The organism is Microbulbifer agarilyticus S89 (genome assembly GCF_000220505.1).
Classification (GTDB): Bacteria; Pseudomonadota; Gammaproteobacteria; order Pseudomonadales; family Cellvibrionaceae; genus Microbulbifer; species Microbulbifer agarilyticus_B.
Genome location: NZ_AFPJ01000054.1, coordinates 1 through 54,761, shown reverse-complemented (window position 1 = coordinate 54,761; position 54,761 = coordinate 1). Strand labels below are relative to the sequence as shown.

Below are 54,761 nucleotides of genomic sequence, written 5' to 3'. Positions count from 1 at the left end.
AAAGCGACCCGCGCAAAAGGTGCATAAGGTAAGCTGTCCCGCGGAGGGCCGAAGGCCCGGAGCAAACTGCCCGGCCTTGTTAGAGTTACTTGGCACTGTCCTTGCCCATTAACTCTCGGAGCCTCTCCAGCCTGATTCTGTTGCTCTCTTCTTCATTCGGATTTTTCGCTGGTGGTACAAATTTACTTAAAATTTCCTTCGCCGCCAGATAATATTTGCAATCCACCGCAGTACTAGGATGTGCTTCTCGAAGGTTTTTTGCTCGAGACAAAAGAACAAATGCACGACCCCTATCCTCTTTCGAAATTTCAAGCTCTAGCATTTCATTCGTATGTACAACCGCTGCGTCAATACGAAAGTCATAGGTTTTTAAAAGAGCTTGCATACCCCGGTCATGAAAAATATCTAAGGCATTTAACACCTCAAACCCAGGATCCAAGGTCATTCCAGCTATTTCACTGAAACCATCTTTTGCCATCTGTGTGCATATTTTTGATGCAATCTCCAGTTTTTCTTCACAACTCTCTTGTGCAGAAGAAAAAATTGGAGTGACCAAGATGAAAATCAATATAAATATATGTTGCTTGGACATTTCAAAACTCTAACGCCCAGCGCAGGCGCAGCCAGCGCGGAGCGCATTTTGTGTTAATGTTTGAGCGCAGCGAGTAACACAAAAGGTGCGTAGCGTTGGCCATCGCGCTGCCGTTGTTTGTTAGCCAGTCAGGGGGTTGAGGGTTTCAATACACTTAGATCCATGTGCTCACCTATTGAAGCCATCTTAGCCCTGGTTGCTGCATTATTTGACAACTCACTCATTGCCTGATAACCCAAAGCATCAAATCCTGAACCTATAGATAAGCCAGCATTCAGCACTGCTTTCGCCTCATTTCTACACTTACGCAATACATTCGTTAAGGTTGCACCAGCATTTGAGATAGCTTTATCGATGACTGCATCGTTAATCTCAAACGCTCTCTTTGCCTCAGGGTGTGATGCCATCGCGGAGAATACCCAAAGCATGAGATCCAACCTTTCCTTCTCAGAGCTATTGGTAATAAGGCAGGTCGAATATGCCTGCGTTACCTCATTACTAGCAAATGTCGGAATTGGTGACGCAAGTAACGCAACACACAAAGCTGACGTAAAAATTTTTCTAGTTTTCATAAATCACCCTATTACTCTTTATGGTGGCTAACGCCTCAATAACCGGCAGCTGGAACGGAGCGAAGCGCAGAGTAAGCTGTCCGGCGCCAAAGGCGCGTAGTTGATTGACTTGTTATGCATTAGTGCCAGATCACAGCGTCGGTTTTCAGGAAATCACACCAAGCCTTTAAAGACCATTTGGAGACTTGATTATCTTCTTTGAGGTCATTCTCGGCACTTACCTTTAGCATATAACCCTCAATCGAGACTAGGTTGTTACGAACAGCTGACTCAAAGTCTATACCTGCACTTTGGGCAAAATAATCATCTGACTTATCTGCTTTGCTTAGCAAGGACTTTAGATCCTCTGCGGCCTTAATTGCTACCTGTTTAGTAAATGCTTCCTCTGGAATTGGCCAGTGTCCCTCCCCAGAGCTTTTTATTGGATCGCATAGGTTTTCAGCAGATACTGAGCCTGAAACTAGTGCAAGTAGGAGCAAATAATTCTTCATGGTTCTAAGATGCATAACGCCCACAGCAGGGGCGGATTACCTTGTGCATGTTTTGCGCAAAAATGGGAGCAAAGCGACCTACGCAAAACATGCACAAGGTAAGACGTCCCGCGGAGGCCCAATGGGCCGGAGCTTCATTGCCTGTGCTTGTTATGTATTGGCGTGGCACTTACTTTGAGTTCTCGGATGACGCTAAGGCCACTAACAGCTGCATTGCCTGCTCGTCAGTAAAACCTTGTTTTTTAAGAGATAGATAAAGCTCCCTATAGTATTTGGATTGAGCTTCTAAAAGCTCTGGGCTGCTGAGCGCTTCTAGCTGAGCCTTCAGCATAGGAACCAGCACTTTCATATTTGGACCGACGCTAGGTGGCGGCGGCATTTGGGTTTGGGCGCTCACCGAGCCGATGAAGGCGCATAGCGAAAACGTGAAAATTGTGGCTAACTTTTTCATTCTTCTTCCTTGATAAGTACGGATACATAACGCCCACGGCAGGGGCGGCTTACCTTATGCGCGTTTTGCGCGAAAATGGGAGTGAAGCGACCCGCGTAAAACGTGCATAAGGTAAGCCGTCCCGCGGAGGCCCGAAGGGCCGTAGCATTATTGCCCGTGATTGTTAGGCATTCGTGCCTCGGTGTACATTTCTTGGAGTTCCGCAGGGATTTCACCATAAATTTTTGCTCGCCGGAACGCCTCACTTGCACCAAGATAATCTCCTTCTTTGAAAAGCCTTTCAGCATCCTTTAAGTGCTGCCTATAGCGTTCCTCTCTTAAACCAGCGCTCTCACCTCCTTTAACCAGCATGCCAATACCAGTAAAAAGAAAGAGAACAAGAAGTCCGCCAATTATGAAGGCTGGATTTGCGAATAAAATTGTTGCAAAAATACTCGCAATGAATAGATAAAATCCAATTTTGGCGATTTTATTATTTCCGCTATCGTTTCCACCGCCAAACTTTCCGCCATACCTCTTAATCTGCATTCTGCTTGCCTAACGCCGCCGGCAGGGGCAGCTTACCTTGTGCGCGTTTTGCGCAAAAATGGGAGCATAGCGACCTGCGCAAAAGGTGCACAAGGTAAGCTGTCCCACGGAGGGCCGCAGGCCCAGAGTAAATTGCCCGGCCTTGTTAGTTGGCCGGAACATGAAAAGCCCACATATATATGAGCCAAGCCCCCAAAAGCATGTATATCAGTGTAAAAATTCCGTTCAGAGCCCACACACTGTACCAAAACAGCCCAGTAAACCGCGATCGTATACGATTAATATCCCATAGTAATGCGACAGATGTTGGAATAACCATAATCGCGGACGCTCCCAATGCAGGAAGCACAATGAACATTATTCCTAACCCAGCTGCACCCGCTGAGGAACTCGGTGTGCTTGGCTCAACTGGAACCAACAGGAAATAGGCAAGTAGCAGTGATAGCAAGGATATGGTTAACCCCGTAACCTGAAGCCCTTTCATGATTCTCCTTAGGACAACTAACGCCCAGCGCAGGCGCAGCCAGCGCGCAGCACATTTTGTGTTAATTTTTGAGCGCCAGCGAGTAACACAAAAGGTGCGTAGCGTTGGCTTTCGCTCTGCCGCTGTTTGTTAGGGCTTGTACCCTGATAGCTCCACGACCTTCTCTACACGAGCGCGCTCTACAGGAATATCAGGACGCTCCAACCAACTATACGAGAACGGCAAAACCAAATCACAGAAGTCTATCTTATTGTTTTTTACAAAGAAGATATATTGCTCGGACATTTTAAGCTGAAGAGAAAAATCACCCTGAATACTTAAGCTCTTCTCTGCACTTCCCTTTAGGACATGTTTGACCGCAACGACGTACTGATACTCTTCCTTCGAATTTTGGTCATACTTTCCTGAAATAACTTGCGCGACGACGACTAATGGCCGTTCATTCCAGAATTCTTCAATACTTCCTGGTTGCCGCGGATCTGCACACTCCCAACCAAAGCTGGCACTCGAAAAGAGAAGTAAAATTATTGGTATTATTTTCATAGTGCCCTAACGCCCACAGCAGGGGCGGCTTACCTTGTGCGCATTTTGCGCGAAAATGGGAGCGAAGCGACCTGCGCAGAATGTGCACAAGGTAAGACGTCCCGCGGAGGCCCGAAGGGCCGTAGCTTTACTGCCTGTGATTGTTATGTTTTTCCGTGCTGAGCGCCCGCAGCAACCTTCCTGGACTGTGATCTCCGGATAACTCCAGGTACTTAGGATTGTACTCTTCATGGCCATAACAGATAGATGCCTCACCTGCTTCATCTGTGAAGATAAGGTAATTAAACCCTACAACCTCTTCTACACCACAACTTGACGAGTCTCCACTAGAACGAATTTCTTCGAGTTTACTCACATTGCCTTTAAAGATTTTTTCAACCTTTATAAGACTCTCTACTTCATACTGCTCGTTAAATTCACTTTTAACAACTTTACCCGCGAAGATCTTTGTTGCCTTGTCAATTTTTTCGCGGTCTGTTAATTCGACGCAAGTACAAGCGTGAGCACAAGTCGAAACTAGATATATGAAGATTGTAAAAATTGCGTGCTTCATGGCTCTCTAAACATAACGTCCACAGCAGGGGCGGCTTACCTTATGCGCGTTTTGCGCAAAAATAGGAGCGTAGCGACTGCGCCAAACGTGCATAAGGTAAGACGTCCTGCGGAGGCCCGAAGGGCCGGAGCTCCACTGCCTGTGATTGTTAACTGGATTCTCGGTGCGCCATCTCGACCACTATTGTAGTGTCATAGCCATGTTCATCTTCAGCCAAAGCGATACTCTTACAGTGTAATTTTTCGAGGCTAGAACTATTTGAATATATCAAATACGCTGTTTCTTTCTCCAGCTCTATGCCTTTGATGTCTAGTTGTAACTTTTGACCTACGACTAGGCTACCCCTAAACACCTCAACCACTTCCATTTTCCCGTTTTTGGGATCTTCGAAAGTAGTGACAACCGCTATGTGGTTAGCACTTAGAGAATTCTCCAAGTGAAATTGGTCTGTGTATATTTCACATGAATTTGCTACGCCAGAAACAAACACCGAAATTGTAGCTATAAGCTTCTTCATAGGTATTTCAGTTAACGCCGCCAGCAGGGGCAGCTTACCTTGTGCGCGTTTTGCGCGACAATGGGAGCACAGCGACCTGCGCAAAAGGTGCACAAGGTAAGCTGTCCCGCGGAGGGCCAAAGGCCCGGAGCAAATTGCCTGGCCTTGTTAACCCTCCGGTGCCCAACGGTTTCTGGTAACGGGATTGCACGGGTATGCTCTTTCTAGACCTTTCCTTACAAGCTCCGGGTAGAGCTCATTTTCTTTTGCCCCATGAACTCTTACCTCTAGAGTGGCCAGGCTGTCCACCAATTCCGAATCTATTTTCTCATATGCATCTGGGCAATAGATATATGAACTCTTTCCAGACGCGCTGTAATCTCCAAAATCAAGCGGGCGAAAGACAAATGCGGCACTCGCCAGACCTTTTGTATACGCTCGAACAGCATCTGGGTGGGTAATTTTTAGCTGCTGAATTTCAGAAAATGTATATGAATTTTCCTTTAGTTCTACAGGTCGACTGATATATAGCGCGGTAGAAGCGAACGCGAGTATGAGTATAGAAAACAACGCAATCTGTTTTTTCATTACTTGCTATCTCGTAGGGTTAACGCCGCCAGCAGGGGCAGCTTACCTTGTGCGCATTTTGCGCGAAAATGGGAGCACAGCGACCAGCGCAAAAAGTGCACAAGGTAAGCTGTCCCGCGGAGGGCCACAGGCCCGGAGCTTAATTGCCTGGCCTTGTTAAGCATTACAGCTTGGCAAGAACAGTCGCGATAGAAATGATGAGGGCTACCGAACTCATCACCAAAGCCAAATATGAGGCTCTTAGCTGCATGCGATTTCTTGCTATTTCTTCAGCCTCATACACTGCCATTGATTTTCTTGTAACTAGCTCATTCCGCATCTGACGAAGATGATCTTCAGCTTCCTTCACCATTCGACCAGCCTGCTGGCTCATCGAGAAATCAATTTCATTGATACTTTGATTCATTTTTTCTATAAGCTGAGTTTCAATAATATCTCTTTCTTTTTCCCAAACTTTATTGAAGTTTCTTAGAAGCATCTTTTTCTCAACATAAGCTTAACGCCGCCAGCAGGGGCAGCTTACCTTGGGCGCCATTTGCGCCAAAATGGGAGCAAAGCGACCTGCGCAAATGGTGTACAAGGTAAGCTGTCCCGCGGAGGGCCGCAGGCCCGGAGCTTCATTGCCTGGCATTGTTAACTTTGTTCACTGCCTAGTACCTGCGCTAAATCTATATAATACCGGTCCTCTACTCTGGCATTCGGCCAGCTAGAGGGCGCCCCAAGCCATTCAGGTAGTTGACGTCTGCATTTTTTGCTGGAGTAGTACAAGTAAAACATGGCTTCTGTACTTGATGGATCTATTCCCAGTAGAGCTTCTGATTCTTGAATCGCGTTTTCGCAATTATTACTAACCATATATTCTTGGAATTTTTCCACTCTTTGATCCCACTCTTTGGAGATTTCCGGAATTTCATGTGCAAATGAAAATGCCGGAACAATTAGAGCGAGACTTACTAATCCTCGAATCATTTGGCTACTCTAAGTTAACGCCCGCAACAGGGGCGACCAATGCTATGCACGTTTTGTGCGAAACTAGGAGCGCAGCGACACGCACAAAACGTGCATAGTGTTGGGCGTCCCGCGGAGACCCGAAGGGCCGGAGCATTCTGCTTGCGTTTGTTATGCATTTTTTAGAACCGCTTTAATTGACGGCCTTGTATACTCGGCTACTGGATCTGTTTCATCTTTATGGATGTACTCGCCCGCATCAAAAGCACAATAAATGTCATAGCACGGTTGAATAATGGGAATATCTTGATTCACGATGTAATCGAGCATGATATTCCATACCTCATTCATGGCATAGTCACCATCTTCATAAGACATTTCTCCAACATCAAACTTTCTGGCAATGTAAAGAGATACCCTGTTGAAAGAGTCCTCGACACTAGTCCCTTCTTGAGTCGAAAAACCTTCAAGGTCCTTATATGAAAGGCCGTTTTTCAGAGTTTTCTTTATTATTTCTTCGATGGTCATCTTGATGCATAACGCCCAGCGCAGGCGAAGCCAACGCGGAGCGCGTTTTGTGTTAATGTTCGAGCGTAAGCGAGTAACACAAAAGGTGCGTAGCGTTGACTGTCGCTCTGCCGCTGCTTGTTATGCATTTTCGAAGAGCCGGAGCACCTTCTCTCCCACCCAAACCATGAAACCGAAAACTAGAGAGCTGACAGCTCCGCCGAATACGGCGGTCACTAGCGCCTTCATCCCGTGTACTTGCTCATCGTTTGCAGTAACAGTACCGAGACCAAAAATCCCTAAAAGGCCAATAAGCACCCAAAACGCGCCGATACTGCAGAGACTGGCTAGAACGCAACGTTTAAATGTAAATTGATTTAGGCTCTCGCTACCAGAGCTGTTCGTGGGACTCGAACCATATAACTCTGAAATTTGGTCATTTAGCTCTTTGACTTGAGCTCTTTTTCGCGAAATTTCCGTTTGTAACTCAGCATATTTTTCAGGATTTTTGTCCTGATCAATCCCCATTATTGCTTCCTGCAATTCTCGGATTGTGTAATCTTCAACTTTTCTCATTATTAACTACTTTCTATGGGTAACTTGGATGCATAACGCCGCCAGCAGGGGCAGCTTACCTTGTACGCGTTTTGCGCAAACATGGGAGCGCAGCGACCTGCGCAAAACGTGCACAAGGTAAGCTGTCCCGCGGAGGGCCGAAGGCCCGGAGAAAACTGCCTGGCCTTGTTATAAGCTTTCCGAAGTGTACCAGTTTCTACTTTCTTCACTATTAAGAAACAAATAGGCTACTCCGAACATTGAAAGTTCGACTACATAGAATGCCTGCGCAATGCCAAAGCCGAACTGAGAAACATCCCACACTATTGATCCAAGCATTATCGCCGCGACTATTAGGAGCGTTAGCTTAATGTCTTTACCCTTAAAAATTTCCCAGACTAGCCAAGCAATGATTAGTGTCCAAACGAAATTCATACCTAAAGTAACTGGATCTCCATAGCCAATCTCTTCAAAAACTTGTCCATCGAAATACACTGCGATCAGCGTACACAAGCATGAAAGTACTAATGCGATAGCTGCTTTTTTTATGTCATTTGGCATTTCAAGATTTCCTTCCTTATGGCTTATAACGCCCAGCGCAGGCGCAGCCAGCGCGGAGCGAATTTTGTGTTAATGTTTGAGCGACAGCGAGTAACACAAAAGGTGCGTAGCGTTGGCTGTCGCTCTGCCGCTGATTGTTATGCAGCGGCCTGATGCTATCCACAAGACCAATGATAGACAGAAACTAGTGCTCTCAATCTGAGCCGGAAAATCTTTCAGGTATTACATTCATAGTCCAAGAATTTTCATTGTTAAGCTCATTTTCCGCCAGCTTCTCAGTAGCAAACAAGCCACCACTTGCTGAACTATATTGCCACTCAACCGGCCAATCCTCATCAAAGTACTCCACCCAGATACTCCAAATTCCGTCGGGTCTTCTATAAATAACAGCAACATGATCATCGCTGCGCCATATACTTCCGACGAACTCAATATCATCAGACTTGGGAATCTCGAATTTCGGTATTTGATTTATCACAAGTATCGATTCCGAGTGGATGCATAACAGTTTTATTCATAAGCCCCAGATATAGACATAATGGCTACATCTGGGCATATCATGGCTACATCTAGGAATTATTGCCAGATATAGCCATGCGGGATTTTTTGTTTATATGTCTACATCTAGGCATTGATCGATCAAGCCTTCAACAACGCGATGTTCGATATTGATGCGCTTTGCCACTGAGCGTTTGGCGACCCAGGCTTTGGCGACGCGGCTCCAGCGGCCGCCCATTCTTCGCACCTCGTTGCGCAGCTCGATTTCTTCGAAGGCGATTTTGATCGCTACCCAGTCGTTTTTATTGTTCGGCTCAGGAGTTGGCTGGGGCCGTTTTTGGACGTAGGCCTCTCTTTGCGCAACGATGATTTCTACCGTGGTATACACGGTTTTCTTACAGGGTGAGCGGCGGTAGCGCACCGCGCAGAGTTGCTCGCCGTATTTGTCCTGATAGCGCTTGCTGCCGTCGTGACCCGGCCTGATTGTTTTTATGATTTCCATACGCCCTCCCTGGCGTTGCGGTGGTTTAACTACAGTCCGAGTTCATCCCAGATCTCGTCAATTTTCTGTGTTACTTCGGGGTCTTTCACAATTGGGCGCCCCCATTCGCGGGTGGTTTCACCCTCCCATTTGTTGGTCGCATCAAATCCGATTTTCGAGCCCAGGCCAGACACCGGCGAGGCGAAGTCCAGGTAATCGATGGGTGTGTTTTCAACCATGACTGTATCCCGCGCTGGGTCCATGCGCGTTGTCATGGCCCAGATCACATCCTTCCAGTCGCGGGCGTTGACGTCATCGTCGGCGACGATAACGAACTTGGTATACATAAACTGGCGCAGGAAGGACCAGACTCCCATCATCACGCGCTTGGCGTGGCCGGGGTACTGCTTCTTCATGGTGACCACGGCGAGGCGATAGGAGCAGCCTTCCGGGGGCAGGTAAAAGTCGACAATTTCCGGAAACTGCTTGCGCAGGATGGGTACAAAGACCTCATTCAGTGCTTCGCCGAGTACTGCCGGCTCATCCGGTGGACGGCCGGTGTAGGTGCTGTGGTAGATCGGGTCTTTGCGGTGGGTGATCTTCTCGACGGTGAAGACGGGAAAGCTGTCCACTTCGTTGTAATAGCCGGTGTGGTCGCCATAAGGGCCTTCATCCGCCATGTCTTCGGGATAGATATAGCCCTCAAGCACGTATTCGGCGCTCGCCGGTACCTGCAGGTTGCTGAGTTTGGCTTCGGCCACCTCGGTCTTGCTACCGCGCAGCAAGCCGGCGAATGCGTATTCGGAAAGGGTGTCGGGCACGGGGGTGACGGCACCGAGGATGGTGGCTGGATCGGCGCCGAGGGCGACGGCCACCGGGAAGGGCTCACCGGGGAATTGCTGTTGCCACTCACGGAAGTCCAGCGCACCGCCGCGGTGGGAGAGCCAGCGCATGATCAGCCGGTTCTTACCGATCAGCTGCATGCGGTAGATCCCCAGGTTCTGGCGTTTCTTCTCCGGTCCGCGGGTAATCACCAGTGGCCAGGTGACCAGGGGCGCGGCGTCGCCGGGCCAGCAGGTCTGTATTGGCATCTTGCTGAGGTCGACATCACCCGCCTCAATAGTGATCTGCTGGGAGTCGGCCTTACTCACGACCTTCGGCCCCATATTCATGACTTGTTTGAAGATGGGCAGTTTCTGCCAGGCATCCCTGAAGCCCTCTGGTGGCTGTGGCTCCTTCAGGAAAGCCAGCAGCTCTCCGACCTGGCGCAGTTCGGCAGTGGACTCTTTGCCCATGCCGAGGGCGACGCGCTCGGGCGTACCAAATAGGTTGGCGAGAACCGGGGTGTCGTAACCGACAGGGTTTTCAAACAGCAGGGCCGGGCCACCCGCACGCAGTACGCGGTCGGCGATCTCTGTCATTTCCAGATAGGGATTTACCGGGTAGGTAATACGCTTCAACAGGCCGCGCTTTTCCAGCAGCTTGATGAAGTCGCGCAGGTCTTTGTATTTCATGCTCTATTGGTCGACGGGAAATTCACCGGCCAGTGTAAAGCAGTCAGCACAAAATAGGGAATCAACGCTGCCAATTCGGCAGAGCTTGAGGGGTATCGGGGGGAGGAGGGAGATAGGGGGAGAACAACCCGCAGTACATGACTGCGGGCTGCCGAACTTCTAAGAGAACTTAGAAGCGGGGACGACGCGGACGGTCTTCGCGCGGCTTGGCTTCGTTAACACGGATGTTACGGCCAGACAGCGGCTGATCATTCATTTCTTCGATTGCCTTACGCGCTTCGTCGTCGTTCGGCATTTCTACGAAACCAAAACCTTTAGAACGGCCAGTTTCCCGGTCAGTGATTACAGTAGCCCGGGAGATTTCACCGAATGCACCAAAAGCTTCGTGCAGTTCGTCAGAGGTTACGCCGTAGGCCAGATTTCCGATATAGATATTCACAAAAAAGTCTCACATGAGTAAGTGGGCTGTCGTGCATTCACAAACGGATAACCAGCACCACCACGTTATCCACTTGAGTTTGGTCCGGAGTCAGACAACTTCCCAGTTATCAGGAACCAATTCGGTCAGTGTTGAAATACCGCACAACACATTTGGTGAAGCCTTTATATGCCTAACACCGTGGGTTTTCAACTTAATTCGGCGTAATTTCACGCCTCATTCAACGCATTGCAAAATTCATCTGCATTACACGAAAAAGGCCGGCATTTAACGCCGGCCTTCATACTAAAAGAGAATTATTTCCGTTTCATGGACAGGAAGAATTCATCATTCGTCTTAAAGTCTTTGAGCTTATCGATAAGGAATTCGGTGGCGGCCAAATCTTCCATATCGTGAAGTAGCTTGCGCAGGATCCAAACGCGCTGCAGCTCGCCTTCCGGCATTAGCAGTTCTTCGCGGCGAGTACCGGAACGACGCACGTTAATTGCGGGATATACGCGTTTTTCGGCGATCTTACGGTCCAGCTGCAGTTCCATGTTACCGGTGCCCTTGAACTCTTCGAAGATCACTTCGTCCATCTTGGAGCCGGTATCCACCAGTGCGGTGGCAATAATCGACAGGCTACCACCTTCTTCGATGTTACGTGCTGCACCAAAGAAGCGCTTCGGGCGCTCCAGCGCGTGCGCGTCCACACCACCGGTAAGGACCTTACCGGAGCTCGGCACAGTGGTGTTGTAAGCACGCGCCAGACGGGTAATGGAGTCAAGCAGGATAACCACGTCTTTCTTGTGCTCGACCAGGCGCTTGGCCTTTTCGATCACCATCTCGGCAACCTGTACGTGACGCGCAGGCGGCTCGTCAAAGGTAGAGGCAACCACTTCGCCGCGCACCGAGCGCTGCATTTCAGTAACTTCTTCCGGTCGCTCATCGATCAGCAGAACAATCAGGTGGCATTCCGGGTTATTGCGGGTAATCGCCTGGGCCATGTTCTGCAACATGATGGTTTTACCCGCCTTGGGCGGCGCTACGATCAGACCACGCTGGCCCTTGCCAATCGGGGCTACCAGGTCAATGATGCGGCCGATCAGGTCTTCAGAGGACCCATTACCACACTCCAGTCCCAAACGGTCATTCGGGAACAGCGGCGTGAGGTTTTCGAACAGAATCTTGTTGCGCGCGTTTTCCGGCTTGTCGAAGTTGATGTCGCTGACTTTCAGCAGGGCGAAGTAGCGTTCACCTTCTTTGGGGGGGCGGATCTTGCCGGAGATGGAGTCGCCGGTGCGCAGGTTAAAGCGGCGAATCTGGCTCGGGGAGACATAAATGTCGTCCGGGCCTGCGAGGTATGAGGAGTCTGCGGAGCGCAGGAAACCAAAACCGTCCTGAAGGATTTCCAATACACCTTCGCCGTAGATGTCTTCGCCACTTTTGGCGTGGCGCTTCAGGATATTGAAAATAATGTCCTGTTTGCGCGAGCGGGCAAGGTTTTCGAGCCCCATGCCCTTGGCAATTTCAATCAGCTCTTCAATGGGTTTGGTTTTTAATTCAGAAAGGTTCATACCAATTGCTTTATTACGGTTTCTTCTGTCGGTTCGCGCGGACGCGCTGGACGTTTCTGCGGAGGGAGTTGAAGTTTCGATGGTGATAATGCCCGATTCGACATGCTGGCTGGATTACTACCCGAAGCAACGCTCACTCATGTCGTTTTCGTTTCTCGCGAACCCAGATCGATCACGACGACCCGGGTGAAACGAATACCCACTTACAACGGCACGATTACCAGATTGCCAATATGGCTGCGGCGGAGATGCCTGTGGGGGATGTTCAACTTGAGGAGTTTGCGCCGGAGAGGCCGCGTCAGCAGCGGGGTTGGCGACTTGGCTCAGGTTTGGACTGAACAGTTAATTTGATTACTAGCCAGTATAACCGCAGTTCGGCATCCTGCAAGGCCTATTTCGCAAGCTTGGGGCGCCATTACCCTGGGCGCAACCCGCTTCTCCTGCCGCCAGGGCCCGATGCCCCAAAACGACACAGGGCGCCATTGGCGCCCTGTGAGATCGATCAGATCTGGCTGTCGATGAACTCGGTCAGCTGTGCCCGGGACAGGGCGCCAACCTTGGTGCCTTCCACGTTGCCGCCTTTGAACAGCAGCAGGGTCGGGATGCCACGCACGTTGTACTTGGCCGCAGCCTCTTTGTTCGCGTCGACGTCAACCTTGACGATCTTCAGCTTTTCGCCGTAGTGACCGGACAGATCTTCCAGAACCGGAGCGATCATCTTGCAGGGGCCACACCACTGTGCCCAGAAGTCTACCAATACCGGGCCGTCGGCCTTCAGTACTTCGGCTTCAAACTCTGCATCGGTTACGTTTACGATGTTCGCGCTCATAATGCTTTCCTGTGGTTCTGTTTCTTCCGGCCAGTGCTCGGACTGGCAGACATAATAAGTAGCGTCTGCAGCCCCCGCAAGGCAATTACTTTCACCATTCTTGGCGTTGTGCCCTATATGCGGCCCATTTTGCGGTTTTCAAGGGCATACCCTGCTCCGCTGCGGCGGCTCAGCTTTCCGCCAGATAGCGCTGCAATATTTCGTCTATGTAGTCATACCCAAAGCTGGTGGTGCCAATGGTGGGCCCCAGCGGCCGCACCAGCTCCATCACCTCGAGCCGCTGCCACTCGCGGCGCAAGGTCTCCAGTGGCAGGCCGGTAAACTGCTCGAAACTCTCCGCCGGTACCCCGTCCTCAAGCCGCAAGGCATTCATCAGGAATTCCAGCGGGCGCTCGCCCTCCGCAACTTCCTTGATTTTGGGCAGCGTAAATTCCACGCCGCCAGCCCCGGTTTCACAGCCGAGCGCCAGATAGTGCTGCGGTGCACGGGTTCGCTGAGTACGCAGGATGCGGCCGGTTTGCGGCAGGGTGACCTTGCCGTGAGCACCGGCGCCGATGCCGAGGTAATCCGCAAAGGACCAGTAATTGAGATTGTGCCGCGAAGCCAGCCCCGCGCGACCATAGGCCGACACCTCATAGCGGCCGTAGCCCTGCTCTGCCAGGTACGCGCGGCCGGCCTTTTGGATCGCGGCAATTTGCTCAGAGCCGGGGGTAACCGGGGGTGCGGAATAAAAGGCGGTATTGGGCTCGATGGTGAGCTGGTACCAGGAGATATGCTCGGCGCCCAGCGCAACCGCCTGTGCCAGGTCCTGCAGCGCCTCGGTCTCGCCCTGCCCCGGCAGGCCGTGCATCAGGTCGATATTGATATTGTCGAAGCCTGCCGTGCGCGCCTGGGTAGCCGCCTTCAGCGCCTCGGGGCCCGAGTGGATACGCCCGAGATTCTGCAGTTGCAGTGGGTCGAAGCTCTGCACCCCGATCGACAAACGATTCACGCCAGCTTGGCGATAACCGGCAAACTTGGCCTGCTCAAATGTCCCCGGGTTCGCCTCCAGGGTGATCTCGATGTCATCGGCAAAACCCACCAGCGACTCGGCGAGGTCGAGAATGCGACCGATGGCCAGCGGTGAAAACAGGCTGGGCGTGCCGCCGCCGAAGAAAATGGAGCCGAGCTTGCGCCCCTGGACCCAGGGCAGCTGGCTGCGCAGGTCGCGCTCCAACTGGTCCACATACTCCGCTTCTGGCAGGTGGCGTGCACCCGCCGGGCTACCCTGGGCATGCTCCAGCATGCCGGCGGCAAACTCGTGGGAGTTGAAGTCACAATAGGGGCATTTGCGCACACACCAGGGGATATGCACGTAGAGACTGAGCGGCGGCAACGCCAACAGGGACTGACCGGTACCGTGTGCGGCCATCTAGAAAAACTTCGTGCCGGCGGCTTCCCTGGCCTGCCGTTCCGGTACCACCATTTCCTCGTGCCACAGCTGCTCAAACTTCTTCACCGCATGCGCACGGTGGCTGAGGCGATTCTTTACCTCTCGCGGCAACTGGGCCGAGGTGAGACCTTCCGAGGGGACGAAGAACAGCGGGTCGTAGCCAAAGCCCTGGTCGCCCGCGGGCGCGGTCTGGATCACCCCAGTCCAGCGCGCGGTGCACACCAGCGGTACCGGGTCGTCGGCGCTGCGCACAAAGGCAAGTGCACAGTGAAAACTTGCCCCGCGTTTTTCTGTGGGCACCTCTTCCAGTGCCTGGAGTAATTTCTGGTTGTTCTCGGCATCGCTGGCACCCACACCGGCATAACGTGCCGAATAGATACCCGGGGCACCACCGAGGGCATCCACTGCCAGGCCGGAATCATCCGCCAGTGCCGGCAAGCCGCTAGCGCGGCTCGCGTGCCGTGCCTTGATCAGGGCGTTTTCGATAAAGCTAAGGCCGGTTTCATCCGCCTCTTCCTGTAAAAAGTCAGACTGCGGCAACACCGCGATCTGCCAGCCGGAAAACAACTGGGAAAACTCTTTCAGCTTGCCCGCGTTGCCGCTGGCGAGGACGATTTTTTCCATAAGGGCGAGTTCCGTTCAACGCAAAACAGCGAACGCGGTGCGCTCGCTGTAATTTAAGTGCTTTGATTCAAGAGAAGGATAACGGAGCGAGATTCAGTTCTTGTGTAACTGGCGACGGAAAGTCAGTTGCTGCTTGCTGCCGTCGGGCATTACCAGATCGATTTTGAACGTCAGGCTCTCTTCGTCCTCGAAGCGGAACGGTGCCAGGTAATACACTGCATCGCCATCGCGTATTTCCTTGAACTCCAGCGCGCGCGACTGTTGGATCAGGTTCATGGCGTTGCCAGAAATGCCGGCGCTCTCACCTGTGGTCCCGCCTTTTTTACCAACGGAAATATTCACAAAGGCACGGTCACGCGCCCGCACCAGATTGTATTCACGCGCGATTTCCGGCGAGATAAAGTCACTGTTAAACACCGAATAACTCACACGATAATCGCCGAAATTCTGATGGTTCTCGATGATTTTGGCTTGTTGCGCCGCGGCCGCTGCAGCCCACAGCAATAAGGCCACAGAAATAAATGCAGCAAAATAACGTTTCACGGCGTCCTCCTAAACTGAGTTTGCGTGCGCAACAAGCCCGTTACGGCCCGCTCGCATGGCGTAAAAAGCGACTCGCTACAGATAATATTAGCGAGTCAGATGGTAAATCGCTGTCTCACCGAATAAATTCGGCAAAAAGTCCTTCAACACACCGGAAACCGGGGACTCCGATACCGCCTGACGGTGCAGAATCTTCCAGTTGTGCTCCCGACACAACACCTCAAAGTCTTTGAAAGTACAAAAGTGAATATTAGGCGTGTCGTACCATTCGTAGGGTAATAAATCCGATACCGGCATGCGGCCGGAAAACGCCAGGTGCCAGCGCGCTTTCCACTGCCCGAAATTGGGGAAGGTAATAATGCACTCGCGCCCGACCCGCAGCATTTCCTCCACCACCAGATGGGGGAAACGCAGGGTCTGCAATGCCTGGGTCATCAGCACGGTATCGAAACTGTGGTCGGCGAAATTTTTCAGGCCGTTATCCAGGTTCTGCTCTACTACGTTGACCCCACGCTCGACGCATTTCTGGATTTCTTGCGGATCGATTTCAACACCGTAGCCGCTGACCTGCTTCTCGCTGGCCAGACGCTCCAGCAACGCCCCATCACCACAACCGAGGTCGAGCACCCGCGACCGCGCCGGCACCCAGTTGTGGATGATATCGAGGTCCTTACGCATCATGGGGTCACCTCGGCACGCGCACCGCCCGCCTGTTCACGGGCGACATTATTCATATACGCGGCGAAAATATTTTCGTAGCGCGTGTTCGGCAACAGGAAGGCGTCGTGGCCCATGGGAGACTCCACTTCCGCGTAGGTAACCGGCACATTGGCATGCATCAGCGCATCGGCGATTTCGCGCGAGCGCTCCGGGGCAAAGCGCCAGTCGGAGGTGAACGACACCAGCAGGAACTTACACCGTGCATGGGAGAATGCCGCCACCGGATCGTCGCCATACTCCCGCGCCAGGTCGAAGTAATCCAGCGCGCGGGTCATCAGGATATAGGTGTTCGGGTCGAAGCTGCCGGAGAACGAATCACCCTGGTAGCGCAGATAACTCTGCACCTGGAATTCCACCAGCTCTTCTACGCCCTGGGCAAAAGTACCGGAGCGCAATTCACGGCCGAATTTTTTACCCAGCCCATCGTCCGACAGGTAGGTGATGTGCCCGATCATGCGCGCCACGGCGAGGCCATGGCGCGGCAGGGTATCTTCTTCCAGATAGCGACCATCGCGAAAATCCGGGTCCGAGGTAATGGCCTGGCGGGCGGTTTCATTGAACGCGATATTCTGTGCAGACAGTTTCATTGCCGAGGCAATCACCACGCAATGGCGCAGGCGCTCGGGGTATTCCAGTGACCAGCGCATGGCCTGCATGCCACCGAGACTGCCGCCGACCACCGCCGCCCACTGCTGGATACCCAGCAGGTCCGCCAGCTGTGCCTGGCTGTGCACCCAGTCGCGCGCGCGCAACGGTGGAAAGTCCGCACCCCAGGGTTTGCCGGTTTGCGGATTAATGGAAGTGGGGCCGGTGGAGCCGTGGCAACCGCCGAGGTTATTCAGCGCAACCACGAAAAATTTGTTGGTGTCGATGGGTTTCCCGGGGCCGATGTAGTGGTCCCACCAGCCCGGGCGCTTATCGCTGACGCTGTGGTAACCCGCGGCGTGATGGTGGCCGGACAGCGCATGGCAGATGAGTACGCCATTGCTTTTATCGGCGTTCAACTGGCCGTAGGTTTCGTAGACCAGGGTGTATTCGTCCAGTACGCGGCCACAGGCCAACTTGAACGGGCCGGGAAATGTATGGCTATTTGGCTCGACGATACCGACGGAGTTGGCGGGCAGCCCTGCCGGTTTTCCTGAGTGGTGAGATTGCGCTTCCGTGGTCAAAATTTTTCGCATTTACTTACTGGGCGGGGCGCCAAGTTTACGAAAGCTGGGGACTGGAGTACACCGGTTAGCGTGTTGTGGTCATTCGTCGCCGTGCCCCCGGGGGCACGGCTAACCGCATAAATTGCGTGCAACTTAGGAAGTCGCCGGCGCCTTCAGCGGCGTCACGTTATCCGCAACCGGTGCCGGTGCAATCGGCTGGGGCGCCGCCTTGGTGTGCTTGAGCAGATCTTCCAGCCCACCCAGCGCGCTGTGGTTGCGTACCAACTCTTCTTCCAAAGCCCGCAGGTCGGTGCGCTTGCTCTGGGTTTTCTGCTTCAGCTCGGTGAGCTTGATCATGTGGCGGTTCAGCAAATGCTTCTGGTACTGCACATGCTGTTTCAGCGGCTCGAGTACCTGTTCCAGCCAGCCATCAACGGAGGAGATCATCTGGCTGTACATGCGGCCCACCTCGTTGGCGAGGGTTGCCACAAAGCGTTCGGTCAGGCGATTGCGTCGCGCCAGCAGCAGCTGCGGTGAACGGCGCAATTGTGCCGCCTGGCGGTGCAGGCCACGCAGCGCCGCACGGAAACCAGCAATATCAAAGTGCTGCTCGTTAGAGACAATATTGTTCAGGGTCGAGCGGTCGTAGATGGCGTCTACCAGACGGTTGGTCTGGTCCACTTCCCGCTCAAGGTTGGACAACTGATTTTCCACGCCACCCATAAAACCGTCGATGGCACGGGCCAGTCCCAGCGGCGACCAGCGCTCGTTCAACGCGGTACGCGTCTCGTCAATCAGCTGCTGCAGCTGCTGACTGGAGACTGGCGCCAATAGGGAGGCGCGCTGGCGGGCGAGCATGCGCTGGCTGGATTTCAGGGTCAGCAGTTCCTGGTGACAGTACTTGTGCTGCTCCTTGGCGGTCGCGTGCAGTTGCTTCAGCTCTTCGAACTGTTCCGGGCTGGCGGAGCCGCGGCGCTTCAGGTGGTCGAGGGTGGCGCGGCCACTGTTGAGGCGGTTCTTCAACAAGTCGCGGGTGTCGGCCATCAGAGTCAGCGCCTGATGTAGCGAACGGTGGTTGGCCACCTTATCGCGGTGCTCCATCAAGCGTTGCACCAGCAGCTTCTCAAACTCACCGAAGGCGCTCTGCTGCAACAGCACCGGGTCCCGCTCGGCACGCGCCAACAGGGCTTTTTTCGCGGAGACGCCGACCACATTTTCCTGTGGCAGCGACAACAGTTTGCTCACCTCGGCGCGCATCTTGCGCAGCATCTGGTCTGAGTCTTCGTCCGGGTCGTCCCACAGCACGTCAATTTTGTTCAGCAGTGCCATCACCGCGGTACCGCGATGCTCCTTGAGCGGCACCAGGTGGGTTTCCCACATATTCAGGTCGGTACCGCTGACACCGGCATCGGCGGAGAGCAGAAAGGCCACGGCCTGTGCACTCGGCAGGGTGGACAGGGTCAATTCCGGTTCGTTACCCAGGGCATTGAGCCCGGGGGTATCAATAATGCGCAGGCCCTGCGCCAACAGCGGGTGCGGCAGGGAGATCAGCGCGTAGCGCCACGCCGGGATCTGCACCAGGTTGCCGTTGCCGTCCAGGTGGCGGCGGTCGAAACCGTAGCGCGCGGCCTCTTCCGGGGTCACCGCCTTGGTGGCGGCGACTTTCATCAGCGCTTCGCGGGTGGCGCTGGCATCGTCCGGGTCAAAGTCGAAGTTGACCCACTTCTGCGGGATGCGGCGGAAGCTTTCCAGGCTGGTATTGGTGGCCAGGGTCTCGATTGGCAGCAGCCGCACCGAAGCCTGCTCGGTGCCATCGCTGTATATTTCGGTGGGGCACATGGTGGTGCGGCCGGGGCGCGAAGGCAGCAGCCGCTTGCCATAGGTGTGCGACAGCAGCGCGTTGATCAGCTCGGTCTTACCGCGGGAGAACTCGCCTACCAGCGCAACGGTGAACTGGTCGTCTACCAACAGCTGGCGCGCCTGCTGCACTACTTGGCGGGCGCCGGCAGAGTTGGGGAAGTGCTCTTCCAGCCACTGGCTAAACCGGTTGAACTGCGTATCCAACCCTTTCTTCCAGAGATCGTAGTCGGCTATATGCTGGCGCAAGGTCACATCTTCCATGTTTGGGAGTTCTTATTCTTACTACTTCAGACAAATTTACAATTTCACCGGACATTTTCCAGCATGCGCGCCCGGAGTTAAACCCTGGTACCGGGATTTCGCGAACTGGATAACTGCAGAAAAGTGAAATGCGGAGGGAGAAAACGCGTGCTGACAGTTATGACACGTTGAGGAACGCGAGGGGCCGGCATGGCGGCCCCCAAAAGTCTTAAAAGGGGATATGCCAGAACAGGTTGTATACCAGTTGCGGCATGCTCGCGCTTTGCGCAAATCCCACCAGCAGCTTATCGGCCACGGTCAGCAGGATGAACACGAAGATCGGGCTGATATCGATCACCCCCAGCGGTGGAATGATCTTGCGCACCGGCGCGTACACAGGCTCCAGCAGCTGGCGCAGCAGCATCAGTGCCGGGTGGGAACTTTGCGGCGCTATCCAGCTGACCACGATCGAGATCAGCATGCCCACAAACAGGATGGCGATCAGCGTCATCAGCACACCCAGCAGCGACCACAGCAGGGCACTCAGCGGATTCAGCATGCCGGCACCGGCAAGAAACCCAGCACCCATAATCATCACCCAACCCACCAGCAGTGCGAGCACCAGCGAAGCCATATCGATACCGAACACGCCCGGTACGATTTTACGCAGTGGGCGCAGCAGCGGGTTGGTCACCTTGACGATGCCCTGCGAAATCGGATTGTAAAAATCGGCCCGCGCCAGCTGCAGCATAAAGCGCAGCAGCACCGCGAACAGAAACAGAATCCCGACGGTGGCGAGAATGAATACGCCAATATTGCTGAAGGTGTTGGCCATTAGGCTTCCTTATTACTTATCCAGTTCTTGCGCCATTTCCGCTGCGCGCGCCGCGCAGTCGGCCATCGCCTGCTCCACCAGTTGTGGCAGGCCGCCCTCCTGAAAACGCTTGATCGCCCGCTCGGTGGTGCCATTGGGCGACATCACATTGCGCTTCAGTTGCGCCACATCCACATCCGCGGCCACCGCAAGTTTCGCCGCGCCCAGAGCGGTTTGCAAGGTGAGGCGCTCGGCGTCGGCGCGATCCATGCCGGCCTTCTCCGCCGCATCGATCATGGATTCCATAAATTGAAAGTAGTATGCGGGGCCCGAGCCGGACACCGCGATGATTTCGTCGATGCCGGACTCCTCTGCCACCCACTGGGCAATACCCACCGCCTGCGCCATCTGCGTAGCGACGGATTTGTGCTCATCGGTGACACCCTCGCCGGCAAAGAGACCGGTCACGCCGGTGCCTACCAGCGCCGGGGTATTCGGCATGGCGCGCACAATGGGCACACCGGCACCGAGCCAGCGCTGATACGCCGATACGGGAATACCGGCCGCCAGCGTAATCACCAGCGGTTTGCGGGCACTCACTTCGGCGGCGATGGTTTTGCACAGGGCCTGCATGCCCTGGGGCTTCACCGACAGCACGATTACGTCGGCCTCTTGTACCGCCGTCAGGTTATCGGTACGCCCATGTACGCCGGTGCGATCACAAAACGCCTTGAGCTTGTGCTCGTCGCGCCCGGTCGCAACGATCTTATCCGCCGGGTAACCGTTGGCCACCATGCCACCAATCACTGCGCCCGCCATATTGCCGGCACCGCCGATAAACACCATCGCTGAATGCTGTTGTCCTGACACCCTTTCACTCCTCTTTGCTGGCCGCTGTGTAAGGCTAGCGGTAGCCATGCATTATCGCTGCTCTTGCACGCGAATTTTCTCGCCGCGAATTATGGCTACTCGGCTGCGCAATTGAAATCCTCGCCGGCCGGTGTCGGCTGACCGCAAATGCGCCCGCTAGCGGTGGTATCCACTAGTGAGTTGGATACCATGGCAATGACAGTACACACCAGAGATTCAAAGAATAAAGATACAAGCAATAAGGAAAGCCCATGAACAAACACCGTATGTTTGCATCGCTGTTGCTCGCGTCGGGTATTGCCTGGTCTGCAGTGGTATCCGCAGCTGTGGAAACCCGCACCCTCAATAACGGCAATCTCGTTCTTGAAGATATACCCGCTATCCCCGACAAGGTCGCGGAAGACCTGAACCGCTACCAGAATGTGCGCTCCGCCGCGGTACTTGGCTGGACCGAGGAAGGCGATGCGCTTTTTGTTTCCACCCGCTTCGGGGACGTAAACCAGATCCACCGAATAGATCAGCCGGGCGGCGCGCGCCAGCAGCTGACTTTCTTTCAGGAGCCGGTTGGGCAGGTGGAGCCACGCCCGGGATCCAATGAGCTGGCATTTACCATGGATGCCGGTGGCAGCGAGGATGCGCAGATCTTCCTGTTCGATGCGACCATCGGCGAAAGCCGCATGCTCTCCGATGGTGAATCCCGCAATAGCGCCATCACCTGGAGCCCGGATGGCTCCCTGCTTGCCTACCAGAGCACCCGCCGCGACGGCCGCGCCAATGACCTGTGGATAACCCGCATGGAAGAAAATGGCGAGACCAGCACCCTCGCCCTCGAATCACCGGACGGCAGCTGGTGGGGGCCGGTATCCTTCAGCGCCGACAACCGCCGATTGCTGGTACAGCAATACATCTCCTCCACCAATTCGCTGGTGCATGTTCTGGACCTGGAAAGCGGCGATTTACGCTTGATCGCCGGCGACAAGGACAACCAGTCGCGCAACTACGCGGCAGATTTCACCGCCAACGGAAACGGGGTTTTCTTCGTATCCGACCGCCGCGGTGAATTTGCCGAGCTGGTTTTCCACGACCTCAGCAACGGAGAAGAGCGCGTAATCACCGGCGATATAGCCTGGGATGTTGCCTCGGTGGCATTCAGCGAGGACCGCCGCCGCGGCGCCTTCACCGTGAATGAAAACGGTATGGATCAGCTGTACCTCATCGACCCCCGCTCCATGCGCTACCGCAAGGTCGACGATATGCCAATCGGGGTCATTGGCGGCCTGGCGTTTAATGACGACGGCAATCAGCTCGCCCTGTCCATCAACACCCCCAAAACCCCGACCGATACTTTTGTCCTGAACCTGCGCAGCAACCCGCTGCGTTACGCCGGGCTACAGCGCTGGACCTACAGCGAAGTGGGCGGCCTGGATACCGACAAATTCGTGGAGCCCGAGCTGGTGCACTACCCCACCTTTGACGAGGTGAATGGCGAACCGCGCAAGATCCCCGCGTTTGTATACCGCCCGCGCGACACAGAAGGCCCGGCGCCGGTGATCATCTCCATCCACGGCGGCCCGGAAGCCCAGTACCGCCCCTACTTCAGCAGCACCTATCAGTTGTGGCTGGAAAAGCTGGGCGCGGCGGTCATTGCTCCGAATGTGCGCGGCTCCGCCGGGTACGGCAAAACCTACGTGGCACTGGATAACGGCTTCAAACGCGAAGACTCGGTGCGTGATATCGGCGCCCTGCTGGACTGGATCGAAACCCAGCCCGATCTCGATGCGGACCGCGTTGCGGTATTCGGCGGCAGCTACGGCGGCTATATGGTCCTGGCCAGTGCCATGCACTATAGCGACCGTTTGCGCGCCGCGGTGGATATCGTGGGCATCTCCAACTTCGTCACCTTCCTGACCAATACCCGCGACTACCGCCGCGACCTGCGCCGGGTGGAATACGGGGATGAGCGCAACCCGGATATGCGCGCCTTCTTGGAGCGCATCAGCCCGAGCAACAATGTGGAGAAGATTCGGGTGCCCATGTTCGTGGTACAGGGTGAAAATGACCCGCGTGTGCCGGTCACCGAAGCAGAGCAGATTGTTGCGGCACTGCGCGAAGGCGGCAAGCCGGTGTGGTACATGAACGCGCTGAACGAGGGGCACGGCTATCGCAAGAAGGAAAACCGCGATATCTATTCACAGGTCACCGCGATGTTCTTCTCCGAACACCTGCTCGAGAAACCGGTATCCAGCTGGCAGACCGAGACCAGCAAAGAGATGCGCGCCGAGCGTTAATTCCGCTCTGCTCTCATACGCAACCCCCGGATTAGTCTGGTCGCAGCATGCGCCCGGGCTAATCCCGGCGGCCGAAGATATCCGTGCCGATGCGCACGATGGTCGCACCGCTGAATATCGCCGCCTCCATATCCCCCGACATTCCCATCGACAGTGTATCCAGTGGCTGATCCGGCAGCTGGGACTTGAGCGCGTCCAGCAATGCCGCCAGCTGAATAAACGGCGTGCGCTGGTCTTCCGATGCGCCGCGCGGCGCGGGGATCGCCATCAGGCCACGCAACTGCAGGTTGGGCAGCGCCGCCACCGCCGCGGCCAATTCCGGCAGCGCCTCCGCACTCACCCCGGACTTGCTATCCTCTCCATCGATATTGACCTGCAGGCACACGTTCAGTGGCGGCATATCCACCGGGCGCTGCTCCGACAGGCGGCGCGCAATTTTTAACCGCTCGACCGTGTGCATCCAGTGGAAGTGCCCCGCCACATCGCGGGTTTTGTTCGACTGCAGCGGGCCAATGAAGTGCCAGGTGATGGCGCAATCGGCCAATTCCGCCTGTTTATCCAGCGCCTCTTGCAGGTAGTTCTCGCCAAAATGGCGCTGACCCGCCGCATAGGCTGCCCGCAGGTCCGCCGCCGGGCGGGTTTTGGACACCGCCAGCAACGTGACATCCTCGGCTTGCCGGTCACAACTGCGGCAAGCTGTGACAATTCGCTCAGCGACGGAATTCAGGTTTTCGGGGATAGACCCTTTGCGCATATACTGGGACCCAACTTTTGCTCGGCGGGCATTCTATGTGCTTGCGGCCCCCGCGTCATATCGACCAGTGAATGTAAGAAGAATAAAGGTAGCAGTATGGACATTACAGAACTCCTCGCCTTCAGCGCCAAGCAGAATGCCTCGGATTTGCACCTCTCCGCCGGCCTGCCCCCGATGATCCGGGTAGATGGCGATGTGCGCCGTATCAACCTGCCGCCCATGGAGCACAAGCAGGTGCACGGCCTGATCTACGAGATCATGAACGACAAGCAGCGCAAGGACTACGAAGAGTTCCTGGAAACCGACTTCTCCTTCGAAGTCCCCGGTGTGGCCCGCTTCCGTGTGAACGCGTTCAACCACAACCGCGGCGCCGGCGCCGTATTCCGGACCATTCCCTCCAAGGTACTCACCATGGAAGACCTGGGGATGGGCCAAGTATTCAAGCAGATCTCCGACACCCCGCGCGGCCTCGTTCTGGTTACCGGACCTACCGGTTCCGGTAAGTCCACCTCGCTGGCGGCGATGATCGACTACATCAACGACAACAAATACGAGCACATCCTCACCGTAGAGGACCCGATCGAATTCGTGCACGAATCCAAAAAGTGCCTGGTCAACCAGCGGGAAGTCCACCGCGACACCCATGGCTTCGCCGAAGCACTGCGCTCCGCACTGCGTGAAGACCCGGACATCATCCTGGTTGGTGAGATGCGAGACTTGGAAACCATCCGCCTGGCACTGACCGCCGCAGAAACCGGCCACCTGGTCTTCGGCACCCTGCACACCACCTCCGCCGCCAAGACCATCGACCGTGTCGTCGACGTATTCCCCGCGGAAGAAAAAGCCATGGTGCGCTCCATGCTCTCGGAATCCCTGCAGGCAGTAATCTCGCAAACCCTTCTCAAGCGCAACGGCGGCGGCCGCGTGGCAGCCCATGAAATCATGCGTGGCACCCCGGCGATCCGGAACCTGATCCGCGAAGACAAAATCGCGCAGATGTACTCCGCCATCCAGACCGGTGCCAACGTGGGCATGCAGACCATGGACCAGTGCCTGCAGGACCTGGTAGAGAAACGCATCATCAGCCGTGAAGTGGCGCGCGAGAAAGCGAAGATGCCGGAGAATTTCTAAACGGCACTTTCAGCGTTAATTGAACGAGCGCTTACAAAGTACGGAAGCAATAATTGAAGGCTGGATGCCGGGTGCGGGTTTTCAGGATCGTCGGTAACAAGGATGTTGCCGACGAAGCGTACAGGGATGTATTCGCAGGGGGGCGCCTAGCCCGGTCCTGAAAACCCGCACCCGGCGTCCGGCCGCCACCGGACACAAACAGAGCAAGTCCGGGCCCCGAATAAAACCGACAGCGGTAAATAAAAATGGAAATCGAACGACTCTTACAACTGGTGAGTGAAAAAGGCGCATCCGACCTGTTCATCACCGCCGGCGTACCCGCCTCCATCAAACTGCACGGCAAAATCGTTCCCGTCACCACCACACCGCTGTCCCCGGAAAAAGCCCGGGAAATGGTTGTCGGCATCATGAACGACCGGCAGAAAAAAGAGTTCTCCGAAAACAAAGAACTCAACTTCGCCATCTCCCTGCGCAACGTCGGCCGCTTCCGGGTATCCGCCTTCTTCCAGCGCAACCTCGTCGGCATGGTACTGCGTCGAATCGAAACCAAGATTCCCACCATCGACGGACTCGGCCTGCCCGAGCAGCTCAAAGAGCTGGCCATGACCAAACGCGGCCTGATCATCTTTGTGGGTGCAACCGGTACCGGTAAATCCACCTCGCTGGCCTCCATGATCGGCCACCGTAACGAAAACTCGAAGGGTCACATCATCTCCATCGAAGACCCCATCGAATTTATCCACCAGCACCGCGGCTGTATCGTTACCCAACGCGAAGTCGGCCTCGACACCGACTCCTTCGAGACCGCCCTGAAAAACACCCTGCGTCAGGCCCCCGACGTCATCCTCATTGGTGAGGTGCGCTCGCGGGAAACCATGGACCACGCCATCGCCTTCGCAGAAACTGGCCACCTGTGTCTGTGTACCCTGCACGCCAACAACGCCAACCAGGCGCTGGACCGGATCATTCACTTCTTCCCGGCAGACCGCCACGAACAACTGTGGATGGACCTGTCGCTCAACCTGCGCGCCATGGTCGCCCAGCAGTTGGTACCGACGCCGGACGGTGACGGCCGCCGTGCCTGTCTCGAAATCATGATCAACACCCCACTGATGTCGGACCTGATCCGTAAAGGTGAGGTGCACAAAATGAAAGAGCTGATGAAGCGCTCCACCGAGCAGGGCATGCAGACCTTCGACCAGGCGCTGTACGAACTGTACGACCGCGGCGAAATCACCTACGAAGACGCCCTCGCCCACGCCGACTCCGCGAACGACCTGCGCCTGATGATCAAGCTCAAGTCCGAATCCGACGCCGAGTACCTCAACAGCGCGGCCGACGAACTAAGCCTGGCCGGCGACAACGACAACAACAGCGGCCCGCAGCTGTATTAATCCACTGCCCAGCGGGAGCCTGTCTACAGGCTCCAGCTTCCTCCTCCACCTCACGAGACGTTCATAGTGAAATTCCTGGAACTGGACGTTCGCACCGCACTCGTCGTACACGGCTACGATCAAGATAATCAGGAAATCGTCGAGAAGGTCAATGAACCCAGCTTTCTGACCAAGCTTATTGCTATCGAGCGAATTCAATCTGTCAGCGAGCAATACATCCTGGTTACTGGGTCCCATGGCCGCATCATGTACTGGGAATACCGAGAGACTATGGATCGACTGCGTGGCCGCCTCGCAGAAGCCGGAATGATACTTCCGTGAATCCCATCGCCCTGGTCACCGGCGGCAGCCGCGGTATCGGCGCAGCTACCGCCACCATACTTGCCACGCAGGGCTACGACCTGTGTATCAGTTATCGCATGCGTGAAGCGGAGGCACATCGCATCGTAGAAAAATGTCGGGCACTGGGTGCAAATGCGATTGCCGTGCAGGCAGATGTCTCGGTAGAGGCTGACGTCGAACGACTGTTTCGCGAAGTGGACCAGACACTGGGCCAGCTGACCGCACTGGTAAACAACGCCGGCATGCTGCTGACACAGTCGCGACTGGAGGATATAACGGCAGCGCGTATCAATCAGATACTGCAAACCAATGTAACCGGCACCATGCTTTGCTGCCGCGAGGCGGTGCGCCGAATGTCCACATTGCGCGGCGGCACGGGCGGTGCCATCGTCAATATTTCTTCCGGTGCCGCTCGCAGCGGCTCGCCCAATGAATACATCGACTACGCGGCCAGCAAAGGTGCCGTAGACACCCTCACCATGGGCCTGAGCAAAGAGGTTGCCAAAGAGGGGATTCGGGTAAATGGCGTGCGTCCGGGTTTTATTCATACCGAAATGCATGCGGACGGCGGAGAACCGGATCGTATCGCCCGTCTTACGCCACAAATTCCCCTCGGGCGCGGCGGCAAGGATACAGAAGTTGCCGCAGCCATCGCCTGGCTACTTAGCGAACAGGCGACATATAGCACCGGCACCTTTATTGACGTGACCGGCGGCTGCTAAACAGGAATACCCCATGACTCTCATCAACACCCTCGCCCTGTTCGGCGCCATGGTCGTGCTTGCGGCCATTCCCGGCCCAGGTATTTTTGCCGTGATGGCGCGTTCCGCCAGCGGCGGTATGCTGCACGGGCTGGTGACCACCATCGGTATCGTGTTCGGGGATTATGTTTTTATCGCCCTGTGCCTATCCGGCCTTGCGTATATTGCGGATGTGATGGGCAGTGCGTTTGTGGTGCTGAAATATGTGGGGGCAGCCTATTTGATCTGGCTGGGCCTTAGCCTGTTGCGTGCACGCGGTAGCAGCGAAGTAAACGCGGCACCGAAAAAAAGCTCACTCGCCTCCAGTTGGCTGCTTGGCCTGACCACAACCCTTGGCAACCCCAAGGCGATCCTGTTTTACCTGAGTTTTTTCCCCGCATTCCTGCCCATCACAGAAATCACCGTCATGGATACCATCACGATCTTTGTCGTCGTTACCCTCGCGGTGGGTGGTGTGATGCTGACCTACGCCTGGGCCACCCTGCGCGCACAGGCGATGCTGCAAAATCGCGCGCAAAGCCGGCTATTAAATTACGTTGGCGGCGCCACCTTGATCGGCAGTGGCATCTGGATGGCGGCGCGCGGAAACTAGCGGAAGCTTAGTGAGGCGGGTGCTGGTTCAGGCCATTGCAAACAGCAGGGACTTGATGCTGGCGAGCAACCGGCGCGAAACCACGGGGCGGTGTGTACACCCCGCCAGGGTTACCCGGTAACCGTCGCCCTCTTTTTGCAGACCGGTGATATGCGCCTTCGCCACGATGGCGTTGCGGTGCACGCGCACAAAACGCTGGCCGAATTCCGCTTCCAGATCCTTCAGCGATTCATCCAGCAAGGTTTCGCCGGCACTGTGGTGGGCAATGACATATTTGTCTTCCGCCACAAAGCAGCGGATATCTTCAATACTAAGCAGTTGCACACCGCGGCGACTCACCGCCTTGATCTGACGACGGCCGCCGGGGGCTTGCGCAGGTTCCGCGCTGCGCTCCAGCAGTTGCGGTTTGCTCAGTCTTCGCGCCTGGGCAATCGCCTGTGCCAGTTGTTCCACATTGACGGGCTTGAGCAGGTAACCCGATGCAGCAACCGCAAAGGCAGGGAGCGCAAATTCGTCGTGGGCGGTGCAGAATATGATCGCGGGTGGATTGGGACGGTTGGAGATTTGGTTGGCGAGTTGGAGCCCGTTTTCTCCGGGCATTTCGATATCCAGTAACAGCAGGTCCGGGTCGAGTGAATCCAGCTGTTGTAACGCGCTTTCCCCATCGGCAGCTTCTCCCAGCAGTTGGCAACCATCAATACTTTGCAACTGTCGGGCCAGTCTGGCCCGCGCCAGCGGCTCGTCATCGACGATCAGCACTCCCAGAGGGCGTTCGGCGGTATTCACAGCGCCACCTCTTGTTCAGCGCCGCGCTCTGCTCGCTCGCTCCGGGCCGGTGCATGCACTGGCTGAGTTGATCTGGTTTCCGCTTCTGCGTTTATCGGCAGGGTTAACGCCACTTGGTAGACGCCACCTTTTTGTTCCGCGCTAAAGCGGAAACGATTGCCGTAAAACGCGCTGAGACGCTGGCGAATATTTTCCATCGCCATACCGTTGCCATCGTGTGTATCAAGATGGGCATTGCGGCCTGCTGCGCTCTCAGCATTCGCTTCTGCAACTGGATTATGAATCGACAATAGCAGCTCGCGTGCTTCGCTGCCAATGACATTTTGACGACCACTGTGCCGCTCGCGCACCGAGATTTTTATCGCACCGCCGCCGCGCAAGCGCGCCACCCCGTGCAACACCGCATTTTCCAGCAACGGCTGCAACAACATCGACGGCACCTGTACGCCATCGCTCTCAACATCGATCTGCCACTGCTGCTGTAATCGATCCCCCAGACGGAGAGACTCAATTTCCAGATAGCGTTTTGCCAGCGCAATTTCCTGCTCCAGCGGCACCATTTTCGAGTCCGCCAGTGATGCGCGAAACAGCGCGGACAAATCTTCCACCAGTTTTTCCGCGCGCTCCGCGTCCACCGCAATCAGGCTGGCGAGGCTGTTCATGCTGTTAAACAGAAAGTGGGGGCGAATGCGCGACTGCAGCGCCTCGATACGTGCACCGAGTTCGGCCTGTTGCTGGTTGTGCAACTGCTGTTGCACATAGGCGTAGCGCAGCACTACGCCCGCGCAGATGGCGCCAACCAGGAAGTTCGCCAGCAGCGACAGCCAGTCGATAGAGGTACTCGCCATATCCGCCGCCCACCAGTGCTGGCCGAGCAGCACCAGTAGCAGCACCGCAAGCACCGCGCAGTAGCTCAGTGCGGCGGCGAGCTTGTGGGTAAGTTGTGCCAGGAATGGGCGCAGGCGGCACAGAATGGCGGCGGCAGGCAGGGTCACCCACTGCACTGTAAGCGACACCAGCCCCAGGCGCTGCCAGTTAAACGGGTGGACACCTTCGGTGGCGAGCACCAGCACCAAAGCCAACAGCTCGCCCATCAGCACCAGGGCCGTCACACCGGTCACGCTGCACAGGTCGGGGAGGAAGTGGGGATATTGGTCGGCGACCGAATGGCCGGGCTCCGGACGCGCAGAATCTTTGCCTGAGGGGGCAATTTTACGAATTTGCTGCGCTATAATGCCCGCCGCTTGCGCGGGCCGGGAAGATGTCATACCACTTTATCTTTATTCTGGAGCCGTTCTAGAGAGTAAAGAAGATACCGCCATCCCGGATCGACTTCCATATTCCAACGCACTTTCGAGCAGAGGCAGCATGAGTAACGACAACGCATCCACCAACAATCCCGCAGCCAAGCTCTGGGGCGGCCGCTTCAGTGAAGCCACCGATGCGTTCGTGGAGCGCTTCACCGCCTCGGTGATGTTCGACCAGCGCATGGCACTGGAAGACATTCAGGGCTCGCTGGCCCACGCGCAGATGCTGTCGGAAGTGGGGGTACTCACCGCGGACGAATTCCAGCAGATCGCCGGCGGCCTGCAGGATATTGCCGAGGAAATCAAAGCGGGGGAATTCCCCTGGTCGGTAGCACTGGAAGATGTGCACATGAACATCGAAGCCCGCCTGACCGACCGCATCGGTGCCACCGGGAAGAAGCTGCACACCGGCCGCTCGCGCAACGACCAGGTGGCCACCGATATCCGCCTGTGGCTGCGCAACCGCATCGACCAGATCGCCGCCGAGCTGACCCGACTGCAGACCGGCCTGGTGGACCTGGCCGAGCAGCAAGCCGATACCATTATGCCGGGCTTCACCCACCTGCAGTCTGCGCAGCCGGTAACCTTCGGCCACCACTTGCTGGCCTGGAACGAAATGCTGACCCGCGATTTCGAGCGCCTGATGGACTGCCGCAAGCGTGTAAACCGCTCGCCGCTGGGTGCCGCGGCACTGGCCGGTACCAGCTACCCGATCAACCGCGCGCGCACCGCCGAGCTGCTGGGCTTTGATGCGCCCACCGAAAATTCGCTGGATTCCGTGAGCGACCGCGATTTCGCCATCGAATTCTGCGCCTTCTCTGCGCTGCTGCTGACCCACCTGTCCCGCGCCAGTGAAGAGCTGGTGCTGTGGACGTCCAGCCAGTTCGACTTTATCGACCTGCCGGACCGCTTCTGCACCGGCTCCTCGATCATGCCGCAAAAGAAAAACCCGGATGTGCCGGAGCTGGTGCGCGGCAAGACCGGCCGTGTAAACGGCCATCTGATTGCCCTGCTGACCCTGATGAAAAGCCAGCCGCTGGCCTACAACAAGGACAACCAGGAAGACAAAGAGCCGCTGTTCGACGCTGCCGACACCGCGCTCGACTGCCTGCGCGCCTTTGCCGATATGGCGCCGGCGCTGAAGCCGAAAAAAGAAAACATGCTGGCTGCAGCCGGCAAAGGCTTCTCCACCGCCACTGACCTCGCCGATTACCTGGTGCGCAAAGGTGTGGCCTTCCGCGATGCCCACGAGATCGTCGGCCAGTCCGTGGCTTTCGCCATCGACAAAGACTGCGACCTCGCCGACCTCAGCCTCGCCGAGCTGCAGAAGTTCTCCGACGTGATTGGCGACGATGTATTCGACGTGCTGACTTTGGAAGGCTCCGTCGCCGCCCGCGACCATATCGGCGGCACCGCGCCGAACCAGGTGCGCGCGGCCTGTGAACGCGCCCGCGCACTGATCGCCGCGCGCTAATACTGGCTGGCGCTGGGCTAGTTGGGAAGGGTTAGTTTTTTGTCAGGGTCCGCTGTACTGGACCCTGATTAACTGGAGCCTCATTAACTGGGCCAGACCTCAGCGTGCCTGCTCGGCAAAGCGATCGTCCAGCCAGGCACTCATATAATTCAGCGCCTTTGGAGCCATGGTTTCCTCGATCACGGCGTACTCGGTAATAGCGCCAGTTTGTGCGGTCTGGAACAGGTGATTCAGACCCTTCAGCTCCACCACCTCAAAATCCTGGTGCGCAGAGGCGCGCAACGAATTGCGAATACCGGTGAGATTTTGCTGGGCAACCACTTGCATATCCAGACTGCCGTTTAGCGCCAGTACCGGCGTGCGCAATTCACTGAGATAAGGCGCCGGATCAAACTTGAGGAAATAGCGGAACCAAGGTGATGAGTAGAACTCTGCTAGCGCCGCTACCTGCTGTTCAATACCATCCGGGTCCGTCATGCCGGCAACCCGAGCAATCTCGCGCAGCTTGTCGAGGGTCGCTGCAGGGAGCGCCTGCCCCTCAGGCAGCTGGTTGATTTGCGCAAACACAACGTGGTCGATTTCACGAATTTTCTGCAACGACGCCGGCGATACACCTGAGGCACCGAGGATTTTACCGCGCTGTTCAATATACATCTCGACAATGTCCACACCGGGCGCGGCCAACATGATGATGAAAGCAAGATCATCGCGCTGACGCGCCACCATCGGCGCAATCATGCCGCCCTCGCTGTGCCCTAGCAGACCAATGGTGTGTGAGGGAATATCTTCACGCCCCTGCAGGTAATCCACCGCAGCGCTGATATCACCAACAAAATCTTCGGAGGTTGCCGTGTTGAATTCTCCGGTGGATTTTCCCACCCCGCGATCGTCGAGCCGCAGCACCGCAAATCCATTTCTGCTCAGGTGATCGGCCAGCACTGCAAAAGGCTTGTGGCCGGCGATAAATTCATCGCGATTCTGCGGCCCAGACCCGGTAATCAGAACAGCGGTCGCTTTGATGGCACCCGCGGGGCGGGTAAGCGTGCCGGCGAGGGTAATATCGGCCGCCGCGTTCACCACCTGCACCTCTTCCTCGCTGTACGGGAATGGCGCTACCGGGGTCTGTGGCCGAACTGGGAGGTTGGCCTGCGCGGCCTGCTTGGTTTGACGGGTAAAGTCGAGTTCAAATGACTGGCCCTGGGTAAAGGTGCCGCGCACCGCGCCAGAGGCGGGATCGAGCGTTCCCTGATAGCGGGCCTTGATAACCGCAATCTCAAACTGCAGCCGCTGCCCATCGACGGTAACTGCAGACATGGGAATGCCCATAGCGCCCTGGGCCGGGGAGTCCAGTGACCCCTGCCAGCCATCTGCGGTTTGCTCGAGGTGTATGACCAGCGGCAGTTTTACCGCGGGCGAGGCGTTGAGCGTACCGACCCAGTCACCGCTGAAGCCTTTGTGCGGCTCGGCGGCATGGCCGAGGGAAGCCAGAATGGTAAAAACAAGCCCGACAAAAAATTGTGGAAAACTTCTTAGCCAGAGAGAGCACTGCATAATTCATCCTTAAATATTGCTGATCGTCCATCATCCACCGAGTGCCAGCGGCAAACCATGCGCTGGGTCACACTAATCAGTGGCAATACAGTGGTTAGAGGTTGAGCGTAACCGAGCTGCCCTGCTGCTCGGTCAACACCCGGTCCAGCAAGGTCGGCAGGTCTTCACCGGTGGTGTTGCACTTCCACCCGGGGTTCTGGAAACTCAGGTGGTAACCGCCAGAGCGCGCCGCCACCCACAGCTCCTGAACCGCACTCTGGCGTGACAGAATCACCTGGGTGCCGTTGTCTTCGAGCACAATCGTGAGCACCGCATCCGCGCGCTCATAATCCATATCCACATCGCAGTTATCCAGCGCATCTTCGATCGCAATCAGGGTTTCTTCGATGGCGGCGTTGTAGCTGGCTTGAGAGGCGGCCTGGGTCATAATTCGGTTACTTTTGTTACTGTGTTGCATTAGAGCGAGGGTCGCTATACTAGCAGGCTTTTCTGGTCTTCTCGTCCCGCGTAGAGCGGCAGGTATACCCAATGCGCACACAGCTGATTTCACTGACCGCCATGGTCGCGCTCTCCGCGACACTCGCCGCCTGCGGCCAGAAGGGCCCGCTTTATCTGCCGCAAGATCCCGCAGCACCCGGCGCAAGCGGCGCTGCAGGAGCAGCCGGCACCGGCGTCACCACATCCGGCGGCCACAGCCATGGGCAACCCGCATCCAGTCGTGAGGAACAGCGGAAGCCGATAGGCTCCGCACAACAAGAACAAGACACCCACCAGCAACACACGGAAGCAGAAGCAGTATCCAAATGAGCGATTTTCACTATCAGCAGGGAAGCCTGTGGGCCGAGGGCGTGAGCCTCGAGCAAATAGCCGAACAGTTTGGCACCCCCACCTATGTATACAGCCGCGCCCACTACGAACGCCAGTATCGTGCCTACGCCGATGCGCTGGGCGACCACCCGGGGCTGATCTGCTATGCGATCAAGGCCAACAGCAACCTGGGTATCCTGTCGGTACTGGCGCAATTGGGTGCGGGTTTTGACATCGTGTCTGCCGGTGAGCTGGAGCGCGTGCTGATGGCCGGCGGCGACCCGGCCAAAGTTGTTTTCTCCGGGGTAGGCAAGACCGCCGACGAAATGCGCCGCGCGCTGTCGGTGGGTGTGCACTGCTTTAACGTGGAATCCGAGTCCGAGCTGGACCGCCTGGAAGCGGTTGCCGCGGAAATGGGCGTGGCAGCACCGGTGTCGCTGCGGGTGAACCCGGATGTGGATGCCAATACTCACCCGTATATTTCTACCGGCCTGAAAGAAAACAAATTCGGCATCGCCATCGAGCGTGCACGTGCGGTCTATGCGCGCATTGCCGATTCGCAAAGCCTCAATGCGGTGGGTGTGGACTGCCATATCGGCTCCCAGCTGACCGAGCTGGCCCCCTTCCTCGATGCCCTCGACCGCCTGCTGCTGCTGATCGACGAACTCGCCGAAGACGGCACCAAGCTGAAGCACCTGGACCTGGGCGGCGGCCTGGGTGTGCGCTACCGTGGCGAAGAACCACCGCAAGTGAGTGATTACCTCGGTGCGGTCAAAGAACGCCTCGCGGGCCGCGAGCTGGAACTGGTACTGGAACCAGGCCGCTCCATTGCCGCCAACGGCGGCGCGCTGCTGACCAAAGTGGAATTCCTCAAGCGCACCGAAGAGCACAATTTTGCGATCGTCGATGCCGCCATGAACGACAACCTGCGCCCGGCGCTGTATCAGGCTTGGCAGGATATCGTCGCGGTAACCCCGTCCAACGGCGATACCGAGAGCTGGGATATCGTCGGCCCGGTGTGTGAAACCGGCGACTTTCTCGGCAAGCACCGCTCGCTGGCGCTCGAAGAGGGCCAGTTGCTGGCCATGCTATCGGCGGGCGCTTACGGCTTTACCATGAGCTCCAACTACAACTCGCGCACCCGTGCCGCAGAAGTACTGGTAGACGGCGATAAGACTTATCTGGTGCGCGCGCGTGAAACTCTGGCGGACCTGGTGCGCGGGGAATCAACCGTGCCCGCCAAAGCCGACCAGTAAGCGAGCGGCAAGGGTAGACGGAACAAACGGATAGGAAACACAGTAGATGCGGCTCAAATTCACCAAAATGCACGGCCTCGGCAATGACTTTGTCATGGTCGACGGCATCACCCAACGGGTGAAGCTGTCGCCGGAAAAAGTCCGCCAGATCGCTGACCGGCACACCGGTATCGGCTGCGATCAGCTGTTGCTGGTGGAAGCACCGCGCAATCCGGATGTGGATTTCCGCTATCGCATCTATAACGCCGATGGCAGCGAGGTCGAAAACTGTGGCAATGGCGCGCGCTGCTTTGCCCGCTTCGTGCGCGACCGTCGCCTGACCAGCAAGGAACACATTCTGGTGGAAACCGCCGCTGGCATCCTCGAGCTCAAGGTGCAGGAAAAGGACCAGGTGAGCGTCGATATGGGCGCGCCGGTGCTGGAGCCATCTGCGGTACCGTTCCAGGCGGACATTCAGGCCGAGTCCTACCCGCTGGACGTAAATGGCGAGACCTACAACGTCGGCGCGGTTTCCATGGGCAATCCCCACGCGGTACTGCTGGTGGATGACGTCAGCAAAGCGCCGGTGGACAGCCTCGGGGCCGCCATCGAAAGCCACCCGCGCTTCCCCGCCCGCGTCAATGTGGGCTTTCTGCAGATTGAAGAGCGCGGTAAAGCGCGCCTGCGGGTGTTCGAGCGGGGCGTCGGTGAGACCCGTGCCTGCGGCACCGGTGCCTGTGCCGCGATGGTATCTGCACGGCTACGCGGGCTGGTAGATGACGAAGTGCAGATCGCCCTACCGGGCGGCACCCTGACGATTCACTGGCCGGGGCCCGGTGAGCCGGTTACCATGACCGGACCCACTGCCTCCGTGTACCACGGTCAGATTGTTCTCTGAGCCACCGCAGCGCAGTGACTGCGATTCCGACAAAACATAACGAACCCGAACATGACCGATCATAGCGACGCCCCCCTGCTCGATAGCCAAGTTGAAGCCAACCTGGACAAACAGGAAATGGCCGACAGCGAAAACCAGCGCAACAAAAAGCTGCTGTCGCGGCAGGTGGCCCGCTACCTGATCCAGAACCCGACGTTTTTTGCCGAAAATATGGAATTGCTGGAAACCATCCAGCTGCCGAAAGAATCGGGTAAGACCGTGTCGCTGATGACACACCAGACCAACCTGCTGCGCGAACGCAATATCGAGATGCGCCAGCGACTCGACCAGCTGCTGCAGGCCGCGCGAGACAACGACCAGCTGTTTATGCACAGCCGCCAACTGGTGTTGGCACTGCTGGAAGCGCGCACCCTGGGCGAAGCCGGCGACGCGCTGCTGCGCAGCTTTGCCGATGACTTCAAGGTAGAAACCACCTCACTGACGGTATTTGGCCCCCTGCCCGGTTCCGGCAAGCAACTGGGTCAGGTGCGCACCAGCAGTCGCGTCAGCGCAGAGAATGCCATCGGCTCCATTCTGCGCAATGGTCGCACCGTGTGCGGCACCCTACGCCCTTCGGAAACCACCTACCTGTTCGGCGACGAGTCCGACAAGGTAGCGTCGGCGGCGGTGGTACCGCTGGCGGGCCAGCTGGGCATCCTGGCGGTGGGCTCCAGCGACCCCAATCACTACCGTTCCAGCCTGGGTACCCTGTTCCTGTCGTATATCGGTGAGGTGCTCGAGCGGCGGCTGCCGGACTTGCTGGCGCAGAGCTAACGCTAAAAAAGTGTGCGGTGGGTGAACCGGAAAACTGGACCCCGGCACGGGCCGGGGTGACGCAGTCAATCTTTGGGTGAGCCCCGTCAATCTATCGTCTTGCCGGCCAGGCCAGCATCCAGTATTTCCTGTTCCAGTGCGCTTAGATGGGCCGACTGCCATACTTCGGCTGCGGCTTACGCGGAGGGTCTGCAGTTACATCTGGCGCCACTTCATCGATGGCGCCGCCTCTGGCGAGAAAGGCCTCGACCTCGGCACTCAGTTGACTGCGGGCCCGCTGGCGGGAGGAAAGCGTGCGCTCCTCGGCAAAATCCTCATTGTCTTTCGCTCGAGCGCTGGACTGGTCGTCTTTCATGTCAATTACCCTGTAACTTGATACCCCTGTTACAGAGGGAATACCCCTGCTGCCGCAGCCAACCTCCGACCAATGTCTGCACTTGTCGGTTGCTTTACCTTTTCACACCACGACAAGAAACTCTCGCGAAGCAAAACAGCAAATAAAACTCGCCAAGCAGAAGATTACCTGCGGCGAAATATTTATAGGCAGTGTCCAAGCAGCCTGCCAGAAAAGGTTCCCTTTTCCGGTAGAGTTTTTTTGTGCGATTTTTGCCCGATTTATTGCTGTTGGTTATGCTTTTTTTCGCGCCACAATTACGACGTCACGCACCGCGGTAAAATGTTTTGGCCGCCGTGCAACAGGCGTCTATGCCACATTTCTTTCGCGCACAAAAAAGCCCCGCAGAGCGGGGCTCATAAAACACTGTGTCCGATTCTTTGATCAGACCGCTTCGCTGCCGGTTTCGCCGGTACGAATACGGATTACTTCTTCGAGCGCAGTGATAAAGATTTTGCCGTCACCGATTTTGCCGGTTTGCGCTGCCTTGGTAATGGCTTCAACAGCGCTATCTACCATGTCGTCGCCAACCGCCAGCTCCAGCTTTACCTTGGGCAGGAAATCTACGACATATTCAGCGCCACGGTAGAGCTCGGTGTGGCCTTTCTGACGGCCAAAGCCCTTCACCTCGGTCACGGTCATGCCCTGCACGCCCACTTCAGACAGCGCGGTACGCACGTCGTCCAGTTTGAATGGCTTTACAACAGCCGTAATCAATTTCATGACTTATCCCCTAATTATGTTTCTTGCGGGTACCGGCCCGAAAACCGGTACCGGAAGATTCCTAGCTGCCGCCGGTATTGGGGTTCCAAGTACCGGCGGACTTCTCTATGAGCAATTACTTGCTCGTAAATTCCGGATAAGCTTCCATTCCGCACTCGGCCAAGTCAACACCTTGTTGCTCTTCTTCTTCGGTCACTCGGATACCGGTGATGAGCTTCAGGGCGTACCAGACTACGAAGGAGGCAGAGAATACCCAGCCAAAGATGGTGGCAGCACCGATCAGCTGACCGCTGAAGGAAGAACCATCGTTGGTAACCGGTACCAGCAGCAGGCCCAGCAGACCAACAACACCGTGCACGGAGATGGCGCCAACAGGATCGTCGATGCGCAGCTTGTCCAGGGTGATGATGGAGAAGACTACCAGGATGCCACCCAGCGCGCCGAACAGGGTCGCCTGCAGAGGAGTCGGGGTAGAAGGCTCAGCGGTGATCGCTACCAGGCCAGCCAGTGCGCCATTCAGCAGCATGGTTAGGTCGGCTTTGCCGAACAGGATGCGACCAGTAATCAGCGCGGCAACCGCACCACCCGCAGCAGCGGCGTTGGTGTTCAGGAATACCAAAGCAACAGAGTGCGCGCTTGCCGCATCGCCCAGCTTCAGTACGGAACCGCCGTTGAAACCGAACCAGCCCATCCACAGGATGAAGGTACCCAGGGTTGCCAGCGGCAGGTTGGCGCCAGGAATCGCGTAGATTTCACCGTTCTTGCCGTATTTGCCTTTACGAGCACCCAGCAGCAGTACGCCAGCCAGTGCAGCAGCGGCACCCGCCATGTGTACGATGCCGGAACCGGCGAAGTCGGAGAAGCCCAGGTCGCCCAGGTTGTACAGGCCGAATACTTCACCACCGCCCCAGGTCCAGTAACCTTCCAGCGGGTAGATGAAACCTGTCAGCGCAACCGCGAAGATCAGGAAGCTCCACAGCTTCATGCGCTCGGCAACCGCACCAGATACGATGGACATTGCAGTAGCAACGAACACGACCTGGAAGAAGAAGTCGGAAGCACCCGAGTACACGGAATCACCGTCGAAACCGTTCTCAGCAGATGATGCGAGTACTTCGTCGAGGCTGAAGGCCTCAATGCCGTTCAGCAACCAGCCGCCATCGTACATGATCGCGTAACCGCTGATCAGGTACATGGTGCACGCAATCGCGAATAGCGCTACGTTTTTGGTAAGAATCTCGGTGGTGTTCTTAGAACGCACCAGGCCTGCTTCCAGCATGGCAAAGCCCGCTGCCATCCACATAACCAGTGCACCACACACGAGGAAATAAAATGTATCAATTGCGTACTGCAACTGAAAAATTTGATTTTCCATTTTTCGCTCCGTTTAACCCAAACTAGTCCGGGTTACCCCGGCAGTTGTTGTCTATTGATCAAAGAATCGTTTTGGCAATCTGTTCTATTAATTAGATCGCTTCGGCACCGGACTCACCGGTACGAATGCGGATTGCCTGCTCGAGGTTTGCAACAAAGATCTTGCCATCGCCGATCTTGCCGCTTTGCGCTGCCTTGCCAATTGCTTCCAGCACGGCATCCACCTGGCTGTCTTCAACGGCAATTTGCAACATGGTTTTGGGCAGAAAGTCCACTACGTACTCAGCACCACGATAGAGTTCGGTATGTCCTTTCTGCCGCCCAAAACCTTTTACTTCACTCACGGTAATGCCACTTACACCGGCTTCTGCCAGGGAATCGCGCACTGCGTCGAGCTTGAAAGGTTTAATAATTGCGGTTACCAGTTTCATGGTCTCCCCCCTAAATAAGTAAGCCCACTCAGTGAGCGGGCTCATTTTTTGCTGTTACCAGCTGTAAGAAGCACCAGCCAGAACGGTCGGCTCGCACCAGTCAGTGAAGAAGCACTCCTGGTCGCTTACGTCGGTACCAACCAGGGAAGCACTCAGGGCCAGGCCACCGAACTCTTTACCCACAGATACGGAGTAATCGATGTAAGAATCGGAACCGTTCAGGAAGATTTCTTCGTCAAACAGGTTCAGGCCAGCGCTCAGGTCCAGAGAAATGTCGTTGGCCAAGCTGAAGGAGTAACCGGCGCTCAGGTAGTAGAACTCACCACTCTGCAGCCAGTAATCGTCGGAGTACGCAAAGCCAAAGGAAGCATCACCCAGGCTCAGGCTACCGTAGATTTCCTGATAGTCTTCGTCCTGATCGCTGCCGTGGTAGGCGTAGTAGATGTAGCCAACGTCATAGCCAACACCGCCAGCAGTTTCGCCGGCATAGCCGCCGTAGAAATCCTGCTCGAAATCGGTTTCGTCAGTGCCGTACGCGAAATCCACCTGGGAGGCCCAGGTACCTGCGTAAAAGCCGTTACCCAGGTCCAGGTCTACACCACCCTGCACAGCCGGGTTGCTGTCGGTCTGGGAAATGCCGCGGAAACGGTAGTCAGTAACAACACCAACATTGGCGCTGAGACTGGGGCCAGATTCTTCGGCGGTAGCGGCGCTAGAGATGGCCATGGCCAGGACGCTACCGGATACGATCGCTGCAACTTTTTTATTGAATCCCACTTTTAGGTTCTCCTAGATCTCTGTGTGAAATATTGTTTGTATTTTTATTATTCAGCGGCGCTGACTACGTCGGGGAGACGACACTCACCGCTCTCGCCCGGGTGCTTCACTCGAAGACCTGTTCCCTGCCTTCGTTACCAGGGCGATTCGCGGAGACTACTTGCAGAGTTAGTGCCAACTTTTAAAAGCCCATACAAATCAACAAGTTAGACCGACATTCAAACCTGTTTCACAGAAATCACCGGGACCACCTCACGCGGCTGCGCAAAAATAGTGCGCACCAAAATGGAACCTGCACCCAAAGTGGGCACCGATCTGTGCCGGCGTGCCGGTGTGTGACCTAAATAAGAGCAGCGCCTGATTGCCTTGGTGGGAAATCCGGGCTGCTGTACTATTTGCAGCTACGAATATCGAGTTTTGTAGTGGAGAATTGCGCTTGGCCGCGGAAAAATTGCAACAGTTACTCAATGAGCTGCAACAACAAGGGGCAGTGATCAGCAACGATTTGAAGGATGCGCTGGCGGTAGCGCTGGGCAAACTCCCGCTGGTAAGCCAGCAGGAGTTCGATATCCAGGCCGCCAAGCTGGCGCGTGCAGAAGACAAGCTCGCGCAACTTGAGCAGCAGATCGTTGCGCTGGAAGAACAATTGGCGCAACAGCGGTAAGGTCCGCAGTAACTGCCACACCCGGTTACTCAGAAAAGCTGCGGGTTAATTTAGCTCGCAGCCGCTCGCAATGAGCAAAATATTTCACGGAAGACATTTTTTCAGGACGAAAAGTGAGCCTATCCATTACCTATGCCCGTGCCCAACTGGGGGTCGCGGCGCCACTGGTCACCGTAGAAACCCATCTCGCCAACGGTTTGCCCGCATTCAATATTGTCGGGCTGCCAGAAGCCGCCGTGCGCGAGAGCCGCGATCGCGTGCGCAGCGCCATTATCAACAGCCATTTTGAGTTTCCCCAGCGGCGCATCACCGTGAACCTGGCTCCCGCCGATTTGCCCAAGGCCGGCGGTCGCTACGACCTGGCGATTGCGCTGGGTGTCCTGGCGGCCTCCGGCCAGATACCCGGGGAAATCCTGGCGCAGTTTGAATTTATCGGCGAGCTGGCCCTGTCTGGCAGCCTGCGCCCGGTGCCCGGGGGGCTGCCGGCGGCCATGGCCTGCGGCGATAGCGGTCGCACACTGGTGATTTCGGCAGAGTCGGCAGCGGAAGCGGCGCTGATCAAAACCCCGGTCAAATCTGCCACCAGCCTGCTGCAGGTCTGTGCACAACTGCACGGGCGCGAGCCCTTACCCGATGCCGTTGTCGATGACGCCATCGACGAAGCACTATATGCAGACCTCGCCGACGTGCGCGGGCAGCTGAAGGCGCGACGAGCGCTGGAGGTAGCCGCTGCGGGGTCGCACAACCTGTTGTTTTATGGCCCCCCGGGCACCGGCAAAACCATGCTAGCCAGCCGCCTGCCGGGAATACTGCCGCCGCTGACCGAGCGCGAACGCATCGAGGTAGCCGCGCTCTACTCAAGTGCGGGACTCGTGCGCGAGCAACAAAGGCCCTTCCGCGCACCACATCATTCCGCTTCACCTACCGCACTGGTGGGCGGTGGCAGCAACCCGCGCCCAGGGGAAATCAGCCTCGCCCACCGCGGCGTACTGTTTCTCGATGAGATGCCGGAATTTCCGCGCTCGGCGCTGGAAATACTGCGCGAGCCATTGGAAAACGGCGAAGTGCGTATTTCCCGCGCCCGCGCCCAGGTCACCTTCCCCGCTCAATTCCAGCTGGTTGCGGCAATGAACCCCTGCCCCTGTGGCTATCTGGGAGAATCCCGCTGCCGCTGCACGCCGGACCAGATCGACCGCTACCGCAACAAACTCTCCGGCCCGCTACTGGACCGCATCGATATGCAGGTAGAAGTCGCCAGCATGAGCGCGGCCCAGTTGCAGGATTCCCTCACCGGAGAATCCTCAACAGTGGTGCGGGAACGGGTGCGCAGCGCACGCCAGGCACAATTGCAAAGGCAAGGGAAGATCAACGGCGAGCTGCAGGGCAGTGAACTGGATGAATACTGTCGTTTGGGGAAAGCCGAGAGTGCACTGTTGCGCGCCTCGGTAGAAAAGCTGGGGTTGTCGGCGCGCAGTTACCACCGGGTACTGCGAGTGGCACGCACCCTGGCGGACCTGAGTGGAGAGGAGCATATCGGCACGGCACATCTCGCTGAGGCGTTGGCCTATCGCAACCTGGACCGCAAAACCGTCTCGCCCGCCTGAGGATCCAGGCTATTTCCCGCTAGAGTAAAAAGTGACTCGGAAAAACGCGCTTCCTGAAAAAACCTGCCCGGTTTGCGGGCGCCCCTTTACCTGGCGGCGGAAATGGAAGCGCTGCTGGCACGAAGTGCGTTACTGTAGCGAACGCTGCCGACGACAGCGCCACCGAGTTTCAACGAAAAGCAGAAACGAAAACTAGCGGCGGAGGCTAAATGAAACTGGTCTGGTTTCTCCATAATTTGCGCAGCCATGACAATCAAGCGCTGACTCAAGCCTGTGCATCGGCAAACGGGGATACGCCGGTCATTGCTCTCTACTGTTTTGATCCGCAATTTTTCAGCACCGATCCGTTCGGGTTTCCCCGCACCGGTAAATTTCGCGCGCAGTTTCTCCTGCAGAGCCTGGAAGATTTGAAACAGCAGTTAGCCGACCTGAATATACCCCTGCTAATTCGTCAGGGTGCGCCGGCACAGGTGATTCCAGAACTGGTCACCGAGCACGCGGTAACCGAGCTGTTTTTGCAACGGGAGTGGACCCGCGATGAGCGTACCGTGCTGACGTCGCTGCAAGCGGCACCGGCCATGGACGCAGTGCACATCCACACCGATTACGACCAGTTTCTCATCCACCCCGATGATCTACCGTTTGCAGAGGTCGCAGAATTACCGGAAGTGTTCACCCAGTTCCGCAAAGTAATCGAGCAACAATTACCAATACGCTCGCCATTGCCCACCCCCTCGCCACGTGCAGCAAAGAATCTCACCGCCGCCGGTGGCAGTTCGTCAATACCATCCATCGAAGGACTTGGGCTGGAACAACCCAAAGCGGATCCACGCAGTGCTTTCCCCTTTAGCGGCGGTAGTTCCGCGGGCAAGCAACGTATCGAGGAATACTTCTGGAACAGCGAAAACATTACTCGCTACAAACAAACCCGCAACGGATTAATCGGCACCGAGTACAGCAGCAAGCTCTCCGCCTGGCTGGCCAATGGCAGCCTGTCGGCACGGGAAGTGTATGCCGAATTGAAACGTTTCGAGCGCGAGGTAACGGCCAACGAGGATACCTACTGGCTGCAGTTTGAACTGCTGTGGCGCGACTACTTCAAATACATATCGCTCAAGCACGGCGATCGTCTGTTTGCCCTGAGCGGTATTCGCGCGCGGAAGTACACGTGGCAGCTTGATCCAGAAAAACTCGCAGCATGGATAGACGGGCGCACACCCTACGACTTCGTCAACGCCAATATGCGCGAATTCGCCGCTACCGGCTGGATGAGCAATCGCGGACGGCAGAATGTAGCGAGCTACTGGGCGAAGGAATTACAGCAGGACTGGCGCGCCGGCGCCGCCTGGTTTGAAAGCCAGCTTATCGACTATGACGTGCACAGTAACTATGGCAACTGGATGTACAACAGCGGCGTTGGAAATGATCCGCGTGATCGCCGATTTAATATCGAGCGACAGGCGGAAAATTACGATCCGCATAAACAGTATCGCAGGTTATGGCTAGGTAATTAGCTGAAATTAAGCACGCACAACGATCACACAGACCTCGATAGCCGGTACAACACATGCTCCTGCATCGGGTGCCCGGCGGGTAATCCCGGATGCAAAAAGTTAGCTTCCCGCACCATGCTCAGCTTTTCCATCACCGCGCGCGAACGCAGGTTGCCAACTACGGCAAACGAGACAATTTCCTCAAGCCCTAACCGGGCAAATCCATAAGCGAGACTCGCACGCGCGGCCTCGGTAGCGTAACCCTTGCCCCAGGCTGCGGGTGCCAGGCGCCAGCCAATCTCCACCGCAGGTGCAAACGGCATATCGTCGGTAACATTTTTGATGCCGACAAAGCCAATAAATCGCTTGTCCGCCAGAGTCTCTACCGCCCAGAAACCCCACCCGTGCTTGTCGATATGCGCAATCTGGCGATCGACGCCGGCATCACTCTCTTCACGACCTAGCAGCTTGGGGAAATGTTCCATCACCACCGGGTCAGCGTTCATTGCGGCAAACGGTGCCCGGTCGCTGTCGCACCACTGGCGGAGTTGCAGACGCTCCGTTTTAGGTTGTGCAATCTCCACAGTCATTGTTATTTCCCACTGCGACGACACTGCACCAACCAGCGATCCAGCTGATCGGCAAACGCCTTGCGCTCCTGTTGCCCGAGTGGCGGCGGCCCTCCGGTATGCACGCCACTGGAGCGCAAGGTCTCCATAAAATCGCGCATATTCAGGCGCGCGCGGATATTGGCTTTGGAATATTTTTCACCGCGCGGATTCAGCGCGGTGGCACCCTTGTCGATCACTTCCGACGCCAGCGGGATATCCGCCGTAATAATCAGGTCCCCCTCCTCACAGCGCTGCACGATTTCGTTATCGGCCACGTCAAAGCCTGAGGTTACCTGCACCGCACGGATGTATTGGGAGGGCGGCACGCGCACATACTGGTTGGCCACCAGAGTCAGCTCCGTCTCGGTGCGCTCGGCGGCGCGAAACAGGATTTCTTTGATAACGGTGGGACAGGCATCGGCGTCCACCCAGATCTTCGGCATTAATTGGACTCTCTCGATTGTGAGGGCGGTTGTTCATCCAAGGGGGCACCTTCGTCGCACTTTTTGCACTGGAGCTTGAACCCCAGCATCTTGGCCCGGCCCTCCGGGGTAGTGACCCACGGCCGATTCTGCCACGGCGGGTCGTGACGTACATGCTGGTTGTGGCCACAGGCCAGCTGCGCCACCCAGTGGCCCTCGTCATCGCGATGGTAGCCGGTTATCGGCTGCTGCATAGCGCTCCCTCTTGCTGCTCAACCCCACCTGGCTTGGGCGCCCTTTATAGACAAAATCCTGTTGCAGGTAAAAGCGGCGGCCTGCTGGTCACAATAAAACCTCGCCACAGGCACAGCCAAGCCGCCCTTGCGCTGGTAAAATCGCCAGATTCTGTCGCCCAACCCAGCTGTATCTCGATCCTGTTTCGCTTATGACCAAGCTCAATCCACGCCAGGCGGAAGCCGTCAAATACATCGACGGCCCCTGTCTGGTACTGGCCGGTGCCGGCTCCGGCAAAACCAGTGTAATTACGCGAAAAATCGCCTATCTGATCGAACAATGCGGCTATCAGGCGCGAAACATCGCTGCACTCACGTTTACCAACAAGGCCGCGCGGGAGATGAAGGAGCGGGTCGGCAAGCTGGTCACCGGCCCCGATGGCAAGAAATCCAAGGCCTCCCACGGCCTGACCGTGTCCACTTTCCACAACCTGGGCCTGAACATCCTGCGCAAGGAATACCACGCCGCCGGCTTCAAGCCGGGCTTCTCCATCTTCGATGCCGAGGACGCCCGCGCCCTGATCAAGGAGCTGATGCTGCGCGATGGCGACCTGGATACCGACCTGCTCGACCGGGTACAGAACCAGATTTCCAACTGGAAGAACGACATGCTCACCCCGCGCAAGGCGCTGGAAATGGCCCAGAGCCCCGGTGAGCAGGCCATGGCGGTGGCCTACGGGCGCTATTGTGACGCCCTCAAGGCCTACAACTCCGTGGACTTTGACGACCTGATCATGATCCCGGTGGAGCTTTTCGACACCGACCCGGAGCTGCTGCAGCGCTGGCGCCGCAAGATCCGCTACCTGCTGGTGGACGAATACCAGGACACCAACAGCTCCCAGTACCTGCTGGTGAAAATGCTGGTGGGCAGCGGCGGCGGCCTCACCGTGGTAGGTGACGACGACCAGTCCATCTACGCCTGGCGCGGTGCGCGCCCGGAAAACATGAGCCAGCTAAAGCAGGACTATCCCAACCTGCGCCTAATCAAGCTGGAGCAGAACTACCGCTCCACCAGCCGCATCCTCAAGGTGGCCAACCACCTGATCGCGCACAACCCGCACGAATTCGACAAGGCGCTGTGGTCCGACCGCGGCCTCGGTGACGAAATCCGCGTGCTCAAGGTGGCTAATGAGAACGAAGAAGCCGAGCGCGTCGCCAACGAGATCTTCCTGCAGAAGGCCCGCCGCGGCTGCAAGTTTATGGACTTTGCCGTGCTCTACCGCGGCAATCACCAGGCGCGCCTGATCGAGATGAAGCTGCAGGAAAACCAGATTCCCTACCAGCTCTCCGGCGGCACGAGCTTTTTTGCCCGCGCCGAGATCAAGGACGTGATGTCTTACCTGCGCCTGCTGGTCAACCCGGACGACGACAACGCCTTCCTGCGCATCATTAATACCCCGCGCCGGCAGATCGGTACCAGTAGCCTGGAGGCTCTGGGCAACTACGCCAAGGGGCGCGAGATCTCGATGCTGAGCGCGTGTAGCGAACTCGGCTTCAAGGAGCACATCACCGAGGCGGGCTACGAACGCCTGAATCGCTTCGCGCATTGGCTCGAAGGTGTTGCGCGCAATTGTCGCGACAACAGCCCGGAGTCGGCACTGCGCGAGATGCTGGACGATATCGACTACGCCGGCTGGCTGTCGCAGAACGCCAGTAGCGAAAAGGTGGCCGAAAAGCGCATGGAGAATGTGTACTGGCTGCTCGACTCGCTGATGAAAACCATGGACGGCACCGACGACGAACTGGAGCAGGACGTGCGCCTGGAGCAGGCCATCTCCAAGCTGATTTTGCGCGACATGCTCGACCGCCAAGAAGAGGAAGAGGCCACCGACAAGGTCAGCCTGATGACCCTGCACGCGTCCAAGGGTCTGGAATACCCGCACGTATTTATGATCGGTATGGAAGAAAACCTGTTGCCGCACCGCAACAGCATTGAAGATGATAATATCGAGGAAGAGCGCCGCCTCACCTACGTGGGTATCACCCGTGCACAGAAAACCCTGACTATGACCCTGGCCGGCAAGCGCAAAATGTTTGGGGAAAATCAGGACACCACGCCGAGCCGCTTCCTCGAGGAGCTGCCCGAAGAGGACTGTATCTTCGAGGGCTTTGGCAAGGCGTCGCCGGAGCAGAATCAAGCCAAGGGTAACGAGACTTTGGGATCGTTGCTCAGTATGTTTGACTGAGTTCTCCCCACAAGCAGACCAACAAAAATAAAAAGGAATTCGAAAAATGAAATGGAACTTCACCGCGGCAATCGAGCGTACCGTCCTCATCTGCTTTCTTTGCCTCAGCGCAATCTCATCCGTAGCCCATGCGCAGGTTCCCCACGTTGAAGGTCAGCTCAACGTCTCTGTTCAGCAGGGCACCATCGATGCGGAAATCACCATCAGTAATCTGCCGCGGGAGCAGGACCACCTGTTGATGCTGAATGCGGGCCTGAATATCCAGCACATCCGCAGTGCCGACGGCGAAACGAATTACTATTACGGTCTCGCGGATAGCCCCACCGCGCTATCCGAAGCCCGCGCTTACAGCATTTTCGACTACACCGGCAAAGCGGACTTCGCGCCAACCCCGCTAATCTGGAAATACACCGGGAAATTCCCAGTAATTAGCGATATGGCGGACGCACGACGCAAAGACTGGAAGGGCAACGTCGCGTTTAATGGCAAAACCCTGCGCGCGGATGGAATGCAAAGTGCGTGGTTCCCGCAGTTTTATAACAAGAAAACTGACCATCGTTTATATGAGGTCACTTACGATATCCAGCTGCGCTGCAGTGACTGCAAAGCTTTGTATATCAATGGCAACAAGCCGGTAAAGGGACAAGCAGCCCGGCTCGTATCCACTACTCCTGTGGAACCGCTGTTGTTTCTCGGTGATTTCAGCTTCTCACAGCACGGCAATCATCTGGTACTGGACAGTCCCAGTTCCGCAGCAGTTACCGAATGGGCACTCGTCGAGGTCCAATCCTATCAGGAAGAGATCAGCACCCTGATGGGCCATCCATTTGGCACCGACGGCCTAACGTTCCTATTTAGCACTCCACTTAGCCGTAACGATAGCTGGGGCTGGATGTCGGCGCCGACCATGGTGGAAGTCGCTCACGCGCCGAATACTTTCGATAGATTGCTCGCGGAAAATACCAACAAGCGCCTGGGCTCCGCGCTATTTGTTGCTCACGAGCTGGTGCACCTCTATGCCAACCAGTTCCGTCCGTTAAACTCAAAGCTGAGTTCAGCCCTGAGCGAGAGTATCGCGGAATATATCTCTTACGTAGTCGTGGCGAACAAGCTGGGGGAAGAAGCCGAGCGGAAAATTGCCGAGAGCAAGCTACGCCACATTCGCAACGCTCAGCCACAACCGCTATCTGAGATTTTCCGTACCTCTGATGAAGTACAGCTATTGGACCAGTTTCTGCGCTACGAGCTCATCAGCGGAATCTGGATCGAAATGGAGAAAGAACTCGGGCGCGATACATTGCTCGCCTGGGTGAATGCGCTGCTGACCGAGCCAACACAATACACCGACTACGCATTTATGCAGCGTACTCTGCGGCAAACCATCGGTGACGATGCCAGGGCCGACCAGATCATCACCAAGTACTTCGACACCACGGATTACCTGGCGGCCCATTGAGACGGATCCTGCAATAATCCGACTTAATCATGAAATTGCCGCCTCTGCGAAGGGTGGGCCATAGCACAATCGCCGCATCTTCTATATTTGGGCAGTTGATCCAATCGGAGCACCCTGCCCATGCGCCTCCAGTTCACCCTGCCCGCATCACTCTGCGTCCTCCTGCTTGCCGCCCTTTTTAGCCCAATGGCGCTGGCGCAGGGGGCGAAGCTCGAGCCGGCACCGAAAGACCGTGTTTATTCACCCTACCCCGCAGAGAATTTTCCGCGCCGGGTCTATTTTGGTGACACCCACCTGCATACCAGCTACTCCACCGATGCCGGCATGGCCGGGCAGGAAAAGGTCGGCCCGGAAGAGGCCTACCGGTTTGCCAAAGGTGCGGTAGTGGAGTCGCAAACCGGGCAAAAGGCGCGTCTACGCGCGCCGCTGGATTTCCTGGTGGTCGCCGATCACGCCGAGCTTCTAGGCCTGGCTCCGTTTATCCGCAAGTCGGACCCGTCCGTGTTGAATGATCCACTGGGCAAGAAATGGCACGACATGGTCAAGGCCGGCAAAGGCTACGACGCCTTTATCGAGTGGCTGAATTTCGGTTCCGAGAGGCCTTTCGACAGCCCAGAGATGACCAAGTCGGCGTGGGGCGAAATTGTGGATGCCGCAGAAAAACATAATCAACCGGGCGCATTTACCGCATTTATCGGTTTCGAATGGACCTCACACCCGGAGGGCAACAATCTGCACCGGGTTGTGATCTTCCGCGACGACGGCGACAAGGCCAAGCAAGTGGTGCCGTTTTCCGCCTATGACTCGGAAGCACCGGAGGAGCTGTGGAAATATATGGACCGCTACGAGCAGACCACCGGCGGCCGTATGCTCGCCATTCCCCACAACGGCAATCTGAGTAACGGCCGCTTCTTCGAGAAGAAAAAATTCGACGGTTCCAAATGGGATCGCAACTATGTGGAAGCACGGGCCAAGCGCGAACCATTAGTAGAAATCACCCAGGCCAAGGGCACCGGCGAGACCCATCCGTATCTCTCGCCCAAAGATGAATTCGCCGATTTTGGTTTGCTGGACAAAACTAACCTGCAGGGTTCCGCACCCAAAACCAATGACATGCTGGAAAACGAGTATGCGCGGCAAGCATTAAAAGATGGCCTGGCACTGCAGGAAACCTATGGTACCAATCCATTCAAATTCGGCTTGATCGGCAGCACGGATAACCACACCGGCCTGGCAACTTCGGCAGAAAACAACTGGTTCGGCAAGGCACATCTTCTGGAGCCAAGCCCGGAGCGCTACAAAGATGTGCTGATTAAATCCCTGGTGGACCCGAGTCTGAATATTTCTGCCGTGGACTTGCAGGCATCGGGACTGGTGGCGGTATGGGCCAACGAGAACACACGCCCCGCCCTGTTTGATGCCATGGAGCGCAAAGAGGCCTACGGCACCAGCGGTACCCGCCTGCAGGTACGCGTATTTGGCGGCTGGGATTTTTCCGAAGGCGATCTCGCCAGCTCGGAATTTGCAAAAATCGGTTACGACAAGGGCGTGCCCATGGGTGGTGACCTGAACCGCGCACCGGGCGGCAAGGCACCGACCTTCCTTGTGCGCGCCATGCGTGAAGTGGAGGGCGGCAACCTGGATCGCATCCAGGTGGTAAAAGGCTGGCTCGACAAGGATGGCATAACCCATGAGCGCATTTACGACGTCGCCGTTTCGGGTGATCGAAAAATTGATAGCGACGGACGCTGCAAGACAGCGGTAGGCAATACCGTGAATGAAGCCGATGCGAGTTTTACCAATACGATTGGTGCGCCCTTTTTACAGGCCTACTGGAAAGACCCGGATTTTGATCCGGAAGAAAAAGCGTTTTATTACATCCGCGTACTGGAAATCCCCACACCCACCTGGCTGGCCCACGACGCAAAGTACTACGGCCTGAAAATGCCCAAGGGCACGCGCCTGTCTTCGCAGGAACGCGCCTACACCTCGCCCATCTGGTACAACCCGAGTTAGCGCCCCACAAAAAATACATTCCAGAGGCATCCCATGATCAAAAAAATAATCCAAGAGCCACTGCTGCATTTCGCTGTTATCGGTGGGCTTATGTTCGCGCTCTATGCGATGGCACCGAGCGATACGGACATGGGGGAAAAGCAGATCGCGGTCTCCGCCCAGGACATTGAGCGGCATGTGGCACTATTCGAGCGCAAATGGCAGCGGCTACCCACCGCCAAGGAACTCTCCGCGCTGTTGGAGAATGATATTCGCGAAGAGATCTTCTACCGGGAGGCGCTGGCACTCGGGCTGGACCGCGATGACGCACTGGTGCGACGCCGGCTCGCGCAGAAAATGGAATTCATTTCCGCCGATATCGCGCAGATGCGCCAGCCCACTGAGCAAGACCTGCAAGACTATCTGGATAGCAACCCCGGCGCATTTGCTGCACAGGCACGCTATAGCTTTGATCAGGTGTATCTGGATCCGGCCCGGCGCTACAGCAGTGCGGATGTAATGGCACTACTCGAGCAGTTGCGTGCGCCAGCACCGCCGGACCACCGCCAGCTCAGCGACCCGATCATGCTCCCGGCGCAGCTCGTAAATAGCGACACTCACACAATAGGCCGCACCTTCGGCGAAGGTTTTGCCGCTGCGCTGGCAAATGCACCCACCGGCCGGTGGCACGGTCCCATCCAGTCCAGCTATGGCATGCATCTGGTGCGGATTGCCAGCCACCAGCCAGGCCGCGATGCCAAGCTGGCCGAGGTACGCGATGCGGTGGAAGGGGCCTGGCGACAGGCAGAGCGCAAGCAGGCACAAGCGACTCTCTACCATTCACTGCGAGCGCAGTATCAGGTGTTGATACCGGAGGCGGCGCATCACTTGCTGGCACCGGTGAAGGTTGAGGTCGCGGCCGAATGAGACGGGTATTGCTACTACTGGGATTGGGAACCCTAGTGTCGCTCGCGCTTGTGGCCAGCCCGCCAGGCCATGCCCACGAAATAAAGCCCGCGTATCTGGAACTCACAGAAGCCAGTAACGATATATGGGAGGTGCTGTGGAAAATGCCCATTAAGGGCGGCATCCCCGCCCCCATGGAGCCTACCTTGCCGACAAACTGCCGTGAACAGGGCGAGCGGGTTAGCTTTGAAGTCGCGGGTGCGCGCGTGTACCGCTGGCGACTGGCCTGCGCCGGCGGTATCGACGGCCTGCCAGTTGCCATCGCTGGCCTGCAGCACTCGATGACCGATGCCCTAGTGCGGATTGCCGGAATCGACCGACCAGTGCAGACCGTCAGGCTGACGCCCCGGCAAAACAGCACCCTTGTCGACGTCACACCCGGTGCCGGAGCCATTGCCTGGAGCTATTTCAGCCTCGGCGTCGAGCATATATTGCTGGGCATCGATCACCTGCTGTTCGTGTTCGCATTACTACTGATCGTGATTGGCTGGCGCCGGCTGCTGGCCACCATCACCGCATTCACCGTGGCCCACAGCATCACCCTCAGCGTCGCGTCGCTGGGTCTGGTGCAGGTACCACAGGCGCCGGTAGAGGCGGTGATCGCCCTCAGCATTCTGCTGCTGGCCGCAGAAATCGTGCGCACCCAATTCGGACGGCCCGGTCAGACCCATCGCAGCCCATGGCTTGTGGCATTTGGCTTTGGCCTACTGCACGGCTTTGGCTTTGCCGGCGCTTTGACGGAAATCGGGTTGCCGGCGACGGATATCCCGCTCGCGCTGCTGTCGTTCAATGCCGGCGTGGAGATCGGCCAGCTGCTGTTCGTGGTCGGGGTGGTCTGCGTTGGTTATCTGGCGATCGGAGTCGCGCAGCGTTATCGACAACTGGTACGGCTGGCCGCCGCCTACAGTATCGGCAGCGTCGCCATGTTCTGGACCATCGAGCGCGTAAGCGCGTTTTACCTATGACCTGGGCAACAAAAAAGGCCGCTCAATGAGCGGCCTTTTTACTGGATCGGTAAGCGAATAGCTTACTTGCTGGCATCTACCATGTGGTCGACAGCTGCCTTGATCTCATCGTCGGAACAGGTCATACACAGGCCTTTCGCCGGCATCGCACCGATACCCTTGATGGCGTTGGTGTACAGCGTGTCCATGCCCTTGGAGATACGTGGGGCCCAGGCTGCGGCGTCCGCAAACTTGGGAGCACCCGCAGCGCCGGTCATGTGGCAGGCTGCGCAGTGGGCACCATAGACATCACTGCCACTGCGGGCACCACCGGTGGATGCACTGGCCGCAGGCGCTGCCGCCGCGCACTCATCACCCTGCATACAGGTCTTGCCGGCAGGCGCCAGGCGCTCGGCAATCTCTTCATCAACAGACTGGGTCTGGGCTACCGCTACTGCTGCGCCCGCCGCTACGGCCAGGGCCGCTACAAAATTGAATACAACCTTCATCCATTCCCCCTAAAGGCCAGATACGGCCCGCAGATTCCGGCGCGATCGCCACAAACCTCTACCAAATTGCCGCGCATTATAAGCATTGCGCCGCCCGCTGCGAAGGGCCGTGAGCCATAAGTGGGCAAATCTCCCGGATTTCCTTTGCCCTGCCATAGCCCTTCTGTATAATCCGCGTCCGCGCCAGACAACGGTAAACCCTTGATTTGGCGCCGTTTTGACCACCAAGGTCACCCCAATCCGCCCGTAGCTCAGCTGGATAGAGCGTCGCCCTCCGGAGGCGAAGGTCAGAGGTTCGAATCCTCTCGGGCGGGCCATATATAAAAAAAGGCGCCACCGGTACGGC

62 protein-coding genes and 1 tRNA gene are annotated in these 54,761 nt (G+C 56.7%); 21 read left to right on the top strand and 42 right to left on the bottom strand.

All coding sequences use genetic code 11. The features are described from left to right. Positions 1-85: 85 nt before the first annotated feature. The 28 genes from AS89_RS0116095 to proC all read right to left on the bottom strand — a co-directional run bounded on the left by AS89_RS0116095 (position 86) and on the right by proC (position 21,440). Positions 86-592 (bottom strand): hypothetical protein, encoded by a 507-nt coding sequence (locus tag AS89_RS0116095; RefSeq protein ID WP_010133785.1) that lies wholly within the window; start codon positions 590-592, stop codon positions 86-88. A gap of 128 nt (positions 593-720) precedes the next feature. Beyond that, complete coding sequence (locus AS89_RS0116090; RefSeq protein WP_138976429.1) at positions 721-1,164, bottom strand: hypothetical protein; 444 nt, start codon at positions 1,162-1,164, stop codon at positions 721-723. 119 nt (positions 1,165-1,283) lie between these two features. Then, complete coding sequence (locus AS89_RS0116085) at positions 1,284-1,655, bottom strand: hypothetical protein (RefSeq protein WP_138976428.1); 372 nt, start codon at positions 1,653-1,655, stop codon at positions 1,284-1,286. A gap of 169 nt (positions 1,656-1,824) precedes the next feature. Further along, positions 1,825-2,106 (bottom strand): hypothetical protein, encoded by a 282-nt coding sequence (locus tag AS89_RS0116080; protein ID WP_010133781.1) that lies wholly within the window; start codon positions 2,104-2,106, stop codon positions 1,825-1,827. A gap of 147 nt (positions 2,107-2,253) precedes the next feature. Continuing rightward, entirely contained in the window at positions 2,254-2,634 is a 381-nt protein-coding gene (locus AS89_RS0116075; RefSeq protein WP_010133779.1) for a hypothetical protein, read from the bottom strand. Positions 2,635-3,247: 613 nt separating this feature from the next. Beyond that, on the bottom strand, positions 3,248-3,661 hold the full coding sequence (locus AS89_RS0116065) for a hypothetical protein (RefSeq protein ID WP_010133775.1): 414 nt from the start codon (positions 3,659-3,661) through the stop codon (positions 3,248-3,250). A 127-nt stretch (positions 3,662-3,788) separates the two neighbouring features. After that, positions 3,789-4,214 (bottom strand): hypothetical protein, encoded by a 426-nt coding sequence (locus tag AS89_RS0116060; RefSeq protein WP_010133774.1) that lies wholly within the window; start codon positions 4,212-4,214, stop codon positions 3,789-3,791. 148 nt (positions 4,215-4,362) lie between these two features. Further along, complete coding sequence (locus tag AS89_RS0116055) at positions 4,363-4,731, bottom strand: hypothetical protein (RefSeq protein ID WP_010133773.1); 369 nt, start codon at positions 4,729-4,731, stop codon at positions 4,363-4,365. 147 nt (positions 4,732-4,878) lie between these two features. Further along, positions 4,879-5,298: a hypothetical protein gene (locus tag AS89_RS0116050; RefSeq protein ID WP_010133772.1), complete on the bottom strand. Its 420-nt coding sequence runs from the start codon at positions 5,296-5,298 to the stop codon at positions 4,879-4,881. Between the two features lie 163 nt (positions 5,299-5,461). Beyond that, positions 5,462-5,776: a hypothetical protein gene (locus AS89_RS0116045; protein WP_010133771.1), complete on the bottom strand. Its 315-nt coding sequence runs from the start codon at positions 5,774-5,776 to the stop codon at positions 5,462-5,464. A 155-nt stretch (positions 5,777-5,931) separates the two neighbouring features. Next, positions 5,932-6,267 (bottom strand): hypothetical protein, encoded by a 336-nt coding sequence (locus AS89_RS18730; RefSeq protein ID WP_138976427.1) that lies wholly within the window; start codon positions 6,265-6,267, stop codon positions 5,932-5,934. 150 nt (positions 6,268-6,417) lie between these two features. After that, positions 6,418-6,774: a hypothetical protein gene (locus AS89_RS0116040; RefSeq protein WP_010133770.1), complete on the bottom strand. Its 357-nt coding sequence runs from the start codon at positions 6,772-6,774 to the stop codon at positions 6,418-6,420. A 120-nt stretch (positions 6,775-6,894) separates the two neighbouring features. Then, on the bottom strand, positions 6,895-7,329 hold the full coding sequence (locus tag AS89_RS0116035) for a hypothetical protein (protein WP_010133769.1): 435 nt from the start codon (positions 7,327-7,329) through the stop codon (positions 6,895-6,897). 168 nt (positions 7,330-7,497) lie between these two features. Then, complete coding sequence (locus tag AS89_RS0116030; protein WP_010133768.1) at positions 7,498-7,869, bottom strand: hypothetical protein; 372 nt, start codon at positions 7,867-7,869, stop codon at positions 7,498-7,500. 193 nt (positions 7,870-8,062) lie between these two features. Then, positions 8,063-8,347, bottom strand: a complete 285-nt coding sequence (locus AS89_RS18725) for a hypothetical protein (RefSeq protein ID WP_010133767.1) — start codon at positions 8,345-8,347, stop codon at positions 8,063-8,065. Positions 8,348-8,479: 132 nt separating this feature from the next. Next, complete coding sequence (locus AS89_RS0116020) at positions 8,480-8,869, bottom strand: hypothetical protein (protein WP_010133766.1); 390 nt, start codon at positions 8,867-8,869, stop codon at positions 8,480-8,482. Positions 8,870-8,898: 29 nt separating this feature from the next. Then, positions 8,899-10,362: a 4-hydroxy-3-polyprenylbenzoate decarboxylase gene (gene ubiD, locus AS89_RS0116015; RefSeq protein ID WP_010133765.1), complete on the bottom strand. Its 1,464-nt coding sequence runs from the start codon at positions 10,360-10,362 to the stop codon at positions 8,899-8,901. A 169-nt stretch (positions 10,363-10,531) separates the two neighbouring features. Beyond that, complete coding sequence (locus AS89_RS0116010; protein WP_010133764.1) at positions 10,532-10,801, bottom strand: RNA recognition motif domain-containing protein; 270 nt, start codon at positions 10,799-10,801, stop codon at positions 10,532-10,534. 296 nt (positions 10,802-11,097) lie between these two features. Then, a complete protein-coding gene (gene rho / locus AS89_RS0116005; protein WP_010133763.1) occupies positions 11,098-12,357 on the bottom strand; it encodes a transcription termination factor Rho in 1,260 nt (419 codons plus the stop codon). 502 nt (positions 12,358-12,859) lie between these two features. After that, positions 12,860-13,186, bottom strand: coding sequence for a thioredoxin TrxA (gene trxA, locus AS89_RS0116000; RefSeq protein WP_010133761.1), 327 nt, complete (start codon positions 13,184-13,186; stop codon positions 12,860-12,862). 169 nt (positions 13,187-13,355) lie between these two features. Further along, positions 13,356-14,597, bottom strand: coding sequence for a radical SAM family heme chaperone HemW (gene hemW / locus AS89_RS0115995; RefSeq protein WP_010133760.1), 1,242 nt, complete (start codon positions 14,595-14,597; stop codon positions 13,356-13,358). Next, positions 14,598-15,242, bottom strand: a complete 645-nt coding sequence (gene rdgB / locus AS89_RS17930; protein ID WP_010133759.1) for an RdgB/HAM1 family non-canonical purine NTP pyrophosphatase — start codon at positions 15,240-15,242, stop codon at positions 14,598-14,600. A 93-nt stretch (positions 15,243-15,335) separates the two neighbouring features. After that, positions 15,336-15,785, bottom strand: a complete 450-nt coding sequence (locus tag AS89_RS0115985) for a DUF4426 domain-containing protein (protein WP_010133757.1) — start codon at positions 15,783-15,785, stop codon at positions 15,336-15,338. An 87-nt stretch (positions 15,786-15,872) separates the two neighbouring features. Then, positions 15,873-16,463, bottom strand: a complete 591-nt coding sequence (gene metW, locus AS89_RS0115980) for a methionine biosynthesis protein MetW (protein ID WP_029250102.1) — start codon at positions 16,461-16,463, stop codon at positions 15,873-15,875. Beyond that, positions 16,463-17,686: a homoserine O-succinyltransferase MetX gene (gene metX / locus AS89_RS17925; protein WP_010133755.1), complete on the bottom strand. Its 1,224-nt coding sequence runs from the start codon at positions 17,684-17,686 to the stop codon at positions 16,463-16,465. The genes metW and metX overlap by 1 nt, the downstream gene beginning before the upstream one ends. Before the next feature lie 123 nt (positions 17,687-17,809). Beyond that, complete coding sequence (locus tag AS89_RS0115970; protein ID WP_010133754.1) at positions 17,810-19,777, bottom strand: dynamin family protein; 1,968 nt, start codon at positions 19,775-19,777, stop codon at positions 17,810-17,812. Between the two features lie 208 nt (positions 19,778-19,985). Next, positions 19,986-20,591: a YggT family protein gene (locus AS89_RS0115965; protein ID WP_010133752.1), complete on the bottom strand. Its 606-nt coding sequence runs from the start codon at positions 20,589-20,591 to the stop codon at positions 19,986-19,988. A gap of 12 nt (positions 20,592-20,603) precedes the next feature. Beyond that, positions 20,604-21,440: a pyrroline-5-carboxylate reductase gene (gene proC, locus AS89_RS0115960; RefSeq protein WP_237709715.1), complete on the bottom strand. Its 837-nt coding sequence runs from the start codon at positions 21,438-21,440 to the stop codon at positions 20,604-20,606. A 251-nt stretch (positions 21,441-21,691) separates the two neighbouring features. Here proC and AS89_RS0115955 point away from each other — a divergent pair, with 251 nt between their 5' ends. Then, a complete protein-coding gene (locus AS89_RS0115955; RefSeq protein ID WP_010133750.1) occupies positions 21,692-23,728 on the top strand; it encodes a S9 family peptidase in 2,037 nt (678 codons plus the stop codon). A gap of 58 nt (positions 23,729-23,786) precedes the next feature. Here AS89_RS0115955 and AS89_RS0115950 read toward each other — a convergent pair whose 3' ends face one another. After that, entirely contained in the window at positions 23,787-24,482 is a 696-nt protein-coding gene (locus tag AS89_RS0115950; RefSeq protein WP_029250101.1) for a YggS family pyridoxal phosphate-dependent enzyme, read from the bottom strand. A 96-nt stretch (positions 24,483-24,578) separates the two neighbouring features. Here AS89_RS0115950 and AS89_RS0115945 point away from each other — a divergent pair, with 96 nt between their 5' ends. The 5 genes from AS89_RS0115945 to AS89_RS0115925 all read left to right on the top strand — a co-directional run bounded on the left by AS89_RS0115945 (position 24,579) and on the right by AS89_RS0115925 (position 28,702). Beyond that, on the top strand, positions 24,579-25,613 hold the full coding sequence (locus AS89_RS0115945) for a type IV pilus twitching motility protein PilT (RefSeq protein ID WP_010133748.1): 1,035 nt from the start codon (positions 24,579-24,581) through the stop codon (positions 25,611-25,613). Between the two features lie 245 nt (positions 25,614-25,858). Beyond that, positions 25,859-27,007 carry a PilT/PilU family type 4a pilus ATPase gene (locus AS89_RS0115940; RefSeq protein WP_010133747.1) on the top strand — a complete coding sequence of 383 codons (1,149 nt, stop codon included), beginning with the start codon at positions 25,859-25,861 and terminating at the stop codon, positions 27,005-27,007. Between the two features lie 66 nt (positions 27,008-27,073). Next, positions 27,074-27,328, top strand: a complete 255-nt coding sequence (locus tag AS89_RS0115935) for a hypothetical protein (protein ID WP_010133746.1) — start codon at positions 27,074-27,076, stop codon at positions 27,326-27,328. Next, on the top strand, positions 27,325-28,071 hold the full coding sequence (locus AS89_RS0115930) for an SDR family oxidoreductase (RefSeq protein WP_010133745.1): 747 nt from the start codon (positions 27,325-27,327) through the stop codon (positions 28,069-28,071). The genes AS89_RS0115935 and AS89_RS0115930 overlap by 4 nt, the downstream gene beginning before the upstream one ends. Before the next feature lie 13 nt (positions 28,072-28,084). Beyond that, positions 28,085-28,702 carry a LysE family translocator gene (locus tag AS89_RS0115925; RefSeq protein ID WP_010133743.1) on the top strand — a complete coding sequence of 206 codons (618 nt, stop codon included), beginning with the start codon at positions 28,085-28,087 and terminating at the stop codon, positions 28,700-28,702. A gap of 27 nt (positions 28,703-28,729) precedes the next feature. Here AS89_RS0115925 and AS89_RS0115920 read toward each other — a convergent pair whose 3' ends face one another. Then, positions 28,730-29,488 (bottom strand): LytR/AlgR family response regulator transcription factor, encoded by a 759-nt coding sequence (locus AS89_RS0115920; RefSeq protein ID WP_010133741.1) that lies wholly within the window; start codon positions 29,486-29,488, stop codon positions 28,730-28,732. Beyond that, positions 29,485-30,756, bottom strand: coding sequence for a sensor histidine kinase (locus tag AS89_RS17920; protein WP_010133740.1), 1,272 nt, complete (start codon positions 30,754-30,756; stop codon positions 29,485-29,487). Before AS89_RS17920 ends, AS89_RS0115920 begins: the two co-directional genes overlap by 4 nt. A gap of 100 nt (positions 30,757-30,856) precedes the next feature. On the opposite strand from AS89_RS17920, the gene argH reads away from it, so the two are divergent. Continuing rightward, a complete protein-coding gene (gene argH / locus AS89_RS0115910; protein ID WP_010133738.1) occupies positions 30,857-32,269 on the top strand; it encodes an argininosuccinate lyase in 1,413 nt (470 codons plus the stop codon). A 99-nt stretch (positions 32,270-32,368) separates the two neighbouring features. On the opposite strand, the gene AS89_RS0115905 is transcribed toward argH, so the two are convergent. Continuing rightward, the gene (locus tag AS89_RS0115905) at positions 32,369-33,820 is read right to left on the bottom strand and encodes an alpha/beta hydrolase family protein (RefSeq protein WP_010133736.1); all 1,452 of its coding nucleotides are present in this window, start codon (positions 33,818-33,820) and stop codon (positions 32,369-32,371) included. A 94-nt stretch (positions 33,821-33,914) separates the two neighbouring features. After that, the gene (gene cyaY, locus AS89_RS0115900; RefSeq protein ID WP_010133734.1) at positions 33,915-34,247 is read right to left on the bottom strand and encodes an iron donor protein CyaY; all 333 of its coding nucleotides are present in this window, start codon (positions 34,245-34,247) and stop codon (positions 33,915-33,917) included. A 101-nt stretch (positions 34,248-34,348) separates the two neighbouring features. On the opposite strand from cyaY, the gene lptM reads away from it, so the two are divergent. The 4 genes from lptM to AS89_RS0115880 are packed head-to-tail and all read left to right on the top strand — an operon-like array spanning position 34,349 to position 37,573. Next, a complete protein-coding gene (gene lptM, locus AS89_RS17915; RefSeq protein WP_010133733.1) occupies positions 34,349-34,627 on the top strand; it encodes an LPS translocon maturation chaperone LptM in 279 nt (92 codons plus the stop codon). After that, positions 34,624-35,883 (top strand): diaminopimelate decarboxylase, encoded by a 1,260-nt coding sequence (gene lysA / locus AS89_RS0115890; protein ID WP_010133732.1) that lies wholly within the window; start codon positions 34,624-34,626, stop codon positions 35,881-35,883. Before lptM ends, lysA begins: the two co-directional genes overlap by 4 nt. A gap of 46 nt (positions 35,884-35,929) precedes the next feature. Beyond that, on the top strand, positions 35,930-36,760 hold the full coding sequence (gene dapF / locus AS89_RS0115885) for a diaminopimelate epimerase (protein WP_010133731.1): 831 nt from the start codon (positions 35,930-35,932) through the stop codon (positions 36,758-36,760). Positions 36,761-36,811: 51 nt separating this feature from the next. Then, entirely contained in the window at positions 36,812-37,573 is a 762-nt protein-coding gene (locus AS89_RS0115880; RefSeq protein ID WP_010133729.1) for a DUF484 family protein, read from the top strand. A gap of 142 nt (positions 37,574-37,715) precedes the next feature. Here AS89_RS0115880 and AS89_RS0115875 read toward each other — a convergent pair whose 3' ends face one another. The 5 genes from AS89_RS0115875 to AS89_RS0115855 form a co-directional block, all read right to left on the bottom strand. Next, positions 37,716-37,928, bottom strand: a complete 213-nt coding sequence (locus AS89_RS0115875; protein ID WP_010133728.1) for a hypothetical protein — start codon at positions 37,926-37,928, stop codon at positions 37,716-37,718. Positions 37,929-38,351: 423 nt separating this feature from the next. Further along, positions 38,352-38,690 carry a P-II family nitrogen regulator gene (locus tag AS89_RS0115870; RefSeq protein ID WP_010133727.1) on the bottom strand — a complete coding sequence of 113 codons (339 nt, stop codon included), beginning with the start codon at positions 38,688-38,690 and terminating at the stop codon, positions 38,352-38,354. 115 nt (positions 38,691-38,805) lie between these two features. Continuing rightward, the gene (locus tag AS89_RS0115865) at positions 38,806-40,065 is read right to left on the bottom strand and encodes an ammonium transporter (protein ID WP_010133726.1); all 1,260 of its coding nucleotides are present in this window, start codon (positions 40,063-40,065) and stop codon (positions 38,806-38,808) included. Positions 40,066-40,156: 91 nt separating this feature from the next. Continuing rightward, positions 40,157-40,495, bottom strand: coding sequence for a P-II family nitrogen regulator (locus AS89_RS0115860; RefSeq protein WP_010133725.1), 339 nt, complete (start codon positions 40,493-40,495; stop codon positions 40,157-40,159). Positions 40,496-40,549: 54 nt separating this feature from the next. Then, positions 40,550-41,272, bottom strand: a complete 723-nt coding sequence (locus tag AS89_RS0115855) for a TorF family putative porin (RefSeq protein WP_010133724.1) — start codon at positions 41,270-41,272, stop codon at positions 40,550-40,552. A 436-nt stretch (positions 41,273-41,708) separates the two neighbouring features. Between AS89_RS0115855 and AS89_RS0115845 the strand changes: the two genes are divergently transcribed. The 4 genes from AS89_RS0115845 to AS89_RS0115835 all read left to right on the top strand — a co-directional run bounded on the left by AS89_RS0115845 (position 41,709) and on the right by AS89_RS0115835 (position 45,054). Beyond that, positions 41,709-41,936 (top strand): accessory factor UbiK family protein, encoded by a 228-nt coding sequence (locus AS89_RS0115845; RefSeq protein WP_010133723.1) that lies wholly within the window; start codon positions 41,709-41,711, stop codon positions 41,934-41,936. Positions 41,937-42,049: 113 nt separating this feature from the next. After that, positions 42,050-43,540 (top strand): YifB family Mg chelatase-like AAA ATPase, encoded by a 1,491-nt coding sequence (locus AS89_RS0115840; RefSeq protein WP_010133722.1) that lies wholly within the window; start codon positions 42,050-42,052, stop codon positions 43,538-43,540. A gap of 31 nt (positions 43,541-43,571) precedes the next feature. Beyond that, positions 43,572-43,736 carry a DUF2256 domain-containing protein gene (locus AS89_RS18495; RefSeq protein WP_010133718.1) on the top strand — a complete coding sequence of 55 codons (165 nt, stop codon included), beginning with the start codon at positions 43,572-43,574 and terminating at the stop codon, positions 43,734-43,736. Between the two features lie 13 nt (positions 43,737-43,749). Then, positions 43,750-45,054 (top strand): DASH family cryptochrome, encoded by a 1,305-nt coding sequence (locus AS89_RS0115835; protein ID WP_010133716.1) that lies wholly within the window; start codon positions 43,750-43,752, stop codon positions 45,052-45,054. 23 nt (positions 45,055-45,077) lie between these two features. Here AS89_RS0115835 and AS89_RS0115830 read toward each other — a convergent pair whose 3' ends face one another. The 3 genes from AS89_RS0115830 to AS89_RS0115820 are packed head-to-tail and all read right to left on the bottom strand — an operon-like array spanning position 45,078 to position 46,320. Then, positions 45,078-45,623: a GNAT family N-acetyltransferase gene (locus tag AS89_RS0115830; protein ID WP_010133714.1), complete on the bottom strand. Its 546-nt coding sequence runs from the start codon at positions 45,621-45,623 to the stop codon at positions 45,078-45,080. Between the two features lie 2 nt (positions 45,624-45,625). After that, positions 45,626-46,087 carry a YaiI/YqxD family protein gene (locus AS89_RS0115825; protein WP_010133713.1) on the bottom strand — a complete coding sequence of 154 codons (462 nt, stop codon included), beginning with the start codon at positions 46,085-46,087 and terminating at the stop codon, positions 45,626-45,628. Further along, positions 46,087-46,320: a DUF3565 domain-containing protein gene (locus AS89_RS0115820; protein WP_010133712.1), complete on the bottom strand. Its 234-nt coding sequence runs from the start codon at positions 46,318-46,320 to the stop codon at positions 46,087-46,089. The genes AS89_RS0115825 and AS89_RS0115820 overlap by 1 nt, the downstream gene beginning before the upstream one ends. A 191-nt stretch (positions 46,321-46,511) precedes the next feature. On the opposite strand from AS89_RS0115820, the gene rep reads away from it, so the two are divergent. From rep to AS89_RS0115795, 5 genes are all read left to right on the top strand, one after another. Then, complete coding sequence (gene rep / locus AS89_RS0115815) at positions 46,512-48,545, top strand: DNA helicase Rep (RefSeq protein ID WP_010133711.1); 2,034 nt, start codon at positions 46,512-46,514, stop codon at positions 48,543-48,545. Between the two features lie 46 nt (positions 48,546-48,591). Beyond that, entirely contained in the window at positions 48,592-50,001 is a 1,410-nt protein-coding gene (locus tag AS89_RS0115810; protein ID WP_010133710.1) for a hypothetical protein, read from the top strand. 120 nt (positions 50,002-50,121) lie between these two features. After that, on the top strand, positions 50,122-52,017 hold the full coding sequence (locus AS89_RS0115805) for a DUF3604 domain-containing protein (protein ID WP_010133709.1): 1,896 nt from the start codon (positions 50,122-50,124) through the stop codon (positions 52,015-52,017). A gap of 33 nt (positions 52,018-52,050) precedes the next feature. Then, positions 52,051-52,923 (top strand): peptidyl-prolyl cis-trans isomerase, encoded by an 873-nt coding sequence (locus AS89_RS0115800; protein WP_010133708.1) that lies wholly within the window; start codon positions 52,051-52,053, stop codon positions 52,921-52,923. Between the two features lie 35 nt (positions 52,924-52,958). Then, complete coding sequence (locus AS89_RS0115795) at positions 52,959-53,927, top strand: HupE/UreJ family protein (RefSeq protein ID WP_010133707.1); 969 nt, start codon at positions 52,959-52,961, stop codon at positions 53,925-53,927. 62 nt (positions 53,928-53,989) lie between these two features. Here the strand turns inward: AS89_RS0115795 and AS89_RS0115790 are convergent, their stop codons facing one another. Further along, positions 53,990-54,415, bottom strand: a complete 426-nt coding sequence (locus tag AS89_RS0115790) for a c-type cytochrome (protein WP_010133706.1) — start codon at positions 54,413-54,415, stop codon at positions 53,990-53,992. A 240-nt stretch (positions 54,416-54,655) separates the two neighbouring features. Between AS89_RS0115790 and AS89_RS0115785 the strand changes: the two genes are divergently transcribed. Then, positions 54,656-54,732: transfer RNA gene (locus AS89_RS0115785), tRNA-Arg, on the top strand. Positions 54,733-54,761 lie beyond the last annotated feature (29 nt).

Excerpts from the sequence above, each read along its gene's own strand:
- AS89_RS0116095 (WP_010133785.1), bottom strand. The coding sequence starts at position 592 with ATGTCCAAGCAACATATATTTATATTGATTTTCATCTTGGTCACTCCA.
- AS89_RS0116090 (WP_138976429.1), bottom strand. The coding sequence starts at position 1,164 with ATGAAAACTAGAAAAATTTTTACGTCAGCTTTGTGTGTTGCGTTACTT.
- AS89_RS0116085 (WP_138976428.1), bottom strand. The coding sequence starts at position 1,655 with ATGAAGAATTATTTGCTCCTACTTGCACTAGTTTCAGGCTCAGTATCT.
- AS89_RS0116080 (WP_010133781.1), bottom strand. The coding sequence starts at position 2,106 with ATGAAAAAGTTAGCCACAATTTTCACGTTTTCGCTATGCGCCTTCATC.
- AS89_RS0116075 (WP_010133779.1), bottom strand. The coding sequence starts at position 2,634 with ATGCAGATTAAGAGGTATGGCGGAAAGTTTGGCGGTGGAAACGATAGC.
- AS89_RS0116065 (WP_010133775.1), bottom strand. The coding sequence starts at position 3,661 with ATGAAAATAATACCAATAATTTTACTTCTCTTTTCGAGTGCCAGCTTT.
- AS89_RS0116060 (WP_010133774.1), bottom strand. The coding sequence starts at position 4,214 with ATGAAGCACGCAATTTTTACAATCTTCATATATCTAGTTTCGACTTGT.
- AS89_RS0116055 (WP_010133773.1), bottom strand. The coding sequence starts at position 4,731 with ATGAAGAAGCTTATAGCTACAATTTCGGTGTTTGTTTCTGGCGTAGCA.
- AS89_RS0116050 (WP_010133772.1), bottom strand. The coding sequence starts at position 5,298 with ATGAAAAAACAGATTGCGTTGTTTTCTATACTCATACTCGCGTTCGCT.
- AS89_RS0116045 (WP_010133771.1), bottom strand. The coding sequence starts at position 5,776 with ATGCTTCTAAGAAACTTCAATAAAGTTTGGGAAAAAGAAAGAGATATT.
- AS89_RS18730 (WP_138976427.1), bottom strand. The coding sequence starts at position 6,267 with ATGATTCGAGGATTAGTAAGTCTCGCTCTAATTGTTCCGGCATTTTCA.
- AS89_RS0116040 (WP_010133770.1), bottom strand. The coding sequence starts at position 6,774 with ATGACCATCGAAGAAATAATAAAGAAAACTCTGAAAAACGGCCTTTCA.
- AS89_RS0116035 (WP_010133769.1), bottom strand. The coding sequence starts at position 7,329 with ATGAGAAAAGTTGAAGATTACACAATCCGAGAATTGCAGGAAGCAATA.
- AS89_RS0116030 (WP_010133768.1), bottom strand. The coding sequence starts at position 7,869 with ATGCCAAATGACATAAAAAAAGCAGCTATCGCATTAGTACTTTCATGC.
- AS89_RS0116020 (WP_010133766.1), bottom strand. The coding sequence starts at position 8,869 with ATGGAAATCATAAAAACAATCAGGCCGGGTCACGACGGCAGCAAGCGC.
- ubiD (WP_010133765.1), bottom strand. The coding sequence starts at position 10,362 with ATGAAATACAAAGACCTGCGCGACTTCATCAAGCTGCTGGAAAAGCGC.
- rho (WP_010133763.1), bottom strand. The coding sequence starts at position 12,357 with ATGAACCTTTCTGAATTAAAAACCAAACCCATTGAAGAGCTGATTGAA.
- trxA (WP_010133761.1), bottom strand. The coding sequence starts at position 13,186 with ATGAGCGCGAACATCGTAAACGTAACCGATGCAGAGTTTGAAGCCGAA.
- hemW (WP_010133760.1), bottom strand. The coding sequence starts at position 14,597 with ATGGCCGCACACGGTACCGGTCAGTCCCTGTTGGCGTTGCCGCCGCTC.
- rdgB (WP_010133759.1), bottom strand. The coding sequence starts at position 15,242 with ATGGAAAAAATCGTCCTCGCCAGCGGCAACGCGGGCAAGCTGAAAGAG.
- metW (WP_029250102.1), bottom strand. The coding sequence starts at position 16,463 with ATGCGTAAGGACCTCGATATCATCCACAACTGGGTGCCGGCGCGGTCG.
- metX (WP_010133755.1), bottom strand. The coding sequence starts at position 17,686 with ATGCGAAAAATTTTGACCACGGAAGCGCAATCTCACCACTCAGGAAAA.
- AS89_RS0115970 (WP_010133754.1), bottom strand. The coding sequence starts at position 19,777 with ATGGAAGATGTGACCTTGCGCCAGCATATAGCCGACTACGATCTCTGG.
- AS89_RS0115965 (WP_010133752.1), bottom strand. The coding sequence starts at position 20,591 with ATGGCCAACACCTTCAGCAATATTGGCGTATTCATTCTCGCCACCGTC.
- AS89_RS0115955 (WP_010133750.1), top strand. The coding sequence starts at position 21,692 with ATGAACAAACACCGTATGTTTGCATCGCTGTTGCTCGCGTCGGGTATT.
- AS89_RS0115950 (WP_029250101.1), bottom strand. The coding sequence starts at position 24,482 with ATGCGCAAAGGGTCTATCCCCGAAAACCTGAATTCCGTCGCTGAGCGA.
- AS89_RS0115945 (WP_010133748.1), top strand. The coding sequence starts at position 24,579 with ATGGACATTACAGAACTCCTCGCCTTCAGCGCCAAGCAGAATGCCTCG.
- AS89_RS0115940 (WP_010133747.1), top strand. The coding sequence starts at position 25,859 with ATGGAAATCGAACGACTCTTACAACTGGTGAGTGAAAAAGGCGCATCC.
- AS89_RS0115925 (WP_010133743.1), top strand. The coding sequence starts at position 28,085 with ATGACTCTCATCAACACCCTCGCCCTGTTCGGCGCCATGGTCGTGCTT.
- AS89_RS17920 (WP_010133740.1), bottom strand. The coding sequence starts at position 30,756 with ATGACATCTTCCCGGCCCGCGCAAGCGGCGGGCATTATAGCGCAGCAA.
- argH (WP_010133738.1), top strand. The coding sequence starts at position 30,857 with ATGAGTAACGACAACGCATCCACCAACAATCCCGCAGCCAAGCTCTGG.
- AS89_RS0115905 (WP_010133736.1), bottom strand. The coding sequence starts at position 33,820 with ATGCAGTGCTCTCTCTGGCTAAGAAGTTTTCCACAATTTTTTGTCGGG.
- cyaY (WP_010133734.1), bottom strand. The coding sequence starts at position 34,247 with ATGACCCAGGCCGCCTCTCAAGCCAGCTACAACGCCGCCATCGAAGAA.
- lptM (WP_010133733.1), top strand. The coding sequence starts at position 34,349 with ATGCGCACACAGCTGATTTCACTGACCGCCATGGTCGCGCTCTCCGCG.
- lysA (WP_010133732.1), top strand. The coding sequence starts at position 34,624 with ATGAGCGATTTTCACTATCAGCAGGGAAGCCTGTGGGCCGAGGGCGTG.
- dapF (WP_010133731.1), top strand. The coding sequence starts at position 35,930 with ATGCGGCTCAAATTCACCAAAATGCACGGCCTCGGCAATGACTTTGTC.
- AS89_RS0115880 (WP_010133729.1), top strand. The coding sequence starts at position 36,812 with ATGACCGATCATAGCGACGCCCCCCTGCTCGATAGCCAAGTTGAAGCC.
- AS89_RS0115875 (WP_010133728.1), bottom strand. The coding sequence starts at position 37,928 with ATGAAAGACGACCAGTCCAGCGCTCGAGCGAAAGACAATGAGGATTTT.
- AS89_RS0115870 (WP_010133727.1), bottom strand. The coding sequence starts at position 38,690 with ATGAAATTGATTACGGCTGTTGTAAAGCCATTCAAACTGGACGACGTG.
- AS89_RS0115865 (WP_010133726.1), bottom strand. The coding sequence starts at position 40,065 with ATGGAAAATCAAATTTTTCAGTTGCAGTACGCAATTGATACATTTTAT.
- AS89_RS0115860 (WP_010133725.1), bottom strand. The coding sequence starts at position 40,495 with ATGAAACTGGTAACCGCAATTATTAAACCTTTCAAGCTCGACGCAGTG.
- AS89_RS0115835 (WP_010133716.1), top strand. The coding sequence starts at position 43,750 with ATGAAACTGGTCTGGTTTCTCCATAATTTGCGCAGCCATGACAATCAA.
- AS89_RS0115830 (WP_010133714.1), bottom strand. The coding sequence starts at position 45,623 with ATGACTGTGGAGATTGCACAACCTAAAACGGAGCGTCTGCAACTCCGC.
- AS89_RS0115825 (WP_010133713.1), bottom strand. The coding sequence starts at position 46,087 with ATGCCGAAGATCTGGGTGGACGCCGATGCCTGTCCCACCGTTATCAAA.
- AS89_RS0115820 (WP_010133712.1), bottom strand. The coding sequence starts at position 46,320 with ATGCAGCAGCCGATAACCGGCTACCATCGCGATGACGAGGGCCACTGG.
- rep (WP_010133711.1), top strand. The coding sequence starts at position 46,512 with ATGACCAAGCTCAATCCACGCCAGGCGGAAGCCGTCAAATACATCGAC.
- AS89_RS0115810 (WP_010133710.1), top strand. The coding sequence starts at position 48,592 with ATGAAATGGAACTTCACCGCGGCAATCGAGCGTACCGTCCTCATCTGC.
- AS89_RS0115805 (WP_010133709.1), top strand. The coding sequence starts at position 50,122 with ATGCGCCTCCAGTTCACCCTGCCCGCATCACTCTGCGTCCTCCTGCTT.
- AS89_RS0115800 (WP_010133708.1), top strand. The coding sequence starts at position 52,051 with ATGATCAAAAAAATAATCCAAGAGCCACTGCTGCATTTCGCTGTTATC.
- AS89_RS0115790 (WP_010133706.1), bottom strand. The coding sequence starts at position 54,415 with ATGAAGGTTGTATTCAATTTTGTAGCGGCCCTGGCCGTAGCGGCGGGC.